The organism is Nocardioides pantholopis, assembly GCF_003710085.1.
Taxonomy (GTDB): Bacteria; Actinomycetota; Actinomycetes; order Propionibacteriales; family Nocardioidaceae; genus Nocardioides; species Nocardioides pantholopis.
In genome coordinates this window covers 3,739,891-3,795,587 of sequence record NZ_CP033324.1, presented here as the reverse complement: position 1 = coordinate 3,795,587, position 55,697 = coordinate 3,739,891, and the positions used below count along the sequence as shown (strand labels likewise).

56 protein-coding genes (2 of these 56 only partly in view) are annotated in these 55,697 nt (G+C 73.1%); 40 read left to right on the top strand and 16 right to left on the bottom strand.

The annotated features are described in order from the left end of the window. From hutI to EBO35_RS18090, 6 genes are all read left to right on the top strand, one after another. Positions 1–982 carry the 3' portion of an imidazolonepropionase gene (hutI, locus tag EBO35_RS18110; RefSeq protein WP_122818963.1) on the top strand. The gene continues 227 nt to the left of window position 1, outside the view, so 982 of the gene's 1,209 nt are visible here — the last part of the coding sequence; its start codon lies off the left edge, out of view; it ends in the stop codon at positions 980–982. A 74-nt stretch (positions 983–1,056) separates the two neighbouring features. Beyond that, the gene (locus EBO35_RS19635; RefSeq protein ID WP_164478039.1) at positions 1,057–1,203 is read left to right on the top strand and encodes a hypothetical protein; all 147 of its coding nucleotides are present in this window, start codon (positions 1,057–1,059) and stop codon (positions 1,201–1,203) included. 119 nt (positions 1,204–1,322) lie between these two features. Further along, positions 1,323–4,244: a helix-turn-helix transcriptional regulator gene (locus tag EBO35_RS18105; RefSeq protein WP_164478038.1), complete on the top strand. Its 2,922-nt coding sequence runs from the start codon at positions 1,323–1,325 to the stop codon at positions 4,242–4,244. 75 nt (positions 4,245–4,319) lie between these two features. Next, entirely contained in the window at positions 4,320–4,538 is a 219-nt protein-coding gene (locus EBO35_RS19785) for a hypothetical protein (RefSeq protein WP_206422607.1), read from the top strand. Between the two features lie 2 nt (positions 4,539–4,540). Then, complete coding sequence (locus EBO35_RS18095; protein ID WP_241153769.1) at positions 4,541–5,668, top strand: cupin domain-containing protein; 1,128 nt, start codon at positions 4,541–4,543, stop codon at positions 5,666–5,668. After that, the gene (locus EBO35_RS18090; protein ID WP_206422606.1) at positions 5,665–6,594 is read left to right on the top strand and encodes a sucrase ferredoxin; all 930 of its coding nucleotides are present in this window, start codon (positions 5,665–5,667) and stop codon (positions 6,592–6,594) included. The genes EBO35_RS18095 and EBO35_RS18090 overlap by 4 nt, the downstream gene beginning before the upstream one ends. An 84-nt stretch (positions 6,595–6,678) precedes the next feature. On the opposite strand, the gene EBO35_RS18085 is transcribed toward EBO35_RS18090, so the two are convergent. From EBO35_RS18085 to EBO35_RS18075, 3 genes are all read right to left on the bottom strand, one after another. Then, the gene (locus EBO35_RS18085; protein WP_241153768.1) at positions 6,679–6,951 is read right to left on the bottom strand and encodes a GlsB/YeaQ/YmgE family stress response membrane protein; all 273 of its coding nucleotides are present in this window, start codon (positions 6,949–6,951) and stop codon (positions 6,679–6,681) included. 34 nt (positions 6,952–6,985) lie between these two features. Then, a complete protein-coding gene (locus EBO35_RS20105) occupies positions 6,986–7,219 on the bottom strand; it encodes a hypothetical protein (RefSeq protein ID WP_241153767.1) in 234 nt (77 codons plus the stop codon). Between the two features lie 375 nt (positions 7,220–7,594). Then, positions 7,595–8,743 (bottom strand): zinc-dependent alcohol dehydrogenase, encoded by a 1,149-nt coding sequence (locus EBO35_RS18075; RefSeq protein WP_122818960.1) that lies wholly within the window; start codon positions 8,741–8,743, stop codon positions 7,595–7,597. A 121-nt stretch (positions 8,744–8,864) separates the two neighbouring features. Here EBO35_RS18075 and EBO35_RS18070 point away from each other — a divergent pair, with 121 nt between their 5' ends. Continuing rightward, positions 8,865–10,343 (top strand): cytochrome P450, encoded by a 1,479-nt coding sequence (locus EBO35_RS18070; RefSeq protein WP_241153766.1) that lies wholly within the window; start codon positions 8,865–8,867, stop codon positions 10,341–10,343. A gap of 11 nt (positions 10,344–10,354) precedes the next feature. On the opposite strand, the gene EBO35_RS18065 is transcribed toward EBO35_RS18070, so the two are convergent. Next, on the bottom strand, positions 10,355–11,212 hold the full coding sequence (locus EBO35_RS18065) for a helix-turn-helix domain-containing protein (protein ID WP_122818959.1): 858 nt from the start codon (positions 11,210–11,212) through the stop codon (positions 10,355–10,357). Between the two features lie 137 nt (positions 11,213–11,349). On the opposite strand from EBO35_RS18065, the gene EBO35_RS18060 reads away from it, so the two are divergent. After that, positions 11,350–12,039: an SDR family NAD(P)-dependent oxidoreductase gene (locus EBO35_RS18060; protein WP_122818958.1), complete on the top strand. Its 690-nt coding sequence runs from the start codon at positions 11,350–11,352 to the stop codon at positions 12,037–12,039. An 81-nt stretch (positions 12,040–12,120) separates the two neighbouring features. On the opposite strand, the gene EBO35_RS18055 is transcribed toward EBO35_RS18060, so the two are convergent. After that, positions 12,121–12,831: a Mut7-C RNAse domain-containing protein gene (locus tag EBO35_RS18055; RefSeq protein WP_122818957.1), complete on the bottom strand. Its 711-nt coding sequence runs from the start codon at positions 12,829–12,831 to the stop codon at positions 12,121–12,123. A 267-nt stretch (positions 12,832–13,098) separates the two neighbouring features. Between EBO35_RS18055 and EBO35_RS18050 the strand changes: the two genes are divergently transcribed. The 6 genes from EBO35_RS18050 to EBO35_RS18030 all read left to right on the top strand — a co-directional run bounded on the left by EBO35_RS18050 (position 13,099) and on the right by EBO35_RS18030 (position 17,641). Beyond that, positions 13,099–14,367, top strand: a complete 1,269-nt coding sequence (locus tag EBO35_RS18050; RefSeq protein WP_122818956.1) for an HNH endonuclease signature motif containing protein — start codon at positions 13,099–13,101, stop codon at positions 14,365–14,367. A gap of 408 nt (positions 14,368–14,775) precedes the next feature. Beyond that, entirely contained in the window at positions 14,776–15,288 is a 513-nt protein-coding gene (locus tag EBO35_RS18045) for a sigma-70 family RNA polymerase sigma factor (protein ID WP_164478037.1), read from the top strand. Beyond that, the gene (locus tag EBO35_RS18040) at positions 15,285–15,980 is read left to right on the top strand and encodes a hypothetical protein (protein ID WP_122818954.1); all 696 of its coding nucleotides are present in this window, start codon (positions 15,285–15,287) and stop codon (positions 15,978–15,980) included. Before EBO35_RS18045 ends, EBO35_RS18040 begins: the two co-directional genes overlap by 4 nt. Before the next feature lie 9 nt (positions 15,981–15,989). Next, a complete protein-coding gene (locus EBO35_RS18035) occupies positions 15,990–17,009 on the top strand; it encodes an ImmA/IrrE family metallo-endopeptidase (RefSeq protein ID WP_122818953.1) in 1,020 nt (339 codons plus the stop codon). Positions 17,010–17,090: 81 nt separating this feature from the next. Further along, complete coding sequence (locus tag EBO35_RS19630; protein ID WP_164478036.1) at positions 17,091–17,246, top strand: hypothetical protein; 156 nt, start codon at positions 17,091–17,093, stop codon at positions 17,244–17,246. A 188-nt stretch (positions 17,247–17,434) separates the two neighbouring features. Next, positions 17,435–17,641: a KTSC domain-containing protein gene (locus tag EBO35_RS18030; RefSeq protein ID WP_263457663.1), complete on the top strand. Its 207-nt coding sequence runs from the start codon at positions 17,435–17,437 to the stop codon at positions 17,639–17,641. A gap of 86 nt (positions 17,642–17,727) precedes the next feature. Here the strand turns inward: EBO35_RS18030 and EBO35_RS18025 are convergent, their stop codons facing one another. Continuing rightward, complete coding sequence (locus EBO35_RS18025; protein ID WP_206422605.1) at positions 17,728–18,873, bottom strand: glycerate kinase; 1,146 nt, start codon at positions 18,871–18,873, stop codon at positions 17,728–17,730. Between the two features lie 8 nt (positions 18,874–18,881). Then, positions 18,882–19,925, bottom strand: a complete 1,044-nt coding sequence (locus EBO35_RS18020) for a LacI family DNA-binding transcriptional regulator (RefSeq protein ID WP_122818950.1) — start codon at positions 19,923–19,925, stop codon at positions 18,882–18,884. A gap of 106 nt (positions 19,926–20,031) precedes the next feature. On the opposite strand from EBO35_RS18020, the gene EBO35_RS18015 reads away from it, so the two are divergent. From EBO35_RS18015 to EBO35_RS17970, 10 genes are all read left to right on the top strand, one after another. Then, on the top strand, positions 20,032–21,270 hold the full coding sequence (locus tag EBO35_RS18015) for an amino acid ABC transporter substrate-binding protein (RefSeq protein ID WP_122818949.1): 1,239 nt from the start codon (positions 20,032–20,034) through the stop codon (positions 21,268–21,270). A 5-nt stretch (positions 21,271–21,275) separates the two neighbouring features. Then, entirely contained in the window at positions 21,276–22,160 is an 885-nt protein-coding gene (locus EBO35_RS18010) for a branched-chain amino acid ABC transporter permease (protein ID WP_122818948.1), read from the top strand. 10 nt (positions 22,161–22,170) lie between these two features. Beyond that, on the top strand, positions 22,171–23,295 hold the full coding sequence (locus tag EBO35_RS18005) for a branched-chain amino acid ABC transporter permease (RefSeq protein WP_122818947.1): 1,125 nt from the start codon (positions 22,171–22,173) through the stop codon (positions 23,293–23,295). Then, on the top strand, positions 23,292–24,050 hold the full coding sequence (locus EBO35_RS18000) for an ABC transporter ATP-binding protein (protein ID WP_122818946.1): 759 nt from the start codon (positions 23,292–23,294) through the stop codon (positions 24,048–24,050). Before EBO35_RS18005 ends, EBO35_RS18000 begins: the two co-directional genes overlap by 4 nt. Further along, positions 24,040–24,849, top strand: a complete 810-nt coding sequence (locus tag EBO35_RS17995) for an ABC transporter ATP-binding protein (RefSeq protein WP_122818945.1) — start codon at positions 24,040–24,042, stop codon at positions 24,847–24,849. Before EBO35_RS18000 ends, EBO35_RS17995 begins: the two co-directional genes overlap by 11 nt. Positions 24,850–24,879: 30 nt before the next feature. Beyond that, positions 24,880–26,028 (top strand): Gfo/Idh/MocA family protein, encoded by a 1,149-nt coding sequence (locus EBO35_RS17990; protein WP_206422604.1) that lies wholly within the window; start codon positions 24,880–24,882, stop codon positions 26,026–26,028. Continuing rightward, complete coding sequence (locus tag EBO35_RS17985) at positions 26,025–27,209, top strand: dihydrodipicolinate synthase family protein (RefSeq protein ID WP_122818944.1); 1,185 nt, start codon at positions 26,025–26,027, stop codon at positions 27,207–27,209. Before EBO35_RS17990 ends, EBO35_RS17985 begins: the two co-directional genes overlap by 4 nt. After that, positions 27,206–28,135 carry a sugar phosphate isomerase/epimerase family protein gene (locus tag EBO35_RS17980; protein ID WP_241153764.1) on the top strand — a complete coding sequence of 310 codons (930 nt, stop codon included), beginning with the start codon at positions 27,206–27,208 and terminating at the stop codon, positions 28,133–28,135. The genes EBO35_RS17985 and EBO35_RS17980 overlap by 4 nt, the downstream gene beginning before the upstream one ends. Before the next feature lie 38 nt (positions 28,136–28,173). After that, complete coding sequence (locus EBO35_RS17975; RefSeq protein WP_206422603.1) at positions 28,174–28,914, top strand: hypothetical protein; 741 nt, start codon at positions 28,174–28,176, stop codon at positions 28,912–28,914. A gap of 70 nt (positions 28,915–28,984) precedes the next feature. Then, complete coding sequence (locus tag EBO35_RS17970; protein WP_122818943.1) at positions 28,985–31,312, top strand: PQQ-dependent sugar dehydrogenase; 2,328 nt, start codon at positions 28,985–28,987, stop codon at positions 31,310–31,312. A gap of 79 nt (positions 31,313–31,391) precedes the next feature. On the opposite strand, the gene EBO35_RS17965 is transcribed toward EBO35_RS17970, so the two are convergent. Together EBO35_RS17965 and EBO35_RS17960 are read right to left on the bottom strand one after the other, a co-directional pair. Continuing rightward, on the bottom strand, positions 31,392–31,643 hold the full coding sequence (locus EBO35_RS17965; RefSeq protein ID WP_122818942.1) for a hypothetical protein: 252 nt from the start codon (positions 31,641–31,643) through the stop codon (positions 31,392–31,394). Positions 31,644–31,918: 275 nt separating this feature from the next. Beyond that, positions 31,919–32,782: an SDR family oxidoreductase gene (locus EBO35_RS17960; protein ID WP_122818941.1), complete on the bottom strand. Its 864-nt coding sequence runs from the start codon at positions 32,780–32,782 to the stop codon at positions 31,919–31,921. 165 nt (positions 32,783–32,947) lie between these two features. Between EBO35_RS17960 and EBO35_RS17955 the strand changes: the two genes are divergently transcribed. Beyond that, the gene (locus EBO35_RS17955; protein WP_127479543.1) at positions 32,948–33,502 is read left to right on the top strand and encodes a hypothetical protein; all 555 of its coding nucleotides are present in this window, start codon (positions 32,948–32,950) and stop codon (positions 33,500–33,502) included. A 73-nt stretch (positions 33,503–33,575) separates the two neighbouring features. Here the strand turns inward: EBO35_RS17955 and EBO35_RS17950 are convergent, their stop codons facing one another. After that, a complete protein-coding gene (locus tag EBO35_RS17950) occupies positions 33,576–34,421 on the bottom strand; it encodes an aldo/keto reductase (RefSeq protein ID WP_122818939.1) in 846 nt (281 codons plus the stop codon). Positions 34,422–34,502: 81 nt separating this feature from the next. On the opposite strand from EBO35_RS17950, the gene EBO35_RS17945 reads away from it, so the two are divergent. Next, positions 34,503–35,915 carry a CapA family protein gene (locus EBO35_RS17945; RefSeq protein WP_164478035.1) on the top strand — a complete coding sequence of 471 codons (1,413 nt, stop codon included), beginning with the start codon at positions 34,503–34,505 and terminating at the stop codon, positions 35,913–35,915. A 3-nt stretch (positions 35,916–35,918) separates the two neighbouring features. Here EBO35_RS17945 and EBO35_RS17940 read toward each other — a convergent pair whose 3' ends face one another. After that, positions 35,919–36,917 carry a M28 family metallopeptidase gene (locus tag EBO35_RS17940; RefSeq protein ID WP_122818937.1) on the bottom strand — a complete coding sequence of 333 codons (999 nt, stop codon included), beginning with the start codon at positions 36,915–36,917 and terminating at the stop codon, positions 35,919–35,921. 335 nt (positions 36,918–37,252) lie between these two features. Between EBO35_RS17940 and dnaK the strand changes: the two genes are divergently transcribed. The 4 genes from dnaK (at position 37,253) to EBO35_RS17920 (ending at position 41,502) form a co-directional block, all read left to right on the top strand. Next, on the top strand, positions 37,253–39,109 hold the full coding sequence (dnaK, locus tag EBO35_RS17935; protein WP_122818936.1) for a molecular chaperone DnaK: 1,857 nt from the start codon (positions 37,253–37,255) through the stop codon (positions 39,107–39,109). After that, on the top strand, positions 39,106–39,795 hold the full coding sequence (grpE, locus tag EBO35_RS20100) for a nucleotide exchange factor GrpE (RefSeq protein WP_241153763.1): 690 nt from the start codon (positions 39,106–39,108) through the stop codon (positions 39,793–39,795). The genes dnaK and grpE overlap by 4 nt, the downstream gene beginning before the upstream one ends. A gap of 73 nt (positions 39,796–39,868) precedes the next feature. Next, positions 39,869–41,071 carry a molecular chaperone DnaJ gene (gene dnaJ, locus EBO35_RS17925; RefSeq protein ID WP_122818935.1) on the top strand — a complete coding sequence of 401 codons (1,203 nt, stop codon included), beginning with the start codon at positions 39,869–39,871 and terminating at the stop codon, positions 41,069–41,071. Then, entirely contained in the window at positions 41,071–41,502 is a 432-nt protein-coding gene (locus tag EBO35_RS17920; RefSeq protein ID WP_122818934.1) for a heat shock protein transcriptional repressor HspR, read from the top strand. The genes dnaJ and EBO35_RS17920 overlap by 1 nt, the downstream gene beginning before the upstream one ends. Positions 41,503–41,509: 7 nt before the next feature. On the opposite strand, the gene EBO35_RS17915 is transcribed toward EBO35_RS17920, so the two are convergent. Then, the gene (locus tag EBO35_RS17915; RefSeq protein ID WP_122818933.1) at positions 41,510–41,728 is read right to left on the bottom strand and encodes a hypothetical protein; all 219 of its coding nucleotides are present in this window, start codon (positions 41,726–41,728) and stop codon (positions 41,510–41,512) included. 196 nt (positions 41,729–41,924) lie between these two features. Here EBO35_RS17915 and clpB point away from each other — a divergent pair, with 196 nt between their 5' ends. The 4 genes from clpB to EBO35_RS17900 are packed head-to-tail and all read left to right on the top strand — an operon-like array spanning position 41,925 to position 46,951. After that, positions 41,925–44,534 carry an ATP-dependent chaperone ClpB gene (gene clpB / locus EBO35_RS17910; RefSeq protein ID WP_122818932.1) on the top strand — a complete coding sequence of 870 codons (2,610 nt, stop codon included), beginning with the start codon at positions 41,925–41,927 and terminating at the stop codon, positions 44,532–44,534. A gap of 41 nt (positions 44,535–44,575) precedes the next feature. Then, positions 44,576–45,688, top strand: coding sequence for a hypothetical protein (locus tag EBO35_RS17905; RefSeq protein ID WP_164478034.1), 1,113 nt, complete (start codon positions 44,576–44,578; stop codon positions 45,686–45,688). After that, on the top strand, positions 45,685–46,413 hold the full coding sequence (locus tag EBO35_RS19625) for a YgjV family protein (protein ID WP_164478033.1): 729 nt from the start codon (positions 45,685–45,687) through the stop codon (positions 46,411–46,413). The genes EBO35_RS17905 and EBO35_RS19625 overlap by 4 nt, the downstream gene beginning before the upstream one ends. 52 nt (positions 46,414–46,465) lie before the next feature. After that, positions 46,466–46,951, top strand: coding sequence for a hypothetical protein (locus EBO35_RS17900; protein WP_122818930.1), 486 nt, complete (start codon positions 46,466–46,468; stop codon positions 46,949–46,951). A 6-nt stretch (positions 46,952–46,957) separates the two neighbouring features. On the opposite strand, the gene EBO35_RS17895 is transcribed toward EBO35_RS17900, so the two are convergent. Next, a complete protein-coding gene (locus tag EBO35_RS17895) occupies positions 46,958–48,145 on the bottom strand; it encodes a pyridoxal phosphate-dependent aminotransferase (RefSeq protein ID WP_122818929.1) in 1,188 nt (395 codons plus the stop codon). A gap of 53 nt (positions 48,146–48,198) precedes the next feature. Between EBO35_RS17895 and pyrE the strand changes: the two genes are divergently transcribed. Together pyrE and EBO35_RS17885 are read left to right on the top strand one after the other, a co-directional pair. Further along, a complete protein-coding gene (gene pyrE, locus EBO35_RS17890) occupies positions 48,199–48,738 on the top strand; it encodes an orotate phosphoribosyltransferase (protein ID WP_122818928.1) in 540 nt (179 codons plus the stop codon). Then, on the top strand, positions 48,735–49,400 hold the full coding sequence (locus tag EBO35_RS17885) for a DedA family protein (RefSeq protein ID WP_122818927.1): 666 nt from the start codon (positions 48,735–48,737) through the stop codon (positions 49,398–49,400). Before pyrE ends, EBO35_RS17885 begins: the two co-directional genes overlap by 4 nt. Before the next feature lie 10 nt (positions 49,401–49,410). Here EBO35_RS17885 and EBO35_RS17880 read toward each other — a convergent pair whose 3' ends face one another. Next, complete coding sequence (locus tag EBO35_RS17880; protein ID WP_122818926.1) at positions 49,411–50,163, bottom strand: DedA family protein; 753 nt, start codon at positions 50,161–50,163, stop codon at positions 49,411–49,413. Positions 50,164–50,291: 128 nt separating this feature from the next. Between EBO35_RS17880 and EBO35_RS17875 the strand changes: the two genes are divergently transcribed. Beyond that, a complete protein-coding gene (locus EBO35_RS17875) occupies positions 50,292–50,999 on the top strand; it encodes an RNA methyltransferase (RefSeq protein WP_164478032.1) in 708 nt (235 codons plus the stop codon). A gap of 26 nt (positions 51,000–51,025) precedes the next feature. On the opposite strand, the gene EBO35_RS17870 is transcribed toward EBO35_RS17875, so the two are convergent. Further along, the gene (locus tag EBO35_RS17870; RefSeq protein ID WP_122818925.1) at positions 51,026–51,496 is read right to left on the bottom strand and encodes an SLOG cluster 4 domain-containing protein; all 471 of its coding nucleotides are present in this window, start codon (positions 51,494–51,496) and stop codon (positions 51,026–51,028) included. A 142-nt stretch (positions 51,497–51,638) separates the two neighbouring features. Here EBO35_RS17870 and fbaA point away from each other — a divergent pair, with 142 nt between their 5' ends. Both fbaA and EBO35_RS17860 read left to right on the top strand, forming a co-directional pair. Further along, positions 51,639–52,670 (top strand): class II fructose-bisphosphate aldolase, encoded by a 1,032-nt coding sequence (fbaA, locus tag EBO35_RS17865; protein WP_122818924.1) that lies wholly within the window; start codon positions 51,639–51,641, stop codon positions 52,668–52,670. Positions 52,671–52,702: 32 nt separating this feature from the next. Continuing rightward, positions 52,703–53,122 (top strand): DUF3151 domain-containing protein, encoded by a 420-nt coding sequence (locus EBO35_RS17860; RefSeq protein ID WP_122818923.1) that lies wholly within the window; start codon positions 52,703–52,705, stop codon positions 53,120–53,122. Between the two features lie 3 nt (positions 53,123–53,125). Here EBO35_RS17860 and lysS read toward each other — a convergent pair whose 3' ends face one another. Next, positions 53,126–54,841: a lysine--tRNA ligase gene (lysS, locus tag EBO35_RS17855; protein ID WP_122818922.1), complete on the bottom strand. Its 1,716-nt coding sequence runs from the start codon at positions 54,839–54,841 to the stop codon at positions 53,126–53,128. Positions 54,842–54,994: 153 nt separating this feature from the next. Between lysS and EBO35_RS17850 the strand changes: the two genes are divergently transcribed. Continuing rightward, positions 54,995–55,697, top strand: the 5' portion of a protein-coding gene (locus EBO35_RS17850; protein ID WP_122818921.1) for a helix-turn-helix domain-containing protein. It continues 290 nt past the right edge of the window; the window shows 703 of its 993 coding nt (coding positions 1–703); its start codon is at positions 54,995–54,997; its stop codon lies off the right edge, out of view.

The window sequence follows — 55,697 nt, the reverse complement described above, 5'->3', positions numbered from 1 at the left end:
CGGCGACCGGGCGGCTGAGTTCGCGGCCCGGATGGCCGGGGAGCCCTACACCGCCGGCGGGATCCGGGCCACGGTCGCGGCCACCCGGGCCGCCACCGACGAGCAGCTCACCGCCCAGGTCGCGCGGCTGGTCGCCGAGATGCGCGCCCAGGGCACCACCACCGTCGAGATCAAGAGCGGCTACGGGCTCACCGTCCACGACGAGGCGCGCAGCCTCGCCGTCGCCGCCCAGTTCACGACCGAGACCACCTTCCTCGGCGCGCACGTCGTACCGGAGGGCAGCACCCCCGAGGAGTACGTCGCGCTCCTGACCGGCCCGATGCTGCGGGCCGCGGCACCGCACGCCCGCTGGATCGACGCGTTCTGCGAGGAGGGCGCCTTCGACGCCGACCAGGCCCGCGCGGTGCTGGCCGCGGGCGCGGCGGCCGGGCTGCGCGGCCGGCTGCACGCCAACCAGCTCGGGCCGGGCCCCGGCGTCCGGCTGGCCGCCGAGCTCGGCCTGGTCGCCGTCGACCACTGCACGCACCTCACCGACGCCGACGTCGCCGCGCTCCGCGACGCCGGGACGATCGCGACGCTGCTGCCCGGGGTGGAGTTCTCCACCCGCCAGCCGTGGCCGGACGCCCGCCGGCTCCTCGACGCCGGGGTCCGGGTCGCGCTCGCCAGCGACTGCAACCCCGGCTCGTCGTACACGACCAGCCTGCCGCTGTGCATCGCGCTGGCCGTGCGGGAGATGGGGATGACCCCGGGCGAGGCCGTGCACGCCGCGACCGCCGTCGGCGCCGCCGCGCTGGCCCGCGACGACGTGGGGGTGCTGGCGCCCGGCAGCCGGGCCGACCTCCAGGTCCTGGAGGCGCCCAGCCACCTGCACCTGGCCTACCGGCCCGGGGTGCCGCTCACCCACGCCACCTGGACGGCCGGGCGCCCGGTGCCTCAGACGGCGCCCGCCGCCGGAGGACCGCCGGGAGGCGCCCGCGAATAGGGCTGCTGCCCGATGCCCCGGCCTACCTCAGAGACGGACTCTGGTCGTCCACCAGCAGAACTGAGGAGCCCGAGATGTTCACCGACAGCAGCATCGTCGCCAAGAGCGAGATGGAGTACCGCAGCACCCGGATCCGCAACGGCGTGCCGAGCACCCGCCGCGGCTTCCCCCGGTCCCCGCGGGCCCGCCGCGTGGCCCGGACCAACCAGGGCACCCGCTGAGCCCCCTGCCGCCTCCCGACACCGCTGGTCGAGCCGCCCGAGCCCCCGGGCGAGGGCGTGTCGAGACCCCGCTGGTAACCGGCGAGCACCGAACGCCGCCAGCCGTCATCATGGAGCCCGTGGCGTACACCAGCGGGACCCTCGTCGGCCGGGACACGGAGCTGGCCGCGCTCGCCGGCCTGATCGGGGTCGGGTCGACCACCCCGGGCGGCGCCGTCCTGCTCTCCGGCGACGCCGGCGTGGGCAAGACCCGGCTGCTGACCGAGCTGCGCGACCGCGCCGTCGCCGAGGGTTGGCAGGTGCACGCCGGGCACTGCCTGGACTTCGGCGACAGCGCGCTGCCCTACCTCCCGTTCTCCGAGGTGCTCAGCCGGCTGGCGACCGCGCTGCCGCAGGTCGTCGAGAAGGTCGCCGCCGCCCAGCCGGCGCTGGCCCGGCTGCAGCCGGGTCGCCGGGTGCTCGGCTCCCAGGACCGCGAGGGCGCCGCGATCGACCGCGGCGACCTGCTCCAGGCCGTCCACGACCTGCTGGAGCAGGCCGCCGAGCACGCGCCGCTCCTGCTCGTCATCGAGGACACCCACTGGGCCGACCCCTCCACCCGCGACCTGCTCAGCTTCCTGTTCTCCCGGTCGTTCTTCGGCCCGGTGGCAGTGGTCGCGACCTACCGCTCCGACGACCTGCACCGCCGGCACCCGCTGCGTGCCAAGGTCGCCGAGTGGTCCCGGCTGCGGGGCGTGGACCGGCTGGCCCTGGCTCCGCTGCCGGACGACGCCGTGCGGGCCCTGGTCGCCGAGCTCGCCGCGGACGGCACCTCCGCGGCCGAGATCGCCGAGCTCGCCGAGCGGATCGTGCCGCGCGCCGAGGGCAACGCGTTCTTCGTCGAGGAGCTCACCAGTGCCGCCTCGGGCCCCGAGCGCTGGGTCCCGGCCGACCTCGCGGACGTGCTCCTGGTCCGGCTGGACCGGCTCGACGACACCGCGCGCCAGGTGGTCCGCACCGCGAGCGTCAGCGGCCGCCGGGTCCGCCACGACATGCTCACGGCCACCAGCGGGCTGGACGCCGGCGCCCTCGAGGAGGGCCTGCGGGCCGCGGTGGAGAGCAACGTCCTGGTCGCGGACCGCGGCGGCTACGCCTTCCGCCACGCGCTGCTCGGCGAGGCGGTGTACGACGACCTGCTGCCCGGGGAGCGGGTCCGGCTGCACACGCTCTTCACGGCCGCGCTGCGCGACGGCGTCGCCCGGGGCACCGCCGCCGAGCTGGCCCGGCACGCCCGGCTGGCCCTGGACCTCGACACCGCGCTGTCGGCGAGCGTGCGCGCCGGCCGGGAGGCGCTCGAGGTCGGCGGCCCGGACGAGGCGGCGTACCACTTCCAGCAGGCGCTGGAGCTGGTCGCGGACCCCCGGCGCCGCATCGACTCCGAGCTCGACGTCTCCAAGCTCGTGGTGCAGGCAGCGGAGGCCCTGACCGCGAGCGGGGACCCCGAGCGGGCGGCCGCGGTGATCCGCGAGCAGCTGGAGCGGATGCCGGACGCGACCGACGCCGAGCGCTCCCGGATGCTGGCCGCCCAGGCCAACGCGCTCTACATCACCGAGACCGACGTGGACCCCTCCGCGGTATCGGCGCAGGCGGTGACCCTGGCCCCGGCGGGCGAGAGCGCGCTGCGGGCCCGCACCCTCGCGACCCACGCCCGGATCCTGGCGGCGGTCGGGCGCTACGACGAGGCGGAGTCGGTCGGCATGGACGCGCTCGCGCTGGCCGAGCGCCTCGACCTCGCCGAGCACGTCTCGGACGTGATCACCACCCTCAGCGGGCTGAAGAAGTCCGGGCCGGTCGACGGGCTGCGCTCGGCGCTGCGCGACGCGGTCGCCCACGCCGAGCAGACCGGCGCGGTCGCCGCGGAGCTGCGCGGACGGTTCCTGCTGGGGCGCTCCTACGAGGACTGGGCGGACTTCGACGAGGCGGAGCGCTGGTTCCGTGCCGCCATCGCCCGGGCCGAGAGCGCCGGCCTGCCGTGGGCGCCGTACGGCTTCGAGTCCCGCTGGCAGCTGGCCTGGGTGCAGCTGGTCCGCGGCGACTGGGACGCCGTGCTGACGCTCGCCTCGACCGCAGACCCGCACCCGCCGCCGATCCCCGCGGCGATGCTCGACTCGCTGCGGCTGATGGTCCTCCAGGCCCGGGGCGAGGACGTCGCAGCACCGGCCCGGGCGCTGCGCCGGTTCTGGGAGCGGGAGGGCGCGGTCGTCATCCACGCCGCCGCCGTGCAGATCGTCGCGGCCGCCCGCGCCGAGGACGCCGACGGCGTGCTGGCGGTCTACGACGACGCGGTCACGGTCCTGGGGCGGATCTGGCAGGAGTGGTTCAGCGCCCGGGTCCGGCTCGCTGCGCTCGCGGCCGGCGCGCTCGCCGACCTGGTGCCGCGGATGAGCGCCGCCGAGCGGGAGCGGCACCTCGCCCGGGCCGAGCGCCTGCACGAGGACGGCCGGACGGTGCTGCAGCGCTACGCCGACCCGTCCGGGCACTGGGGGCCGGAGGGCCGGGCCTGGATGCGGCGCCTGGAGGCCGAGGTGCTGCGGATGCGCTGGCTGGCCGGCACCGCGCCGGCCCAGGACGAGCTCCTCGCCGCCTGGCGCGCCGCGCTGGCCGCCGCCGAGGAGTTCGGGCACGTCTACGAGACCGCCCAGGTCCGCGCCGTCCTGGCCGCCATCCTCCGTGCCGGTGGCGACCTCACCGGCTCTCGGGAGCAGTCCGACCTGGCCCGAGCCAGCGCCCGGCGGCTCGGTGCCGCCCCGCTGCTGGAGCGGCTGCGCGCCCTCGGCAGCACACCGGTCCGCGCCGAGTCCCGGCCCGACTCGCTCACCGCCCGGGAGACCGAGATCCTCACGCTGGTCGCCCAGGGACGCTCCAACGGCGAGATCGCCCGGCAGCTGTTCATCAGCGCCAAGACCGTCTCGGTGCACGTCTCGAACATCCTCGGCAAGCTCGGCGCCGCCGGGCGCACCGAGGCGGCGGCGATCGGCCGCCGGCGCGGGCTGGTGGAGTAGCCGGCTCGTGTGGCGGCCCGACCCGGTGGGTACTGCCCGGGCGCCACGACCACCGCTCGTCCACCTGGAGGAACCATGACGACCACTCCCGAAGAGCCCCTGAGCGACGACGACATGACCACCGCGCCGGCTGGCGGCGGCCCGAGGCTCGGCGGCGGGGACGCTGATGGCACCGACGGTGGCGACGCCGACGGCACCGACGGCGGGGACGCCGACGGCACCGACGGGACCGACGGCGACGGCACCGACGGAGGCGACGCTGACGGCACCGACGGGACCGACAGCCCGTCCTGACCGTGCTCCCCGGCTCCGCGCTCGACCTGCTCAGCGGTGACGCCCGGACCTTCCTCCAGAAGGTCTGGGCGTCGCGCGTGCACCTGCACCGCGCGGACCCGGACCGGCTGGCCGGACTGCTCTCCCTCGAGGACGCCGACCACCTGCTGACCGCGAGCGCGATCCGGACCCCCTCGATCCGGATGGCCCGGGACGGGGCGGTGCTCCCGGAGTCGGCGTACACGCGCTCGGCCACCCTCGCCGGCCAGCCGCTGACCGGGCTCGTCGACGCCGGGAAGGCCCTCGCGCTCTTCGACCAGGGCGCGACAGTGGTCTTCCAGGGGCTGCACCGCTACTGGCCGCCGCTGACCGACCTGGTGGCCCGCCTCGAGCTGGAGCTCGGCCACCCCTGCCAGGCCAACGCCTACCTGACCCCGCCCGGCTCGCAGGGGTTCGCGGTGCATGCGGACAGCCACGACGTGTTCGTCTTCCAGACCGCCGGCGCCAAGCGCTGGGAGGTGCACACCCCCGAGGGCGTCGAGGACGTGACGCTGGAGCCGGGGGTCTCGATGTACCTGCCGACCGGCACCCCGCACGCCGCACGGGCCGAGGAGGTCGCCTCCCTGCACGTCACGCTCGGCATCAACCAGCTCACCTGGCGCGGCCTGGTCCGGCGCTCGGTCGACGAGGCGCTGGGCGGCGTCCCCGACGAGCACCTCCCCGGCGGCTGGCTCGACGACCCGAGCGCCCTGCGCTCCGGCCTGGCCGACCGGCTCGCCGAGCTCGCGGACCGGATCCGCAGCCTCGACACCGACGCGGCCGTCACGGCCGAGACCCGGCGGTTCCTGACCAGCCGGCCGCCGCGCGTCGCCGGCGGCCTGCGCGACGTGCTCGCCGTCCGCGACCTCGACGACCAGACAGTGCTGCGCCGGCGGCCGGGCCACCCCTGCGTGCTGGTCCCCGCCGGCGACCGCCTCGAGGTCCTGCTCGGGGACCGGACCGTGACGGTGCCCGGCTGGCTGGCCCCGGCCCTGGAGTCGGTCCGCGCGCGCTCGGAGCTGCGGCCCGCCGACCTGGCGCTGGACCCGCAGAGCCGCCTGGTGCTGTGCCGCCGCCTGGTCCGGGAGGGCCTGCTCGAGGTCGTGGGGTGAGCGAGGGGAGCTTCCGCTGCGCCGCCGCCAGCCTGGAGCGGTCCGACCCGCTCGCCGGCACGGCCTCGACGGTGCGGGCGTTCCTGCTGCTCGAGCACCCCGGCCCGTGGGGGGTCGAGGCGCTGCGCGACGCCCGCCTGCCCGACGGCGTCGGAGACCGGATCCGGGTCGCGGCCGCCGCCGCGAAGGTCCGGGTGCTCCTGGTGCGCCGGCCCGGGCGGTCGGCGTCGAGCGGGCCGCGCCGGGTCTTCGCGGCCTCCTGCCTGCCGGGCGGCACCCGCCTGGAGGCCGGGACCCTCGACGATCCGGCCGAGGTCCTCGACCTGGACCTCGCCGGCCTGCGGGCCGGCGGCTCCGCCGGCCTCGCGGCGTACGACGGCGCGCTGTTCTGCGTGTGCACCCACGGGCGCCACGACACCTGCTGCGCCGAGCGCGGTCGGCCCGCTGTCACGGCCCTCGCCGCGGCGTACCCGGAGGAGACCTGGGAGGTCTCGCACATCGGCGGGGACCGCTTCGCCGCCAACATGCTGGTGCTCCCGCAGGGCCTCTACTACGGCCGGCTGGAGCCGGAGGCCGTCCTCGGCGTCGCGGCGGCGCACGGCCGCGGCCACCTGGAGCTGGAGCACCTGCGCGGCCGCTCGGCGTACGCCATGTCGGTGCAGGCCGCCGAGGTGCACCTGCGCCGCGATCTCGGGGAGACCCGGGACGCCGCGGTGCGGCTGACCGGTGCCCGGGGCACGGGGGACGACCTGGTCGAGGCCGACTTCGCGGTGACCGACGGGTCCGCGGTGACCGGCTATCGGGTGCGGGTCCGGACGGTGCCCGGGGGCGGGGTGCACCGGCTCACCTGCCGCGCCACCCGCGAGGAGCCGGCGCCGCGTCACGAGCGGGTCGGAATCGAGCGGCTCGGGCGGATCGACCCGTAACGCGAACCAGGCGCCCGCTGATGCGGGCGCCTGGTTCGGAGAGTGGTGAGCGACAGGGGGCGGGACCGGCCCGACCCCGCCGGCTCAGTGGTGCGCGGAGCTCTTGCTCTTGCTGCTCATGCCCTCGGCCACGCCGATGAGCAGGATCGCGGCGACGATCGCGACGATCGCGCCGAGGATGTTCAGCTCCCAGATGTCACCGGTGCCGAGCAGGTTGGCGATGATGCCGCCGATCAGGGAGCCGACCACGCCCAGGAGCAGGGTCGCGAGAACGCTGAGGTTCTGGCGTCCGGGCTTGATGAGCCGCGCCACGGCGCCGACGAAGAGTCCGAACACGAGGAAACCGATGATTGCCATGCTCCTCAGGTACCCCCTTGGCCGCAGAGGATGCTCAGCGGCGGCGGTGACGTGCGACTCGTCGCAGCAGGTACGCCGTCCCGGCCGCCCCCGCGACCCACGGACCGGCCACCACGACCGGGTCCAGGGCGTGGTGCCCGACGTCGGTGCGGTTGCGGCCCAGGCGCGAGGACAGGCCGTGCCCACTGATCTCGGCCCGGATCCCGGTCTCGGCGATCGGGTTGTCGGGACGCCCCCGGGCGGCCGAGGCGACAGCGCTCTCCACCATGTCCACCCGGTCGGCCGCCAGGAGGATCAGCCAGTGCGCGGCCTTGGCCTCGCTGTGGCGGCGGTAGGCGTACTTGCGCAGCGCCCCCGAGAGGCCCTTCGGAGGGCATGAGGTTCCGAAGACCGGGGTGAGCCGGGCGTGCTCGATCGAGCGCTCCCGGGGCCAACGCTCCTCCTGCTGCTCCGGCAGCTCCCAGTGCGCGCCGGTGGCGCCCGGGTCGAACCGCTCGCGGGGTAGGACGGCCGGTCGGCGGGGTCCAGGTCGGCGCCCCAGCCCGGGATCCGGGCGCGCAGCTGGTCGGAGGTCTCCGGGAGCGGCGGCTTCTCGGCGGTGTACGGCGGCTGGCTGGTCGTGTCGGTGCTCATCGGGTGCTCCTCAGGCGGCGTCGGGGATGATGACCGGCTTGATGCAGCCGTCGAGCTTCGCGGAGAACAGGTGGTAGGCCTCGGCGATCTCCGAGAGCGGCACCCGGTGGGTGATGATGTCGCTGGGCTTGAAGTAGCCGGCGCGGATGTGCTCGAGCAGCCGCGGCCACTGCCGCTTCACCGGGCACTGGTTCATCCGCAGGGTCAGCCCCTTGTTGAGGGCGTCGCCGAACTTCACAGCGCTGAACATCGGGCCGTAGGCGCCCATCACCGAGATGGTCCCGCCCTTGCGGACCCCGTCGATCGCCCAGTTCAGCGCGACCGGCGAGCCGCCCTGCAGCTTGAGCTTCGCCGAGGTGAGGTGCTGGGTCAGGTTGCCGTCGGCCTCGGCGCCGACCGCGTCGATCACGACGTCGGAGCCGAGGTGGTCGGTGGTGCGCTTGAGGTGCACGACGACGTCGTCGTGCTCGGTGAAGTTCACGGTCTCGGCGTGGGCGAAGGTGCGCGCCTTCTCCAGCCGGTCCTCGAGGTGGTCCACGACGATCACCCGGCCCGCGCCCATCAGCCACGCCGAGCGCGCGGCGTACAGGCCGACGGGGCCGGCGCCGAGGACTGTCACGACGTCGCCCTCGCTGATGTCGCCGAGCTGGGCGCCGAAGTACCCGGTGGCCAGCGCGTCGGTCATCATCAGCGCGTCCTCGTCGTCGAGCCACTCGGGGATCACACTGGGCCCGACGTCGGCGAACGGCACCCGGACCAGCTCGGCCTGGCCGCCGTCGTACCCGCCGCAGGTGTGGGAGTAGCCGTAGATGCCGCCGACCGCTGTGGCGTTCGGGTTCACGTTGTGGCAGTTGGAGTACAGCCCTCGGGCGCAGAAGAAGCAGGATCCGCAGTAGACGTTGAACGGCACCATCACCCGGTCGCCCACTGCCAGGTTCCGCACCGAGGGACCCACCTCCTCGACCACGCCGATGAACTCGTGGCCGAAGGTCATGCCGACCCGGGTGTCCGGCATCATCCCGTGGTAGAGGTGCAGGTCGGAGCCGCAGATGGCGGCTCGGACGACTCGGACGATCGCGTCGTTGGGGTGCTCGATCACGGGGTCGGGCTTCTCCTCGACCCGGACCCGGTACGGGCCGCGGTAGACCATCGCGCGCATGGAACTCCTCAGAGGTGGGGTGGGCCCCCGAGGTATCCCCGGCGCCGCGGCACAAACGGCCGCGCTGCCGCGCTCCCGGAACCTGTTGACAGTTGTTCAACAGCGGGTCGAGCATGACGACGTGGCGACCGTCCAGGATCCCCCGAACCCCGCCGAACCGGACACCAGCGAGCTCACCGCGCAGCGGTTCCGGCGGATGAGCGGGCGGGGGCGCGGGCCGCGCGTGCCGGTGGACACCAGCGGGCTGCCGCCCGGCCCGCGGCTGCCGGTCCTGGTGCAGAGCGCGGCGGTGCTGCGCTTCCGGCACCAGTTCCAGCCCTGGCTGCACCGCCGGTACGGCGACGCCTTCACGGTCCGGCTGGTGCCCGGGGGCCGGCCGCTGGTCTTCTTCACCCGTCCCGAGCAGGCCCGGGAGATCTTCGCCGCCGACCCCGCCACGTTCCACGCCGGGAAGGGCAACGCGATCCTCGGCCCGGTCATGGGCGAGCACTCGCTGCTGCTCCAGGACGGAGCCGAGCACCAGCGCGCCCGCAAGCTGCTGATGCCGGCCTTCCACGGCCAGGCGCTGCGCGGCTACCGCGGGCTGGTCGCCGACCTGGCCCGCGACGAGGTCGCCCACTGGGCCACCGGGGTCCCGTTCCGGTCGCTGGACCGGATGAACGCGCTGACCCTGGAGGTCATCCTGCGGGTGGTCTTCGGTGTCACCGACGCCGATCGGCTGGCCGCCCTGCGGCCCCGGGTCAACGCCACCGTCGACATCAGCCCCGCGATCCTGCTGGGCTGGGGCTATCCGCGGCTGCAGCGCTTCGGCCCCTGGAAGCGGACTGTCGACAACCAGCGCGAGCTGGACCGGCTGATGTACGCCGAGATCCGCGAGCGTCGCCGGGCGCCGGACCTGGCCGCGCGCACCGACGTGCTGTCCCGGCTGATCGGGCAGGGCGAGGAGGGTGCGCCCGAGGAGCGGCTGAGCGACACCGAGCTGCGCCAGCAGCTCAGTGACACCGAGCTGCGCCAGCAGCTCAGTGACACCGAGCTGCGCGACCAGTTGGTCACGCTGCTGCTGGCCGGCCACGAGACCACCGCGACGGCGCTGGCCTGGGCGCTCTACGAGCTGGGCCGCGACCGCGCGCTGCTGCGGCGTACCCAGGAGGCCGCGGACGCGGCGGACGAGGCGGAGGGTGACGCCTGGCTCGAGGCGGTCCTGAAGGAGTCGATGCGGCTGCACCCGGTGATCCCGATGGTGGTGCGGACCCTGATGAGCCCCGCCACGATCGGCGGCTGGGAGCTCCCCGCCGGCACCTCGGTCGGGGCCTCGATCCTGCTCGCCCACCGCAGCCCGGAGAGCTATCCGGAGCCGGCGGCCTTCCGCCCCGAGCGGTTCCTGGGCTCGAGCCCGCCGCCGAACTCCTGGATCCCGTTCGGGGGCGGGGTCCGCCGCTGCCTCGGCGCGGGGTTCGCGCAGATGGAGGGCGTGGCCGTGCTGCGCGAGGTGCTCACGGCGTACGACGTCGCGGCGGTGGGCGCGGACCGCCCGAAGGTCCGCAACATCACCAGCGTGCCGCGGGAGGGCGCCCGGATCCGGGTGACGGCGCGCGGTTAGCGGCACCGCCCTCAGGCGCCGGTGCGCTCCCGGGGCGGGACGTCGCTCGAGGGCACGGCCGCCGAGATCAGCAGGGCCAGCTTCTCCGCGCTCTCGGTGCCGGGGTCGGGGTGGAAGACCACGAGGTGCAGGCCGTCGGTCCCGTCGACGCTGAGCCGCTCCCGGTTCAGCGTCATCTCGCCCACCTGTGGATGGTCGAATCGCATCGGCGCGCCGAACTGCGTCTTCACGTCATGGCGTGCCCACAGGTCGCTGAACCGCGGGCTCGCCAGCGACAGCTCGCCCGCCAGCTCGATGAAGCGCGGGTCGCCGGTGTCGGTGCCGACGGCGTGCCGCAGGTTGGCGGCCAGGCAGGCGGTGGAGCCGTGCCAGTCCGGGTGGAGCGCCTGCTCGGCCGGGTCGAGGAAGAGGTCGCGCAGCTGGTTGCCACCCACGACCAGGCGCGGGGAGAGGGCCCGCGCCCACCCGTTCGCCACCAGGATGTCGAAGTAGCGCCCCTCCACGTACGCCGGGTGGGGCAGCGAGGCCACCAGCGTGGCCACCCCGGGCGGAACGGTCTCCGGGTGCGGGCGGCGGCGTCGCGGCGCCGGCCCGTCGCACGCCAGCGTCCGCAGGTAGGCGAGGTGGGCCTGGTCGAGCTGGAGCACCCGGGCGATCGCCTCCAGGACCTGGGTCGAGGGGTTGCGGTCGCGGCCACGCTCGAGACGCAGGTAGTAGTCGGCGCTGATCCCGGCCAGCATCGCCACCTCCTCGCGGCGCAGGCCGGGGACGCGTCGCGTGCCGGCGTCGGGGATCCCGACCTGCTGCGGGGAGACCAGGCCGCGCCGGGCGCGCAGGTAGTCGCCGAGGACGTTCGGTCGAGTGGGCACGCCTCAGCCTAGGACCGCAACGGGTCCCGAAGGGGGGTCCTGTCGCTCCCCCGGCCCGACGGGGTCCTGCCTGCCGGCCGCGAGCGCGCCTAGCGTCGCGTCCTGCCCACCCGGGGCATCCCCACGGAAGGACTCCCATGACCGTCACCCTGATCACCGGCGCGAACAAGGGCATCGGCTTCGCCACCGCCCGCCAGCTCCTCGACCTCGGCCACGAGGTGTACGTCGGCGCGCGCGACGCCGAGCGGGGCGGGAAGGCCGCCGCCGCGCTGGGCGCACGGTTCGTCCAGCTCGACGTCGCCGACGAGGCGTCGGTGCGCGCCGCCCTGGCCACGATCGAGGAGGCCGAGGGCCGGCTCGACGTGCTGGTCCACAACGCGGGAGTCATGAACACCGACCCGGACCCCGACGGTCCGACGGCGCTGGGCGTCTTCGACACCAATGTGGTCGGCATCGTCCGGGTCACCACGGCGGCGCTCCCGCTGCTGCGCCGCTCCGAGCACCCGGTGGTGGTCACCGTCTCCAGCAGCATGGGGTCGTTCTGGGCGACCACGAACCCCGAGCGTGCCGAGCACGGCATCGTCGCCCCGCTCTATGCGGCGTCGAAGTCGGCGGCCACCATGCTCACGCTCCAGTACGCGAAGGCCGAGCCCGGCATCAGGTTCAACGCCGTCGAGCCGGGCTTCACCGCCACCGACATGACCGCGGGGATGGCGGGCGGGCGGCCCGTCGAGGAGAGCGCCCGGGTCGTCGTCCGGATGGCGACCCTCGGCCCGGACGGGCCGACCGGCACCCTGAGCGACGAGGACGGGGAGCTCGCGTGGTGACGACGAGCGTCGTCATCGGGCCGGCTCGATGACGAACTCGGGGTCGACACCGTCGACAACAGCCCGCAACCTCGCCCGGGCTCAGCCGGTCGCCGCGTCGACGATGCGGCGCAGCCGGGTGCCGTGAGCGCCGTCCCAGTAGACCTGCCCGCAGGCCGCACAGCGGTGGAACGTCTCGTAGCTGCGCCGGGTGCCGGGTCGCAGCAGCGACTCGACCTCGGTCTTCGGGACGGCGTGCAGCTCGCCGTTGCACGAGGGGCACCGGGTCCCCGGCGCCAGCGGCGGCGCGAAGCGCGCGAGCACCTCGCGCAGCTGGTCGTCGGGCACCTGGGTGTTGACGTGCGCGCCCCAGCGCAGGGCGCGGCGGTGCAGCAGTCCCCGGTCCCGGGTGAGCAGGATCCGCTGCTCGCGCAGCGACGTCTCGAGCAGCTCGTCGTCGTCGGCGTTCGCGGCGTACGCCGTGTCCAGGCCGAGCAGCCGCAGCCGGCGGGCCAGGGTGCCGAGGTGGACGTCGAGCACGAACCGGGGAGGTGACGTCGGCGCGGCCTGCGGCCGGCGTGCCGCGGCGACCTCGATCCGGTCACCGGGCGCCGGGCGGTAGGACAGCGGCACCGGTACGCCGCCCGCCCGCAGCTCGCCGACCTCGGTCCGGGGCACGCCGAGCGAGGCGAGCAGGTGCCCGACCGTGGAGGTGCCGTCCGCCGGCAGCACCTGCTCCGCGCCCCGGTGCTTGGCCGGCAGGAAGAACTGCAGCGGCCCCGGCACCACCAGCGTCACGGCGTCAGCGGGCATGACCGGGCAGCGCCCCTCAGACCTCGCCGGGCTCCGCGATGACGAGCTCCCCGGCAGCGTGGGGGCTCCCGGCGACGTCCTGGGCGACGTGCGTCTCGGCGCCGGGCTGGGCAGGTCGCTCGGGCGGCTCTCTCATGGCTCCCCGTACCCCGGGAGGCGGGGGGCAAGCGTCGCTGTCTCGGCCCGGTTCGGCAGTTGTCCACAGGGGGTCTGACCTGGGGGAACAGCCGATCAGAACTGTCGGTGGTCGGTGGTGTAGTAGGTCACATGACGGCAGCGTTCGCACCTCGATCTGGGCATCCGGTGGCCCGGGCGGTGGCGTACGTGCAGGAGGCGTTGGACGGGGTGGCCGAGGCTCCGGTGTGGTCGCTGGACGCGGCCGAGGCGGGGGCCGCGCTGCTGGATCTGACGTCCGAGATCGCGCGACTCCACGAGCTGCGGCTCCGGGTCGCGGCCCAGGCCCACACCGTCGAGACCGGCGCCGCTGTGGGCGCGACGAGTACGGCGAACTGGTGGGCCCACGAGGCACGGTTGACCCGCCCGGAGGCACACCGGTTGATGCGGCTGGCCCGGGCCTTGGACACGCCGCGCCACGACCCGGTCCGGGATGCCCTCGCCGCGGGCCGGGTCAACCTGGACCAGGCCCAGGTGATCGTGGACGCGGTCGAGGACCTTCCCGCGGAGTACGTCGACGAGGACGCCCGGGTGCGGGCCGAGGAGTTCCTCCTCGGCCAGGCCCGCCACCACGACGCCATCGCGCTGCGCAGACTGGGCAAGCGGCTGATCGAGGTCATCGCCCCCGAGCACGCCGACGCAGTGGAGGCCGCCCGACTGGAGCGGGAGGAGGCCGCCGCCCGCGCCGCCGCCCGGCTCACGATGTCCGACGACGGACACGGCAAGACTTATGGCCGGTTCACGATCCCGACCCACCACGCGGCAATGCTCCGCACCGCGCTGCTGGCGATCGCCGCCCCCAAGCACCAGCACGCCGTGAACGGCGCCGGAACTGGGGCCGGTGAGCGGCGGCCGGGTCCGGAGCGGATGGGTCAGGCGTTCTGCGAGTACGTGGAGCGCTACCCGGTCGATCGGCTCCCCGACGCCGGCGGCGTCGCGGCCACGATCGTGGTCACGATGGAGATGGAGTCGCTGGTCGGCGGACTCCGGGCCGCGCAGCTGGCCACCGGCGAGACCATCTCCGCCTCCGAGGCGAGGCGGCTGGCGTGCGAGGCCGGGATCATCCCCGCCGTCCTCGACGGCGCCGGCCAGCCCCTCGACGTGGGCCGCACCCGCCGGCTGTTCACCAAGGCCCAGCGGACCGCGATGGGCCTACGTGACGGCGGCTGCACCGCCGAAGGATGCGACTGGCCACCCGGCCTGTGCCACGGCCACCACGTCATCCCCTGGCACCTCGGCGGCGAGACCAGCCTGACCAACGGCCGCCTGCTCTGCCCCCGCCACCACGCCCGCGCCCACGACCCTGCGTACGAGACCAGGGTGCTGTCGGGCGGGAAGATCGCCTTCCACCGACGGTGTTAGACCGCCCCTGGCACCCCGGCCCGACCGGGACGCCCCATCGCGGCGGAAGGACGCAGGGGTTTGATACAGGTCAGGCGACTCGCCTGTAGATGCCACCCGCCGTCTAGCAGACCCCTCCGAACGAGAGGAGGTTGAACGGGTGCCGGTGAGTTGTATAGGCCTACACCCGAATTTGCGCGCGTCTTACGGCTAGCGACCCGGGGTTGCCGGAGAATTCGAGGGTGTCGGCTAAACGTCGAGTGGGCTGCGTCGACTGCTCGGTATGCGCCCTTTGCGACGTGGGTGTGTGCGGCGGTTGCGGACCTAATCCGAGGTGACGGTGCGATGAGCTCAGGCGGGACCAGTAGCGGTGACGGGGACGAAGAGCCAGGCGAGCGACCCGAGTCGGGTGGCGTTCCCGACTTTGAGGTGGCCTACGCCGAGAACCGGGACATGCTGCATCGAGTTGCCGCGGCGGCGTTGCGTCCCTTTGGCCTGGAGTCGCATGCGCCGGACGTAGTGCAGGAGGCGGTTCTGTCGGTGTGGCGGCACCCGCCGGCACAGGTGTCGAGTTGGGTCGCGTTGTTGGTGTCGACGGTGAAACGTCGCGCTATCGACGTGGGGAAGCTTGGGGAGACCAGGTATGCCGGTCCGGATGTCATTGAGCTCTCGGAGCGGCCCGCTGTCGCGGCTGACGTTGACGTGGAGGGCGAGTTCGTCGCCGTCGAGGAGCGTGAGCTCAAGGTCGCTGCGGCTCGTGCGGCTATCAGCGAACTTCCCGATGACCAGCGTGCGGTCGTTCGCCGGATGTACTACGGCGAACAGAGCCAAGCGCAGATTGCGCGGGAGCTTGGGTTGACGCCTGGTCGTATCAGTCAGTTGAAGACGACCGCGTACAAGAAGTTGGCGACAATATTGGAAGCGAAGGGGGTGAGTTTGTGAGTCATGAAGAGCAGCACGGTGACGACAGCGGTCGCATGGCGCGGCTCTTGGAGCTGCCTCCAGGTGCGGAGCGTGAAAGTCTGTTGAGCACGCTGCCTGAAGCTGAGCAGGCTGCCGCGCGTCGTCTGCTGAATGTCGCCGACCTGGTGTGGGAGGACGCCCATGGGGCGCCGGCTTTGGAGGACGACCCGGTAGCTGCGCTGCTGGGTCTCGTGCCTGATGCTGGGTATCAGCTGGACCCGGCTGCGCTGAAGCGTGTCCGGTCGGGTGCCGGGGTGAAGGCGTCGGTTTTGGCTGACCGCCTGACCCGTCGCGGTTGGTCGGTGAGTGCTGTCGACGTGCTCGGATGGGAGACGCGTGGGGCCGCGGTTGTGCCGCCGGCTTTGGTGCGCGCTGTCGCGGACGTCCTGCACACGGACGCTGACCGCCTCACGGCTCCTGCACGTGGGGCTGTGAAGTCTGGGGCTGGCGCGGAAGTCGTGGCAGCTGACGTTGCGAACGAGGTCGCCGGAACAGTTCGGTTCCGAGGTCTGGCCGAGCGGTTCGCAGCTCTTCAGAACATGACCCAGAAGATGGCCGAGTCGGCACTGCACGCACGGATGCTGGCCACAGTTCATCGCGGCGACCAGCCCAACGCCGAGCAGATGTTGTCGGCCGTTGAGGGTCTTGTCGATGCGCTTGAGTCCGACTAGGGATCATTCGTGTTAGAGACCATGGAGGACTGTGTCGACCGGGCTTTGGGCGAAGTCGACGAGCCGATTCAGGCGAGCTTTGCCGCTGACCCGCTCCGGACCCTGAACGTGGAGTTCGGGTTGAAGGTGCGTGCCGCCGACCATCTCACCGAGCAGCGCGACGACGGCGGCACTTGCGATGGGGTGTCGTTCCTGAAGGACGGCGTCATCCTTTACGCGGCCACCGGGAACCGGCGAGAGAACTTCACGCTGGCGCACGAACTCGGCCACTCTCTGGTGGCCGACATCGATGACATTATCGACTGGTTGGCTGACCAGCCCGATGCCGCGGTTGCGCTCGAGACGCTGTGTGACCGGCTCGCGTCCCGACTCCTGTTCCCCGATGAAATAGTGACGCGCATCATCGGCGCCGGCCCGGTGCGAGCACGTCACGTGGCTGAGCTGTACCAAGCCACGAATGCGAGCGTCCCGGCGTGCGCCATTGCGCTAGCGGGCCGGCTTCCGACGCTCGGCGCCGTCATCGTTCTTGACCAGGCGACGAACGTGGTCACGTACGCGAGCGTTCACCCTGACCCTGAGCACGGGTGGCCGACGGTGCACCCGTGGCCGAGGCAGACACTGCCGGCTGCGCACCCGCTGGGTGGGCTGACCTCCGGCGCGACGTTCACCCGCCGTTCGTTCTGGGCGACATCGTGGGGAAGCCGCGCCGACTTTTACATCGATGCGTATGCGGGGGACCGCCGCACCGTTGCGGTTCTGGTCGACGATGACCTGTGGGGCGTTGACGTGTTCCACCCTCAGGTAAGCCGCGATTTCGACCAACGACCTGAGGGGACCTTTCGGTGTTGCGGGGTCGAGCGAACTGTTCGTGCGTGGCCGTGCGTGGACTGCGGGGAACCGTACTGCCCCACGTGCGGAAAGTGCCGATGCGGACGTCGCGCGTCGCGGGAGGCCCTGTGCGCGGGCGGGTGCGGCATGAAGTACCTCCCGCATCTCCTCGAGGACGGTCGCTGCGAGGAGTGCCGCTAAACATCCGGCTACCTGCCTCGACTACTAGGTGAGAGGACATCGAGACCTCGGTCGGTGGCTCTCGGGGAGGAGGTGGAACGGATGGCGAAGAACACGGGGCGCGGGCACCGCGTCGGCGCGGTGAAGAGTCGCAGCGAGTTCAAGGTCGGCAAGACCTGGTTCAAGCGAGACGCCGCAACGGGTCGCATCATGAACGGCAGCTCGAACCAGCACAAGGGCGTCCGCAACGAGAAGTGACACTCGGGGGCGGCTGGCACCTGACCGTGTCCAAGTCGCCCCCGACCTCGCTCGGTGCCTGCAGCGTCGCCGCACCCGGAAACCGCAGCTCGCTCATGGGCCTCGGACGGTCTGGCCCGCGACCCGGCGCCGCAAGTCAGTTACACCATTGATCAACAGGCCCAAGGGAGGAGGAAAGAAAAGTGAGGATGCAACCAATTGTCTCAAACAACCTGAGCGCTGTCGGGTATGACGCCGACACTCGCACCATGCGGGTCCCGTTCCACAGCGGCGGCGTTTACGACTACCTCGACGTCGCGTACCCGCTGTTCAAGCAGATCCTGCTGCCGCACCCGTGGCGTCGTACTGGCTTCCATGTCAAGGCACACCACTACCATCGCGTGGCAGCGGCGTAGTCCGACGACGTCCGTTATGGGGCCGTTCGATGGTGCGTCTGACTGGGCGGTGGGCAGCGCCGCCTCGTGCGGCTCGACTACCGAGATCAGGGAGCGGTGGCGCCCTTGAGCCTGCCGGAAGGCATCACCTGATCCCCGATCGCCTCGCCGGTCCGCTCCAGCAACGTCCGTGCGTCCACCATGCACCGCGCCGGGTCCGGCTCCAGGTCGGTCAGCGCCCAGGTCCCGGCGAAGCCCGCGGACTTGAGAGCGGAAGGCGCGAGCGTCGTACGGCCGCAGACGGCGACGACCGGTACGCCGAGGCGGCGGCAGGCGGCGGCGACGCCGACGGGGGCCTTGCCGTGCAGCGTCTGCTCGTCGAGAGAGCCCTCGCCGGTGATCACCAGGTCCGCGTCCGCGACCGCGGCGTCGAAGTCGACCAGTGACAGCACGGTCTCCACGCCCGGGCGCATCGCGGCGTCCAGCAGGGCGAGCGCGCCGAAGCCGGCGCCTCCGGCCGCGCCCGCACCGGGGCCGGCGCGCAGGTCCCGGCCGGTCGTCTCCGCCACCAGCTCCGCCCACACGGTCAGCGCCTTCTCGAGCACCGCGACGTCGTCGGGCGCCGCGCCCTTCTGGGGGCCGTAGACGGCGGCCGCGCCCGACGGGCCGAGCAACGGGTTGTCGACGTCGGACGCGAGCGTGACCCGTACGCCGCTGAGGCGCGCGCGCAGGGGAGCGAGGTCCAGGGCCGCCGCCGAGGCCAGCGCCGCACCGCCGGGCGGCAGCGGCCTACCCGACGCGTCCAGGATCCGGGCGCCCAGGCCCACCGCGAGGCCGGCGCCGCCTTCGGTGGAGCAGCTGCCGCCCACGCCGAGCACGATGTCGCGGCAGCCCGCGTCGATCGCGGCCGCCAGGAGCTGGCCGGTGCCGATCGTGCTCGCCGTCAGCGGTGCGAACGCGCCGGGCAGCCGGAGCAGGCCGGAGGCGTCCGCGAGCTCCACGACCGCCAGGTCGCCCTGCCGGGCGAAGGCGGTCTCGACCGGCTCCCCGGTCGGGCCGTCGACGGTCACCGGGCAGCGCTCGTAACCCGCCTCGAGTGCGGCGGCCAGCGTGCCGTCGCCGCCGTCGGCGACCGGGACCCGCTCGACGACGACGTCCCGGACCGCCCGGCGCAGCCCCGCCGTCAGCGCCTCGGCGACCTCGGCGGCGGTGAGCGAGCCCTTGAACTTGTCGCTGGCGATCACGATCCTCACGGGTGGCCTCATCCCTTCCCGGTCGGCGCCGGGCCGGTGGAGTCGCGGACCACCAGCTCGGCCGGCATCCGCTGCCGCCGCGGTCGCCGGCCGGGCTCCTTCAGCGCCAGGCCCAGGGCCCGCGCGCCCATCTCGGCCATCGGCAGCCGCACCGTGGTGAGGCCGGGGGAGAGGTCGCCGGCCACCGCGACGTCGTCGAAGCCGGTGACCGAGATCCGGCCGGGCACCGGGACCCCGGCCTGGCGCAGCTCGGAGAGGCAGCCGATCGCCATGTCGTCGTTGAGCGCCAGGATCGCTGTCGTCTCCGGATGCTCGGCCAGGACTGTGCGGGCGCAGACCCGGCCGCCCTCGCGGGTGAACTCGCCCTCGATAACCGGCGCCGACGCGGGATCCAGGCCGGCCGCCGCCATCGCCTCGTGCACGCCGGCCAGCCGGTCGGTCACGGTCGTGAGCTCCCGCGACCCGGCGATGACCGCCAGTCGGCGGTGGCCGAGGTCCAGCACGTGGCTGGCGATGTCCCGGCCGCCCTCGGTGTTGTCGGGAAGTACGGCGTCCACGCCGAGGTGGTGGCGTCCGATCACCGCGACCCGGCCGCCGGTCTCGGCGAACCGCTCCAGCTCTCGCCGCGACGGCAGCTCGACCTCGGGGTCGACGAAGCCGGACCCGGCGACCAGGATCGCGCCCACCCGGCTCGCGACCAGCGAGCGGATCTGGTGGAGTTCCGCCTCCGGGTCCCGCCCGGTGTGGCAGATCTGCACGGTCCGCCCCTCCGCGACGGCCACCCGCAGCACGCCGCTGGCGATCTCGGAGAAGTACGGGTCCCCGATCTCGTGCACGACCAGGCCCACGGTCTCGGTCGAGCCGCTCGCCAGCGAGCGGGCGTGCAGGTTCGCGACGTAGCCGAGGTCGGCGGCCACCTGCCGCACCTTCTCGGCCAGCGAGGAGCTGACCCCGGGGGTGCCCGAAAGAGCCCGCGAGGCCGTGGCGATCGAGACGCCGGCCGCGGCGGCCACGTCGATCAGCCTGGTCTGCCCGTTGCTAGGTCGTTTCATCGGTCCCCGGAATTTTCCCGCGCTGTGACGGTTGCCACACCGCCAATGATGTGTGTAGCGTCACTGTAACCGCTTACGTAAGCGCTTTCATAACCGAGGAGTCCCGATGTTCTCTCACCGGAAGTCACGGCGCGGCGCCCTCGCCGTGACCGCCTGCCTCAGCCTCGCCGCGTCCCTCGGTGCGTGCGGCCTCGACTCCGGCGGAGGGGAGGGCGAGGGTGGCGACGACGAGATCGTCATCGGCGTCTCGCTGCCGCTGACCGGCGACTTCAGCGAGCCCGGCAAGGGGGTCCAGCGCGGCTACGAGGCCTGGGCCGACTACGTCAACGAGAACGGCGGACTGCTCGGCAAGGACGTCCGCCTGGAGATCCTCGACGACCAGTCCAGTGCCGACCGGGTCGCCTCGGACTACGAGAAGCTGATCAACCAGGACAAGGTCGACCTGGTCTTCGGCCCGTTCTCCACGCGGCTCGTCGTGCCCGCCGCGCAGGTCGCCCAGGACTACGGCTTCCTCTTCGTGGAGCCGGCCGGTGCCGCCGAGGAGGTCTTCACCCAGGGCTTCGACAACCTCTTCTACGCCGCGCCGGCGATCGCCGACGACCACTACAACCTGCTGGCCGAGCAGATCATCGCGATGCCGGAGGGCGAGCGGCCCAAGACGGCCGCCTACGCCACGATGGACGACCCGTTCGCGCAGGGCACGGCGTACGGCCTCAAGGACAAGCTGGAGGCGGCCGGGGTCACCACTGTCGCCGACGAGGTCTACCCGCCGAACACCACCGACTTCAGCAGCATCGCGGCGAAGGTCGCGGACAGCAAGGCTGACATCGTCGTCGGCGGCACCCAGTACCAGGACGCGGTGAACCTGATCGTCGCCCTCCAGCAGCTCAACTTCCAGCCGAAGATGGCGGCCTTCTCCACGGCCCCGACCAACCCCGAGTTCCCCGAGGCGATCGGCTCCAAGACCGAGGGCATCCTCTCGCCGACCGGCTACACGCCGGACGCGAAGTACCCCGAGAACCAGGAGTTCGTCGAGTTCTACACGGAGAAGAACGGCACCCCGCCGTCGGAGGACGAGGCGAACGCCTGGACGACCGGCGAGGTCGTGGCCGCGGCGGTCGAGGACGCCGAGTGCGCCGACCCGTCCCAGGAGTGCCAGCAGAAGCTGATCGACTTCCTGCGCGAGGCGACCGTCGACACGGTCGTCGGGCCGCTGAGCTGGGACGCCGAGGGCCGGCCGGAGAGCGCGCACCTGATCCAGCAGTACGTCGACGGCGAGATCCGGATCGTGCTGCCCGAGGACCAGGCCGAGGCCGAGTTCATCGCCGTGAAGCCGCAGTGGTGATCTGAGTGTCCGGCTCCCTGCTGCTGCAGAGCATCATCCTCGGGCTGCTGCTCGGGGGTCTGTACGCCCTGCTCGCCGCCGGCCTCACGCTGTACTTCGGCGTGATGCGGGTCGTGATGATCGCCCACTCGGCGTTCCTCGTGCTGGCCGCCTACCTCGCCTGGTACTTCCAGCGCGAGACCGGCCTGGACCCGCTGCTCTCGCTGCTGGTCACGGTGCCGCTGTTCTTCGTCGTCGGGTTCACCATGCAGCGGCTGCTGCTCGCCCGGCTCCGGCCGGCGACCCTGACGATGATGTCGGTGCTGCTGACCTTCGCGATCGCGCTGACGATCGAGGGCCTGCTCGGATACTTCTTCTCGGGCACCCAGCGCCGGATCCAGCTGGACTACTCCGGCAGCAGCATCGAGTTCTTCGGCGCGAACATCGCCGTGGTCAAGATGATCGCCTTCGCCCTCGCGGCCGTGGCGCTGCTGGGCCTGTGGGCGCTGATGAAGCTGACGAGGTTCGGCCAGGCGCTGCGCGCCACCATCCAGCACCCGGAGGCCGCGCGCCTGCTCGGCATCAACACCGACCGGATCGCGGGCTTCGGGTTCGGCCTGGGCCTGGCCACCGCCGCCATCGGCGGCACGGCGCTCTCGCTGGACTCCACGATCTACCCGTCGCTGCACTGGCACTGGATCGGGCCGCTGATGGCGATCATCGTGATCGGCGGCCTGGGCAGCATCCCCGGCGCGGCGATCGCCGCGATGGTGCTCGGCGTCTCGCAGAGCCTGCTGCAGGTCCCGCTCGGCACGACGTGGGCGCAGACCGTCTTCTACATCGCCCTGTTCGCCACCTTGATGGTCCGCCCCCAGGGATTCTTCGGAGGTCGTCTTGCCCAGCGCTTCTAGCAGCCCGCCCGTGGCCGCCGCCCCTTCCACCGGCGGGGCCGGCCGCTCCGGCTTCGACAAGGCGGTCCTCGGGGCCCGAGCCGTCGCCCTCCTGGCCGCGGCGGTCCTGGTCCTGGCGTTCCCGCAGCTGGCACCCGACGCCTTCATCCTCTCCGTCGGCGTCGTCATCGCCAGCTACGCCGCCCTGGCCGTCTCCTGGAACTTCGTCGGCGGCTTCACCGGCTACATCTCGCTCGGCCACGCGGCGTACTCCGGGATGGGCGGCTACGGCACCGCGCTGCTGATCCTCGAGGCCGGCTGGAACCCGTGGCTCTCGCTCGTCGGCGCGGCGCTCGCGGTCGCGGTGCTCGCCGTGCCCATCGGGATCGCGTCGCTGCGCGTCCGCGGCGCGTCGTTCGTCATCGTCTCGATCGCCCTGGTCCTGATCCTGCTGCTCGTCTCGCAGAGCTGGGCCAGCTTGACCGGGGGCTCCAACGGGCTGCGGGTGCCGCGTCCGTTCGGGCAGGACGTGCTCCGGCCCGAGCAGCACGAGCGGTTCTTCTACCTCCACGTCGGGCTGGTGGTCATCGCCCTGGCGGTCTGGTGGGCCATCGACCGCTCCCGCTTCGGCACCGGCCTCAAGGCGATCCGCGAGGACGAGGACAAGGCGCAGGCGCTCGGCGTGCCGACGTTCAACTACAAGCTGGCCGTGTTCATCATCTCGGCGTTCTTCACGGCGCTGGCCGGCGGCATGTACGCCCTCTGGTTCGGGTCGCTGGACCCGATCTTCCAGTTCTCGATCCTGGTCGGCTCCTACATGGTCCTGATGTCGCTGCTCGGCGGCATCCGGAGCCTGCTCGGCCCGGTGGTCGGGGCGGTGATCGTGGGCTACGCGCTGGAGTTCTTCAAGGCGCAGTACGGCGACACCCAGTTCCACCTGGTCGCGCTCGGGCTGCTGCTCGCGCTCGTCGTGCTCTTCATGCCCGACGGCGTGCTGCCGGCCCTCGGGTCGCTGGTCAACCGGTTCCGGCCGCAGGCCACCTCGATCCGGGAGATGACGGCCGGCGAGCTGCTCGAGCACAACCGGGCCCTCGAGAACGACCGGGACGGGACCACCGACCCGGCAGACCGCGAGATCGAGGAGGTCGGCCGATGAGCGCCACCGCGGCCCCACCGGCCACCCGCACGCTCGAGACCGTCGAGCTGCGCAAGTCCTTCGGCGGCGTCCACGCCGTCGACGGCGCCACCGTCACCTTCCAGGCCGGCCGGATCAACGCGCTGATCGGCCCGAACGGCTCCGGGAAGACCACGTTCTTCAACTGCGTGACCGGGATGATCAAGCCGGACGGCGGGTCGGTCAGCTACCAGGGCGCGGACATCACCGGCAAGGCGCCGCACCGGATCGCCGCGGCCGGCGTCGGGCGCAGCTTCCAGCTGTGCCGGATCTTCCCGCGGATGACAGTGCTCGAGAACATGCTCGTGGGGGTCCGGCCGGAGGGCCTGGTCCACCGGCTGCGCGGGTCCCGCAACGCCGACGACATGGCCAAGGCGCGCGAGCTGCTGCGCCGGGTCGGCATCGACCACCTGGAGCGCTCCGAGGCGCGCGACATCTCCTACGGCCAGCAGAAGCTGCTGGAGCTGGCCGGGGTGCTGATGACCGACCCGGAGACGATCATGCTCGACGAGCCCGCCGGCGGCGTGAACCCGGCGCTGATCGGCCGGATCGGCACGCTCGTCCGCGAGCTCAACGCCGAGGGCCGCACGTTCATCATCGTCGAGCACAACATGGAGATGGTGATGAGCCTCTCCGACCACGTCGTGGTCTTCGACCGCGGCCGTCCGATCGCCGAGGGGACGCCCGCCGAGGTGCAGGCCGACCCGCGAGTCCTGGAGGCCTACCTTGGCATCTGACGTCCCCTCGCCCCCCGGCCCCGCGGGCCCCGCCAGCCCCGCCGGCCCTGCTGCTGCGGGCGAGTACCTCCTCGACCTGACCGACATCGAGGCCGGCTACGGCCGGGCGGCGCTGGTGCTGCGCGGGCTCACCGTGCGGGTGCCGCCGTCCAGCATCGTCTGCCTGGTCGGCCCCAACGGCGCCGGCAAGTCGACGGTGCTCAAGGTCGCCAGCGGGATGCTGACCCCGCGCTCGGGCCGGATCACTGTCGACGGCGTCGACGTCACCCGCAACGGCCCGCAGGACATGATCCGCTCCGGGCTCTCCCACGTGCTCCAGGGTCACTCGGTCTTCAAGGAGATGACAGTCGCGGAGAACGTCGGTCTCGGTGCCTACACCGTGCGCGACAAGGCCGCCATCGCCGAGCGCACCGACTTCGTCAAGACGCTCTTCCCGGTCGTCGCCGAGCGCTGGCACGACCTCGCCGGCGCCCTGTCGGGTGGCCAGCAGAAGCAGGTCGAGTTCGCCCGCTCGCTGATGGTCAGCCCCAAGGTGGTGCTGCTCGACGAGCCCAGCATGGGCCTGGACCCGAAGACCACCAGCAAGGTCTTCGAGCAGGTGGTGCGGATGCGCGACGCCGGCATCGCCGTGCTCCTGGTCGAGCAGAACGCCCGCCGGGCGCTGGAGACCGCCGACATCGGCTGCGTGCTCGACCTGGGCCGCGTCCACATCACCGGCCCGGCCAGCGAGCTGCTCGCCGACCCCCAGCTCGCCGAGCTGTACCTCGGCGGGCGCCCGGCCGCCGCCCCCACGTCCTGACCCCCCGACCGAAAGAGAGAGCAGACGAGCATGAGCGTCCGCACCCAGCGCATCGTGATGAACGGCGTCACCGGCCGGATGGGCTACCGCCAGCACCTGGTCCGCTCCATCCTGGCCATCCGCGACGACGGCGGCGTCCGGCTGCCCGACGGCAGCCGGCTGCAGGTGGAGCCGATCCTGGTCGGGCGGAACGCCGAGAAGCTCGCCGAGCTCGCCGAGCGCCACGGCGTCGCGGACTTCACCACCGACCTGGACGAGGCGCTGGCCGACGACAGCGCGAGCGTCTACTTCGACGCCCAGGTCACCTCCGAGCGGAAGAAGGCGATCCTCAAGGCGCTCGCCGCCGGCAAGCACGTCTACACCGAGAAGCCGCTGGCCGAGACCGTCGAGGAGGGCCTGGAGATCGCGGAGGCCGGCCGGGCGGCCGGCACGATCAACGGCGTCGTGCACGACAAGATCTACCTGCCGGGGCTGGTGAAGCTCAAGCGGCTGGTCGAAACCGGCTTCTTCGGCCGGATCCTCTCGGTGCGCGGCGAGTTCGGCTACTGGGTCTTCGAGGGCGACCTGCAGCCGGCGCAGCGGCCCAGCTGGAACTACCGCGCCGCCGACGGCGGCGGGATGGTCCTGGACATGTTCTGCCACTGGAACTACGTCTTCGAGCACCTCTTCGGCCGGGTCGACTCGGTCATCGCGAAGGCAGTCACCCACATCCCCGAGCGGTGGGACGAGCAGGGCCGGCGCTACGACGCGACCGCCGACGACGCGGCGTACGCGATCTTCGAGGTCGGCGACGCGATCGTGCAGATGAACTCCTCCTGGGCGGTCCGCGTGGACCGCAAGGAGCTGGTGGAGTTCCAGGTCGACGGCACCCACGGCTCGGCGGTCGCCGGGCTGTTCGGCTGCCGCATCCAGCCGCGGGTCCGCACCCCGAAGCCGGTGTGGAACCCCGACATCCCGACCGACCAGGACTTCCGCGCCCAGTGGGACGAGGTCCCCGACAACCAGGAGTTCGGCAACGGCTTCCGCGCCCAGTGGGAGCACTACCTGCGCGACGTCGTCGCCGGAACGCCGCACCCCTACGACTTCATGTCGGCCGTCCGCGGCCTGGAGCTGGTCGAGGCCGGGCTGCGCTCCTCGGCCGAGGGCCGGCGGGTCACGCTCGAGACCCGGACCTCATGAGCGTCCTCGCCGCCCGGGCCGGCGCCGTCGAGATCCCGTCCGCCGACGGCAGCTGGCGGCGGGTGCAGCTGGCCGAGCCCGGGCCCTGGGCCGACCACCCGGGGCCGTACGCCTCCCGGGTCGCCTTCGCCGCGGCCCACGTGGCCGCCGACCCGCTGGGCGACAACGTCCCCGGGGCGCCGGCGGTCATCGACTGGGACGCGACGCTCGCCTTCCGCCGGGAGCTGTTCCGCTACGGCTTCGGCGTCGCCGAGGCGATGGACACCGCCCAGCGCAACATGGGCCTGGACTGGCCGGCCGTGCAGGAGCTGGTACGCCGCAGCGCGGAGCAGGCCGCGGCGCACGGGGCCCGGATCGCCTCCGGCGCGGGCACCGACCAGGCCGCGCCCGGGTCGCTGAGGACCGTCGACGACGTGCTCGCGGCCTACACCGAGCAGGTCGCCTTCATCGAGTCCACCGGGTCCCAGGTCGTGCTGATGGCCTCCCGGCAGCTGGCCGCCGTCGCGACGTCCGCCGAGGACTACCTGCACGTCTACGGGCGGCTGCTCGAGCAGGTCACCGAGCCGGTGGTCCTGCACTGGCTCGGGGAGGCCTTCGACCCGCAGCTGCGCGGCTACTGGGGCAGCACCGACGTCGCCACCGCGACCGCCACCTTCCTCGACCTGGTGCGCGCCCACGCCGGCCGGGTCGACGGCGTCAAGGTCTCGCTGCTCTCCGCCGAGCACGAGACCGGCCTGCGGGCCGCGCTGCCGGCGGGGGTCCGCCTCTACACCGGCGACGACTTCAACTACCCCGAGCTGATCCGCGGCGACGGCACCCACCACTCCGACGCCCTGCTGGGCGCCTTCGCGGCCGTGGCGCCGGCCGCCTCGGCCGCCCTCGCCGCGCTCGACGACGGCGACCTGACGACGTACGACGCCACGATGGCCAGCACCCTGCCGCTCTCGCGGCACATCTTCGAGACCCCGACCTTCCACTACAAGACCGGCATCGCGTTCCTGGCCTGGCTCAACGGGCACCAGCCCGGGTTCACGATGGTGGGCGGCCTCCAGTCGGCGCGCGGGGTGCTGCACCTGGGACGGCTGCTGGAGCTCGCGAACGACGCGCGCCTGCTGCGCGATCCCGACCTCGCCGCGTCGCGGATGGCCGACTGGCTGCGGGTGCAGGGGCTGACCCGGTGAGCGGCACGCTCGCGGCGCCGGTCGACGTCCCCTCGGGGGCGCCCGCCCGGGTCCCGGACCCGGAGCCCGGCGACCCGCGGCTGGCCCGGCTCTCCCTCAACCAGCGCACGGTCGCGGGCTGGTCGCTGCGCGAGGCGATCGACGGCTGCGTGGCGGCCGGGCTCCCGGCGATCGGGGTGTGGCGCGAGCCGCTGGCCGAGGTCGGCGTCGACACGGGCGTCGGTTGGCTCCGCGACGCCGGCCTGCGGGTCTCCTCGCTGTGCCGCGGCGGCTTCTTCACCTCCGCGGACGGCGGCGCTCGCCGCCGGGCGCACGAGGAGAACCTCCGCGCCCTCGACGAGACGGCCGCCCTGGGCGCGCCCACGCTCGTGCTGGTGCCCGGCGGGCTGCCCGACGGCGACCGCGACCTCGCCGGCGCCCGCGCCCGCGCGGCCGAGGCGGTCGCCGCGCTCGCCCCCGAGGCGGCCGCCCGCGGCGTCCGGCTCGGCATCGAGCCGATGCACCCGATCTTCGCCGCCGACCGCGGCGTGGTCTCCAGCCTCCGCCAGGCCCTGGACATCGCCGAGCAGCTGCCGGCCGACCAGGTCGGCGTCGTCGTCGACACCTTCCACGTCTGGTGGGAGCCCGACGTGCTGGAGCAGATCGCGCGCGCCGGCGACCGGATCGTCTCCTACCAGGTCGGCGACTGGATCACGCCGCTGCCGCCGGACGCGCTGCTCAGCCGCGGCATGGTCGGCGACGGCCACATCGACTTCACCGCGCTCACCGCCGCCGTCGCCGCCACCGGCTACGCCGGCGACGTCGAGGTGGAGATCTTCAACGCCGACCTCTGGGCGGCGCCGGGCGACGAGGTCGTCGCGACTCTCGCCCGCCGGTACGTCGAGCTGGTGCAGCCGCCCCTGGAGGCATCAGCGACGCAGCGCTAGGGCCCCACCCCGCGGGTCCGACTCGGAAGGGAAAACGCATGGGCACCTCAGTCAGGAACCGCACGACAGCCGCCGCGGCCTCCGTCGCCCTGCTCGCCGCGGCGCTGGTCGCCGGGACCTCCCCGCCGGGCGTCGCCGGGACCGACCGGCCGGCCGCGGCCGGTGCCCGGCACGCGGAGGGCCCCGGGTTCGCGGTGGTCAGGCCGCGGGCGACCCCGGCGCACTGGGCGCTGCTGACGCCCGAGAAGTGGGACTTCGAGCGGGGTCAGGTCGTGCTGACCGAGCCGGGCACCGCCCCGACGGGCCCCCGGCGCCCGTTCGAGTACGCCGTCATCACCCAGGGCCCGGAGCTCGGCTCGCTGGTCTACCGCGCCGAGGTCCGCATCGACGAGGCCGTCGAGGTCACGAACCGCGACGTGATCCTGGTGTGGAACTACCAGTCACCGACGCGCTTCTACTACGCGCACCTCTCGACCGACAACACGATCTATCCCCACAACGGGATCTTCGTGGTCGACGACGCCGACCGGCGCCGCATCGACGACCAGTGGAACGGATCGGTCGGGGCCGCCCCGGCGATCACCGACGCCGACTGGCACGACGTACGCCTCGTCTACGACGCCCGGCGCGGCGGCATCGCGGTGTTCGTGGACGGCGCGCGCAAGCCGCTGATGACCGCGACCGACACCACGTTCAGCGGTGGCCGGGCCGGCTTCGGCTCGTTCGACAACTTCGGCCGGGTCCGGGACGTCCTCGTCGCGGGCGTCCGGTCCCGCTGAGCCACGACCACCACCCCAGAGAGAAAGCCCCCAGATAGTCACGAGAAGTCAGACAGAGAGGTAGTCATCCATGCGCACGTCACCCTGGTGGGCGGCTGCGGCGACCGGAGCCCTGGTCGCTGCACTGTTCGCACCACTGACAGCGGGAGTCGGCTCCGCCGCGGCACCGCCCGGCAGCACACCCGTCGCCGACCCCATCCCCGAGAGCCCCGTCCGCAGCTCGCTCGGCCTGGTGCTCGAGGAGTACCACCAGTTCCCCGAGACCGAGCCGATCCCCGAGCCGACCGACGCCCGGCTGATGCGGCACGCCCGGATCAACCACATCGGCGAGGTGCCGGACCGCTCGGGCCGCAAGTACGTCCCCGACCTCAACGGCCCGCTCTACCTGCTCGAACGGCGTGCGCGCCACGTCTACCTCGACTTCCGCGAGGAGTTCCCCGACTTCTACTCGGGCCGCGGCATGGGCAGCGGCTTCGGCTTCGTGACCTTCCACCCCGACTTCCGCAGGAACGGCAAGCTCTACACGGTCCACACCGAGAAGTTCGGCGCGATCGGGACCAAGCCCACGACGTACCCGGCCCAGCCGAACACCTTCCTGCACAGCGTCGTGACCGAGTGGACCGCCGACGACCCGTCGGCCGACACCTTCAGCGGCACCAGCCGCGAGGTCCTGCGGCTCGGGTTCGCCAGCCAGATCCACGCCGTCCAGCAGATCGACTTCAACCCGACGGCGCAGCGCTGGGACGAGGACTACGGCCTGCTCTACGTCGCGGTCGGCGACGGCGGCATCGGTCTCAACACCGAGATCCCGCAGCAGCTCGACAACCCCTACGGCAAGATCCTGCGCATCGACCCGCGGGGCAGCAACGGCCCCACCGGCGAGTACGGCGTACCGCGGTCGAACCCGTTCGTGCGCACCCCCGGCGCGGTCGGCGAGATCTTCGCCTACGGCATGCGCGACCCGCACCGCTTCTCGTGGGACGCCGGCGGCCGCAACCGGATGTACCTCGGCCACATCGGGCAGCACGCGATCGAGGCCGTCTACGAGGTCCGCAAGGGCGACAACCTCGGCTGGAGCGAGTTCGAGGGCCGCTACCTCTACGACCCGGCCGACGAGTGCAACCTCTACACGCTGCCCGAGGGGTACGACGACTCCGGCATCGTCTACCCGGTCGCATCCTTCGACCACGACCCGCCGGCCGGCTGGCCGTGCACCTCCGACAGCGGCCACGCCATCAGCGGCGGTCAGGTCTACCGCGGCCACAAGCTGCGCGGCCTGCACGGCAAGTACGTCTTCGGTGACCTCGTGGACGGACGGGTCTTCTGGACCGACGCCGCCTCGATGCAGCAGGGCCGGCGCGAGGAGGCCACCCTGCACGAGATGCAGCTCTTCGACACCGACGGCAACCGGATGCGGATGACGGACTTCGTGGACGACCCGCGGGTCGACCTGCGCTTCGGCACCGACGCCGACCGGAACCTCTACCTGGTGACCAAGGCCGACGGGAAGATCTGGAAGGTCGTCGGGACGCGGCACACGCCGTGGCCGCGCGAGGTCGAGCGGTCGATCCAGGACGACCTGGTCGCCCACTACGACTTCGAGCACCCGTTCCCGGCCGGGGGCCGGGAGCTCGACCAGGGCCCGTCGCGCACCTTGCTGAGCCTGGTCAACGGCGGCAACGAGATGTGGAACGACGACGGCGCCTTCCCCGGCAGCAACAACTCCATCCAGACCAAGCAGGTCGATCCGACGGTCGCCGGCAACGACGACTGGAAGGCCGGGGTCTGGGGCGAGAACGGCGTGCCGTCGCTGGAGCGGTTCGCCGGCGCCGAGGAGATCTCGGTGATGGGCTGGGTCAAGATGACCGGCGAGGGGCCCGCCCTGAACTCCAACACCCCGGACCCGAACGACCGCTACAACGCGATCGGGCTGGCCGGCATCCTGTCCGGCGACTCCGACGGGCACGGGGTCCGCGCGCTGCTGGAGCTGATCAACGTCAACGGGGAGCTCCGGCTGGTCGCGCTCGGCCGCCGGCTCGACACCGGCTCGTCGCAGACGTTCGCGGCGTCCCAGGACTGGCGCGAGCTGCTGCCGGTCGGGAAGTGGGTCCACCTGGCGGCGACGTTCGACTACACCACCGGTGAGATGGCCCTCTACCGCAACGGGCGGCCCCTCGACGGGTTCTACACCACCGCCGGCGACCCGTGGCAGGTCGACGGGACCGGCACCAGCGAGACCCTGCCGCGCGGCATCAAGATCGGCGGGTCCTACCCCCAGGACACCCGGGAGCAGAACCCGTGTGACTGCCGGTTCGACTCGCTGATGTTCCTCGACCGCGCCGTCACCGCGAAGGAGGTCGCCCGGCAGTACCGCCGCTTCCTGACCGCTGCCAACTAGCGGTCGGCTAGCGGCCGGCTAGCGGCCTGTGCTCCACCGTCGACCCGCCCGGTACTGCTCCGGGCGGGTCGACGGCTGCTCAGCAGGGCGGCTCGAGGGTCTCGGCGATCGCCTCGAACACCTCGCACCACTCGGCGTAGTCGGCCCGGGCGACGGTCGCGGTCAGGCAGGTGCCGAGCCCCCCGCCGAGCCAGCCCCACTGCTCGCTGACCAGGTCGCCCAGCGGGCCCCGGTGCGCGAACCGGTGGTAGGCCACCGGGCGCCCGTCCAGGTCGTACTCGTCGGCGTCCTCCAGCTCGAAGTCCGGCAGCCGGGCGGCCAGCGCGGCCACCGCCTCGGACCGCCAGGCGCCGACCCCGACGTCCGCACCGGCGGGCTCGCAGCGGACGACGACCTCCGGGCGGACCCCGCTCGCCGGCGGTCGCCGCGGTCGCGTGCACCAGCACGCCGTGGTCGGGCTCCGCGCGCCGCCGCCAGTGCGGCGGCAGCGAGACGGTCAGGTGCGGGGTCTGCGGGATCTGCGGGGTGGGGGCCATGTCCGTGGCCTCACCGCCGCGGCGTACGCCGAAACCGGCGGGCCGCCCGCCTGTGGACGAGCGGGGGGCGTCAGATGTTGTGGAACTCCCCGCAGTCGATGTTCAGCATCGTGCCGGTGACGGCCGAGGCCAGGTCGCTGGCGAGGAACAGCGTCGCCCGGGCGACCTCCTGCGCGGAGGCGAGCCGCTTGAGGTCGGTGGCGGCGGCCTTCTCCAGGTAGACGTCCTCGTGGGACTGTCCGGCCTCGGCGGCGAGCCAGTCGAAGTAGCCGGTGTTGACGTCCTCGTAGATGAACGACGGCGCCACGCTGTTGACCCGGATCCCGCGCGGCCCCAGCTCGGTGGCCAGCGAGGAGGCGAGATGGGCGAGGGTGCCCTGGGAGAGCCGGTGGCCGGCGTACTGGGGCTCGGAGGAGTACTGGACGCAGGAGTTCAGCATGATGATCGACCCCTGCGCGGCGGCGAGGCCGTCGGCGAACAGCGCGGCGAGCCGCAGCGGCGCGAAGACGTTTGCCTCGTTGGCCGCGCGCAGCGACTCCACCGGTAGCGTCGTGAGCGGGTCCATCCACGGGATCGCGAACGCGTTGTTGACCAGGCAGTCGATCCGTCCCAGCTCGGTCAGCACGGTTTCGACCAGCCGGACCCGCTCGTCCTCGTCGGTGACGTCGGCCGGCACGACGAGCGCCCGCCGGCCGTGCGAGCGGACCGCGGCGGCCGTCCGGTCCAGCCGGCGCTCGGTGGCGCCGACCAGCACCAGGTCGGCGCCCATCCGTGCCGCCTCCTCGCCCAGGGACCGGCCCAGGCCCGGACCGACGCCGCACAGGACGACCACCTTGTCGCGCAGCAGCGGGAGCGGGCGGTAGCGCTCCTCGACCGCGCGGGCGGTGCGCTCGTGGCGGGCCGACCCCCCGGCCGGGTCTGGCGGGACCGTCATGGCACCGGCCTCGCCGGCCGGAGCGCGTCGGAACCCATCTCTCGAGGTTAGGTCGGGTTCCCCAGCACGGCCAGCGCGTCGAGGGCCGGAGGTCCCGGTTCGCGCCACGGCCCGTCGTGCTCGACAATGGCAGCCCGACCTCGAAGCGAACCCGGAGTGACCGCCGTGGCCCCGTCCGAAGACCGTCCCGTCCTCACCGGCCTGCTCGCCCTCGTCGGTGTCGGCCTCGTCGTCGGCCTGGTGCTGGGTGGCGTCGCACTGGTCGCCACCCAGGTGCTGGGGATCGATGGCGAGGAGAGCGCCGAGGGGGCGTCCTCGGGCGCCTCGATGTACCTCCCGACCCCGTCGGAGACCCAGACCCCGTCCGGGCCGATGATGACGCTCGCGACCGAGGACGGCGAGGCCAGCGAGCCCGCCGACCCGGCGGAGGAGACCGAGAAGAAGGCGAAGAAGAAGCCCACGCTCACGGTCGCCCAGGACACCGTGTCGCCGATGCAGCGCATCGACCTCAGCGGGACCTACCCCCAGGGTGAGGGGGCGATCCTCCAGGTCGAGCGCTTCGTCGACGGGGGCTGGACCGACTTCCCGGTGACGGCGTCGGTCAGCAACGAGACGTTCTCGACGTACGTCCAGACGGGCCAGACCGGGGAGAACCGCTTCCGGGTCCGCGACACCGACTCCGGCAAGGTGTCCAACGAGGTCACGGTGACGATCGGCTGATCAGGCCGGGGGAGGGCTCCTCGCGCTTCTCGGCCTCTGCAAGGCCCGAGAAGCACGAGGAGTGCCCGAGGAGTCAGGCCGGGATGTAGTCGAACGTGTCCGGGTTCGGGCCGGTCCGGCCAGCCTCGCCGCGGTCCAGGGCCGCGATGTCGGCGACCTCCTCGGCGCTGAGCGTGAAGTCGAAGATGTCGAAGTTCTCCATCATCCGCTCGGCGCTCATCGACTTCGGGAACACGATGTCGCCGCGCTCGATGTGCCAGCGCAGGGTCACCTGTGCAGGGGTCTTGTCGTGCGCGGCGGCGATCCGGGTGATCACCTCGTCACCCAGCACCCCGCCCTGGGCCAGCGGCGACCAGGCCTCGACCTCGACACCGTGCCGGATCGAGGCGGCGCGGGCGTCCTCGTTGGTGAAGTACGGGTGCACCTCGATCTGGTTGACCACCGGCACGATGCCGGTCTCGGTGACGATCCGGTCCAGGTGGGCGGGCTGGAAGTTCGAGACGCCGACCGAGGTCGCGCGACCGTCGGCGACGAACTCGGCGAGCGTGCGCCAGGTGGAGACGAAGTCGCCGTCGTACCGGGTCGGCAGCGGCCAGTGGATGAGGAACAGGTCGATCCGGTCGAGGCCGAGGGCCGACAGGGTGGCGTCGAAGGAGCGCCGGGCGTCGTCGGGCCGGTGCACGTCGTTGTTGAGCTTGCTGGTGACGTAGAGCTCCTCGCGCGCGATGCCCGAGGCCGCGATCGCCTCGCCGACACCCTTCTCGTTGCCGTACATCTGTGCGGTGTCGATGTGCCGGTAGCCCACCTCGAGGGCCGCGGCCACGGTCTCCGCCGTCTGGTCCGGGGGAACCTGGTACACACCGAATCCGAGCTGGGGGATGGTCGTCTGGTCGTGCAGGGTGATGTTCGGAACGGTCATGCCTGCGACAAGACCATGCCGACCCAAACCATTCCCCGGCGCGAGCGACGTCACGCTCCGCGGACGGCTAGCGTGAGCCGCATGTCAGCCCGGGCGCCCGCAGGCGCCGCCACCGTGTTGGCGCTCCTGGCCGTGCTGGGCGGGGCGCTCGTCGGCGGCTGCACCGCGGACGACGAGGGGGGCGACGGGCGCGACCGAGCGGGCGGTGGCACCACCGCCCCGCCGTCCCGGGCAGGGACGCCCCCCGCCGAGCCCGGGCCCGGGCCGCCCGAGCTGCCCGAGCCGCCCGAGCTGCCCGAGCTGCCCGAGCTGGTCGTGGTCGGGCACGCGACCCGGCCACCGCCGCCGCTGGGCGCCGCGGCCGCGAACCGCCTGACCGAGGGGACGGCCACCCGCTGGCGGGGCCGGCGGGTGCTGCGCGCGACGGCGCCGGCCGCCGCGCGCCGGGCGGTACGCCGGGTCGAGCGCGACCCGGAGCTGCTGGCCGTCGTGCCGGTGGACGTGGTCGGCCCGACGATCGCGGTCGCCCGGGTGGCCGGCCGGGACCCGGTCCGCGACGCCCCGCAGGCGGTGCACGTCACGGTCGTCGGCGACGTGATGCCGGTCCGCGGCGTGCCCGACGCGGCGGCGGCCCTCGCGCCGATGGCGCGCCGGCTGCGCTCGGCGGACCTCACCGTCGGCAACCTGGAGACCACCCTGTCCCGCGCCGGTGCGCCCACCCAGGGCGGCGACTCCTTCGGCGCCGGGCCCGGACTGCTCGGGCCGCTGCGCCGCAGCGGGTTCGACGTCCTGTCGCTGGCCAACAACCACGCCGGCGACTTCGGCACCCGCGCCCTGCTGGAGACCGTGCAAGCTCTGCGGCGCAGCCCGGTGCGGCCCGTCGGCGCCGGGCGCGACCTGAGCGCCGCCGGCCGGCCGGCGTACGTCGAGGCGGGCGGGACCCGGTTCGCGCTGATCGGCTTCAACGCCATCGGCGAGACGCCGCGGGCGACGCCGGGCGCTCCCGGCGCGCTGTCGGTGCGGATGCCGCCGCGCACCGGCCCGCTGGTCGGTGCCGACGTCGACCACGTCACCGGCCTGATCCGCCGGGCCGAGCGGCGAGCGGACGTCGTGGTGGTGCTGCCGCACTGGGGAACGCAGTACACCCACGAGCCGGAGCCCGTGCAGCGCCGCGTCTCCCGGGCGCTGGTGGCCGCCGGCGCGGACCTGGTGGTCGGCGGCCACCCGCACTGGGTGCAGGGCGTGGACGTCGTCGACGGGGTGCCGGTGCTGCACTCGCTGGGCAACTTCGTCTTCGACATGGACTTCATGGAGCAGACGCTCCAGGGCGTCGTGCTCGAGGCGACGTTCTGGGGCGCGGAGCTCAAGGCGCTGCGGCTGGTGCCCTACGCGATGGACCCGGTGACGTTCGCGCCGCGGGAGGCGCGCGGGACGGTGGGGGAGGAGATCCTGGCCGACGTCTGGGCGGCCTCGACCGGCCCGTTCGCGCGCTGAGGCTCAGCGCAGCCAGGCGACGACGGTCCGGGCGGTCCGCTCCAGCTGCTCACGCTCGACCACCCCGGGGGTGTCGCCCGCGGAGTGGTAGCCGGCGTACGGCGTGCTGCCGAGCCGGACGCCGGGCAGGCCGGCCCGGACGAACGACCAGTGGTCGCTCGAGCGCTGGCCGTCCTCGGCCTGGGTCGGGACGCCGGCCCGCCGCGCGGCGGCGAGCACCTCGGCACGCAGCGGGTCGCCGGCCTCGACGCTCCCGACGGGGAGGGTGCCGCCGACGCCGACCCGGTCCAGCGAGACCATCCCGCGCAGGGCCCGGCGCTCGCGGGCCGGCAGCGACGCGACGTACGCGCGAGACCCGTAGTGGTGGTCGGCGTCGGTGGGCCCGCGGGGCTCCTCGGCGCCGAACGCCACCAGGACGACGGGCAGCCGGGTCCGCCGCGCCGCCACGGCCTCCGCGACCGCGAGCAGGACCCCGACGCCGGAGGCGTTGTCCTCGGCCCCGGGCGCCTGCGGAACGGTGTCCAGGTGGGCTCCGACCAGCAGCCAGGGCCGACCCGGTCGGACGTCGCCGCGGGTGGCGATCACGTTCGTCGAGCGCCCGCCGGGCACCGGCACGCCCCACGAGACGCCCGCCGGGGCACGGAACCGCTGACGGCGGACCTGCCAGCCCAGACCGGCGAGCTCGTCGTGCACCCACGCCGCCGCCCGGAAGTACGCCGGGGAGGTGCCGGGCCGCGGTCCGATCCGCCCGGCCAGGTGGCGCACCGCGGCCTGCGCCGTCGCGACCCGGACGTCGTCGGGCGCGACCCTGGGCGCGCTCTGGGGTGCGGGCGCCGGCTCGGTCGCCTGGGTGGGTGGCTGGGTGGGTGGTGCCGCCTGGGTCGGCGCGGCGGAGCGCGGCTCGCGGGGCTGGTCCGGCGCGGGGCTCGGGGAGTCCGAGCAGCCGGCGGCCAGGGCGACGCACGCGACAGCTCCCGCGAGCACCAGCGTCCGGGGCCTCATGGGCCGATCCAACCACCTGGGGCCCGCCGACCCGTGTGCTCCGGGCCGGATCGGGTCACCGGAGGAGGTCCACGGCGGCACGCGGTTCGAGAAAACCTCCCGCGGCGGGAACAACCAACGGTCCACCTGGCGTTGAGCCATGTGAGCAAACTTGAGTTGAACGAACTCAAGTGTTTTGTCAGACTCACGGCAGCGATGCAGCTGGCGACGCCGGCCCGCACGGCCGGGCACGAGCGTGCCCGGGCCGCCTGCGGGGCCTGGCGGACAGCTCGCAGCCACAGCTTGAAGACACAGACCTGCAAGATCCCCGAGCAAGAACCGGAAGGTGAATTCCCATGGCACGTGCGGTCGGCATCGACCTCGGCACGACGAACAGCGTCGTGTCCGTCCTCGAAGGTGGCGAGCCCACCGTCATCGCGAACGCGGAGGGCGCCCGCACCACCCCCTCCGTCGTCGCGTTCGCCAAGTCCGGCGAGGTCCTCGTCGGCGAGGTCGCGAAGCGCCAGGCGGTGACCAACGTCGACCGCACCATCCGGTCGGTCAAGCGCCACATGGGCACCGACTGGAAGGTGCGCATCGACGACAAGGACTTCACGCCGCAGCAGATCAGCGCGTTCGTCCTGCAGAAGCTCAAGCGCGACGCGGAGGCCTACCTCGGCGAGCCGGTCACCGACGCGGTGATCACGGTTCCGGCGTACTTCTCCGACGCGCAGCGCCAGGCCACCAAGGAGGCCGGCGAGATCGCGGGCCTCAACGTCGCCCGGATCGTCAACGAGCCGACCGCCGCCGCGCTGGCGTACGGCCTCGACAAGGGCGACGACCAGATGATCCTGGTCTTCGACCTCGGTGGCGGCACCTTCGACGTCTCGCTGCTGGAGATCGGCGAGGGCGTCGTCGAGGTCAAGGCGACCTCGGGTGACAACCACCTCGGTGGCGACGACTGGGACTCCCGCGTCGTGGACTGGATGGTCAAGAAGTTCAAGGACAACAACGGCGTCGACCTCGCCGCCGACAAGATCGCCAAGCAGCGCCTCCAGGAGGCCGCGGAGAAGGCGAAGATCGAGCTGTCGTCCTCGGCCGAGACCACGATCCACCTGCCCTACATCACCCACGGCGAGTCCGGCCCGCTGCACTTCGAGGAGCGGCTCTCGCGCAGCGAGTTCCAGAAGCTCACCGCGGACCTGCTCGAGCGCACCAAGACCCCGGTCCAGAACGTGCTGCGGGACGGCGGCGTCGCGATCAAGGACATCGACCACGTCGTGATGGTCGGCGGCTCCACCCGGATGCCCGCCGTGACCGACCTGGTCACCGAGCTCCTCGGCGGCAAGCAGCCCAACAAGGGCGTCAACCCCGACGAGGTCGTGGCCGTCGGCGCCGCGCTGCAGGCCGGTGTCCTCAAGGGCGAGGTCAAGGACGTGCTGCTCCTCGACGTCACCCCGCTGAGCCTCGGCATCGAGACCAAGGGCGGCGTGATGACCACGCTCATCGAGCGCAACACCACGATCCCGACCAAGCGCAGCGAGATCTTCACGACCGCCGACGACAATCAGCCGTCGGTGGAGATCAAGGTGGCCCAGGGCGAGCGCCAGATGTGGGCGCAGAACCAGCCGCTCGGCAACTTCGAGCTCACCGGCCTGCCGCCGGCGCCGCGCGGGGTGCCGAAGATCGAGGTCACCTTCGACATCGACGCGAACGGCATCGTGCACGTCTCGGCGAAGGACCAGGGCTCCGGCAAGGAGCAGTCGATGACGATCTCCGGCGGCTCCGCGCTGGGCAAGGACGAGATCGACCGGATGGTCCGCGAGGCCGAGCAGTACGCCGAGGAGGACGCCAAGCGTCGCGCCGCGGTCGAGTCCCGCAACCAGGCCGACCAGCTGGTCTACACGACCGAGAAGTTCCTCGCCGACAACGCCGAGAAGATCCCCGAGGACGTCAAGACCGAGGTCCAGGGCGACCTGGACTCGCTGAAGTCCCTGCTGGAGAAGGACGACGCCAGCGCCGAGGAGCTCGACGCGGGCATCGCCAAGCTCGGTGAGTCCAGCCAGAAGATGGGCGCGGCCATGTACGCCGCGGCCGAGGCGGAGAACGCCGCCGCGGGTGGGGCCACCGGCGCCACCGGCGAGGGCGACGAGGACGTCGTCGACGCCGAGATCGTCGACGAGGGTCCGGCCGACGAGGGCCAGTCCAAGTGAGCGAGGAGCGGCCCGACCAGCAGCGGCCGCCCACCGGCGGGCCGACCGATGACCCGGTGGACCCGGTGACCGGCGACGCCGCCGGTCACCCGGACGACCCGGGGGTCGCCGAGACCCCCACGGCGCCCGGGCCCGACCTCGATGCCTCCGACATCGAGGGTGACGTCGAGGGCGGGGCCGGGTCCGACGGTGGTGCGGAGACCGGTGGCGACCCGCTGCAGGCGGCGCGCGACCAGGTCGAGGTGCTGCGGATGGAGCTGGCGGAGCGGACCACCGACCTCCAGCGCATCCAGGCCGAGTTCCTCAACTACAAGCGCCGGGTCGACCGGGACCGCGAGCTGATCCAGCAGAACGCGACGTACGCCGCGCTCGCGCCGGTCACCGAGGTCCTGGACACGATCGACCGGGCCCGCGAGCACGGGCCGCTCGAGGACGGGTTCAAGACCGTCGCCGAGCAGCTCGAGCGCGCGGTCGCCAACCAGGGGCTGACCAAGTTCGGCGTCCCCGGTGACCCGTTCGACCCGGCCCTGCACGAGGCGCTGAGCCACCTCGGGCAGGACCCGGACGTCGAGGTGACCACCTGCAAGGTGGTCGCGAAGGCCGGCTACCGGATGGGTGAGCGCGTGCTGCGCGCCGCCCAGGTCCTGGTGGTCGACCCGGCGAGCCCGGCAACCCCGACAGAGTGACCCCGGCCCGGCGGGCCCGGCCGAACCTCGGCCGGGCCCGCCGGACCCGCATCCGAACGAGAGGAGGGCATGCGTGAGCAACAACGAGGGCTTCCGGCCCGAGTGGGCGCAGAAGGACTTCTACGCCGAGCTCGGGGTCAGCAAGGACGCCACGGCCGAGGAGATCAAGAAGGCCTACCGCAAGCTCGCGCGCGCCAACCACCCCGACTCCAACCCCGGGGACACCGCCAAGCACGAGAAGTTCAAGTCGGTCGCCGAGGCCTACGACGTCATCGGTGACCCCGACAAGCGCGCGAAGTACGACGAGATGCGCTCGCTGTACGGCTCCGGCGGCTTCCGCGGTGGCTTCCCCGGCGGCACCTCCGGCCAGGGTGGCGGCTTCAACCTCGACGACCTGCTGCGCGACCGGGCCTCGGGCGGCGCGGGCGCCGGCGGCTTCGGTGACATGTTCGGTGACCTGTTCGGGGGCGCCGGAGGCGGCTTCGGCCGCCGCCAGCAGCAGGCCCGGCGTGCCCAGAAGGGCGCCGACGTCGAGAGCACCGCGACGATCAGCTTCACCGACGCGCTCGAGGGCGTGACGATCTCGCTGCGGCTGACCTCCGACGCGCCCTGCCCGACGTGCAACGGCACCGGTGGCAAGCCCGGCACCAAGCCGCACGTGTGCCCCCAGTGCGAAGGGGCCGGCTACACGGTGGCCTCGGTCGGCGGCGGATTCTCGATGAACGAGACCTGCCCCGGCTGCGGCGGGCGCCAGCTGGTCTACGACCAGCCCTGCCCGACCTGCCACGGCTCCGGGCGCGGCACCTCGGCGCGCACCATCCAGGCCCGGATCCCCGCGGGGGTCAAGGACGGCCAGCGGATCCGGCTGCGCGGCAAGGGCGCGGCCGGCGAGAACGGCGGCCCGGCCGGCGACCTGTACGTCACCGTCAAGGTCAGCCCGCACCGGCTGTTCAAGCGCTCGGGCGACAACCTCGCCCTCGACGTGCCGGTGCGCTTCGACGAGCTCGCGCTCGGTGCCGAGATCAAGATCCCCACCCTCGGCGGCTCCCCGGTCACCCTGCGGATCCCGTCCGGCACCCCGGACGGCCGCACCTTCCGGGTGCGCGGCAAGGGCGCCCGGAAGGCCGACGGCACGGTCGGCGACCTGCTCGCCACGGTGCGGGTCCAGGTCCCGGCGGTGCTCGACGAGACCGCCCGCCGGGCGGTCGAGGCCTACCGCGACGCCACGGCGGACTCCCCGCTGCGAGCGAACCTCTTCAGCGAGGCCGGGTCCTGATGTCCCGCCGGGAGCCCTTCGGCGGCCCCCCGGGGCCGGACGCGGCGGTGTTCGTGATCAGCGTCGCCGCCGAGCTGACCGGTCTGCACCCGCAGACGCTGCGCACCTACGAGCGGCTCGGCCTGATCACGCCGCGCCGTACCGGCGGCGGTGGTCGGCGCTACTCAGCGCGCGACATCGAGCGGCTGCGCGAGATCGCCGACCTCACCGCCGCCGGGATCGGCATCGAGGGCGTGCGCCGGATCCTCGACCTCGAGACCCGCCTCACCGCGCTGTCGGCCCGCAACGAGGAGCTGCTGGCCGAGCTCGAGGCCACCAAGCAGGCGCTGCGGGCGCCGTCCCGCTCGAGCGACGGGGAGCCGGTCAACAAGCTCCCGGTGCTGCACCAGGCGGTCGCGGGGTCGATGGTCGTCTGGCGCCGCGGCCGCTGAGCCCGCGCTACATCGAGCGGCCGCGGACCACGGTCCGGGTGCTGCCGAAGGTGCGCACCTCGAAGCGGGTGTCCTCGGCCTCGTCCAGCCACCGGCGGACGGTCTCGAGGTCCACCCCGGACTCGTGGGCGATCGCCACGTCCTCGACCGGGTCCGGCTGCTCGCACAGCCGATCCGCGGTGGCGTAGACGAGCTCGGCCTCGGCGGTCTCGCGGTCGCTGGTCATGCGGGCAGGCTACGCGACGGCCCCGCACGCCGGACCCGACCGGACCACCGGGCCGCGCCCGCGCCGACGTGACGGGCGTCGCAGGGCACCCGCTAAAGTTGAGTGGAACAGACTCAACTCCGGGCATGTTGAGTCTGGTGACGCCGACGCCGCGAGACGTCCGGATCCACGCTGAACCTCTTCCTCAGGAGACCAGATGAGCCAGTTCGGTGCCGACAAGTTCACCACGCGCAGCCGGGAGGCGATCGAGTCCGCCCAGGTTGCGGCGACGACCGCCGGCAACTCCACGACCGAACCGATCCACCTCCTCGTCGCGCTGCTGCTCCAGGAGGACAGCACGCCCGCCGCGCTGGTCGCGAAGTCCGGGGCGGACGCCCCGGCGCTGGTCCGTGCCGCCGCCGCGCAGCGCGACGCCCTGCCGAAGGTGTCGGGCCAGACCGTCCAGCAGCCGCGCGCCTCGGCCGCGCTGACCCGGGTCCTCGCGACGGCGATGGACCTCGCCAACAGCATGAAGGACGAGTACGTCGCGACCGAGCACCTGCTGATCGCGCTGGCGACCGTCGAGAGCCCGGCGCAGAAGGTTCTCGCCGACGCGGGCCTGGACGAGCAGGGCCTGCGCGAGGGCCTCAGCGCCGTGCGCGGCAACCGTCGGGTCACCAGCCAGGACGCGGAGTCGACCTACGAGGCGCTCGAGAAGTACTCGGTCGACCTGACCGCCGCCGCCGAGGAGGGCCGCCTGGACCCCGTCATCGGCCGCGACGCCGAGATCCGGCGGGTCGTGCAGGTGCTCTCCCGGCGTACCAAGAACAACCCGGTCCTGATCGGCGACCCCGGTGTCGGCAAGACCGCCGTCGTCGAGGGCCTGGCCCAGCGGGTGGTCGCGGGCGACGTCCCCGACTCGCTCAAGGGCCGCCGGGTGCTCAGCCTCGACCTCGCGGCGATGGTGGCGGGCGCGAAGTACCGCGGCGAGTTCGAGGAGCGGCTCAAGGCGGTCCTCGAGGAGATCCGGGCCGCCGAGGGCCAGGTGATCACGTTCATCGATGAGCTGCACACGGTCGTCGGCGCGGGCGCCGGCGGCGACTCCTCGATGGACGCCGGCAACATGCTCAAGCCGATGCTGGCGCGCGGCGAGCTGCACATGATCGGCGCCACCACCCTCGACGAGTACCGCGAGCGGATCGAGAAGGACCCCGCCCTGGAGCGCCGCTTCCAGCAGGTCTTCGTGGGCGAGCCCAGCGTCGAGGACACGATCCAGATCCTCCGCGGCATCCAGGAGAAGTACGAGGCGCACCACGGCGTGCGGATCACCGACGCCGCGCTGGTCGCCGCCGCGACCCTCTCCGACCGCTACATCACCGGCCGCCAGCTCCCGGACAAGGCGATCGACCTCGTCGACGAGGCCGCCTCCCGGCTGCGGATGGAGATCGAGTCCTCCCCGGTGGAGATCGACCAGCTGCGCCGCCAGGTGGACCGGCTGAAGATGGAGCAGTTCGCGCTCGAGAAGGAGACCGACGACGCCTCCCGGGACCGGCTGGCCCGGCTCAAGGCCGACCTGGCCGACCAGGAGGAGCAGCTGCGCAGCCTGGAGGCCCGCTGGGAGCAGGAGAAGCGCTCCCTGGAGGGTGAGGGCGAGCTGCGCCGCCGGCTGGACCAGCTGCGCATCGAGGCCGACCGGCTGCTGCGCGAGGGCGAGCTGGAGCAGGCCAGCGAGATCCGCTACGGCCAGATCCCGGCCCTGGAGCAGCAGATCGAGGAGGTCTCCGAGGGCGCCCGCGTGGCCACCGCCGGGGCCGCCGAGAGCGAGCCCCTGGTCGGGGACGCCGTCGGCGCCGAGCAGATCGCGGAGGTCGTCGAGGCCTGGACCGGCATTCCCACCGGGCGGCTGCTCGAGGGCGAGACCGCCAAGCTGCTGCACATGGAGGAGGTCGTCGGTCAGCGCCTGATCGGCCAGCGTGAGGCGGTGGCCGCGGTCAGCGACGCGGTGCGCCGCTCCCGGGCCGGCATCTCCGACCCGAACCGGCCCACCGGCTCGTTCCTGTTCCTGGGCCCGACCGGCACCGGCAAGACCGAGCTGGCCAAGGCCCTGGCGGACTTCCTGTTCGACGACGAGCGCGCGATCGTGCGCATCGACATGAGCGAGTACTCCGAGAAGCACTCGGTGGCCCGGCTGGTCGGCGCCCCGCCCGGCTACGTCGGGTACGACGAGGGCGGCCAGCTGACCGAGGCGGTGCGCCGCCGCCCGTACTCCGTCGTGCTCCTCGACGAGGTCGAGAAGGCCCACCCCGAGGTCTTCGACATCCTGCTGCAGGTGCTCGACGACGGCCGGCTCACCGACGGCCAGGGCCGCACCGTGGACTTCCGCAACACGCTGCTGATCCTGACGTCCAACCTCGGCTCCAACTTCCTGGTGGACCCGCTGCTGGACGCGGAGACGAAGCGCGACTCGGTGATGGCGGTCGTGCGGTCCTCGTTCAAGCCGGAGTTCCTCAACCGGCTCGACGAGATCGTGCTGTTCGAGGCGCTCACGCTCGCCGAGCTCACCCAGATCGTGGACCTGCAGCTGGGGCTGCTGGAGAAGCGGCTCGCGGTGCGCCGGATCGCGATCGAGGTCACCGACGCCGCCAAGGCCTGGCTGGCCGAGACCGGCTACGACCCGGCGTACGGCGCCCGGCCGCTGCGCCGGCTGGTGCAGACCGCGATCGGGGACCAGCTGGCGCGGATGCTGATCGCCGGCGAGGTCACCGACGGCGGCTCGGTGCTCGTGGACACGGCCGACGAGGGTGGCCTGAAGCTCACGGTCCGGTGAGCGGCGTCGGGCCGTGCCCGGCGACCTGATGGAATGGGCCCATGAGTGAGCCCGTCTCCACCAGACCGCGCCAGGTGACGATGTCGGCCTGGCTGATCATGGGCGGGTCGATGTTCGTCGTGGTCTCGGTCTTCGAGCAGGTCGCCGGGATCTCCTCCCTGCGCACCCGCGAGGCGGTCGAGGACTTCCTCGCCGAGCCGCCCGGCGACGGGCTCGGGCTGGGCGTGGAGGGGGTCCTCGACCTGCTCCGGACCATGGCGATGGTCGCCGGCGCCTGCGCCGCGGCCGCTCTGGTCCTGGGCTACCAGGTCCTGCAGCGCTCCCGCAGCGCCCGGGTCGTGCTCTCGGTGCTGGCCGTGCCGCTGTTCATCAGCGGGCTGGTGGCCGGCGGGTTCATGTCCTCGGTCGTCGCGGCCGCCGTGGCGATGCTGTGGCTGCAGCCCGCCCGGGACTGGTTCGCCGGGATCGACCGGCCCGCGCCCCGGTCCGTCCAGGCAGAGCGCTCGGCGGCCCCGGTGTGGCCGCCGCCCGTCCAGCAGCCCCAGACCGAGCGGCCCCAGGTGGACCGGCCCCACGCCGACCGGCCCGGCGAGCAGGCGTCCGCCCCGCGTCCGTGGGCCGGCTACGGCACCGCGCCGAGCCAGGCGCAGGCGCCGTACGCCGGACCGGCGGGTGCCCAGCGGGCCGACCTGCAGGCGGCCAGCCGCCCCGCCGTCGTGCTCTGGGCCTGTGTCCTCACCTGGTCGGCCGCAGGCGTCGTCGGCGGCCTGATGCTGCTCACCGCGCTGGTGATGGCCGCGGCCCCGGACCCGATCTTCGACGAGATGCTCCGCCAGCGCCCGGACCTGCTGGAGTCCGCCGAGATGACCCAGGACCAGCTGGTGTCCGCCGTGCTCGTGGTCGCGGCCCTGGTCGTCGTGTGGTGCGCGGCCGTGAGCGTCGTCGCGGTGCTGGCGTTCCGGCGGGTCCGCTGGGCGCGGGTCGCCCTGGTGGTCTCCGCCGCGCTGGCCGGCCTGGTCTGTCTGGCCGGAACCCTGACCGGCAGCATCGTGCTGGCGGTGCCGTTCCTGGCCTGCGTGGCGACCGTCGCGCTGCTGTCGCGTCCCGAGTCCCGCTCCTGGTTCACCGCCGCACGTGGTTCGATGAACTCATGAGTGACTCCCCCCAGGGCCCCGGGCCGCACGACGACCAGCCGTCCGACCAGCCCTACGGTCAGCCGTCCCAGCAGCAGCCCTACGGCCAGGCGCCCGCGAACCCCTACGGTCACCAGCCCGGCCAGGAGCCCTACGGGCAGGCCGCCCCGCAGCCGTACGGCGCGCCGGGCCAGCAGCCCCAGCAGCCGTACGGCCAGCCCGGCGGGGCCTACCCGGCGTACGGACAGACCGAGCCCGACCGCGGCCGGCGGCCCGGCACGGTCACCGCCGCCGGCATCGTGACGATGGTCGTGGCGGGGCTGTCCCTGCTTGCGTTCGGGCTCACCGCGCTGGCGCTGCTGGCCTTCCCCGACGACCTCAAGAGCGACCTCGAGCGCGAGGTCCGCAACACCGAGGGGCTGGACGGCTTCAGCGCCTCGGACCTGATCGACTTCCTGGTCGTCGTGGTCGTGGTGCTCGCGGTCTGGTCGCTGATCGCGGTGGTCCTCGCGGTGCTTGCGATGCGCCGCTCGCAGGTGGCCCGGATCCTGCTGGTGATCTCGGCGGCGGTCACGGCCGTGCTCAGCCTGCTGACCATCACGTCCGCGGTCTCGCTGGTGCCCCTGATCGCCGCGATCGCGGTGATCGTGCTGCTGTTCACCGGCGGCGCCAACGACTGGTACGCCGGCCGCAATGACTCCCGGGAGTCCCGGGACCCCCAGCAGCCGGTCCAGCCCTGGTCCTGACCGGTCACCGGCCGAGGCCGGGGTCGCCGGGCGGACGTGGTTCCATCGGCGCATGAGCGACCCCGCGCAGGAACCCGACCGGGACCGGCGGCCCGGCACGGTCACCGCCGCCGGCGTCGTCACGCTGGTGATGGCCGGGCTCGCCACGCTCGGCTTCGGCGTCGCCGCCGTGATGGTGGTGACCTCCTCCGGCGACGGCGACGGGGGCGGCGACGGGGGCGGCGACGGGCAGGCGATGGCCGACTTCGTGGGCGCGGTCGCGGGGCTGCTCGCGGTCTGGTCGTTGGTCGCGGTGGTCCTGGCGGTGTTCGCGATGCGGCGCTCGCAGGTGGCCCGGGTCCTGCTGGTGGTCTCGGCCGCGGTGGTGGCCCTGCTCAGCCTGGTGGCGCTGGCCTCGGTGGTCTCGCTGGTGACGCTGCTCGGCGCGGTCGCGGTGATCGTGCTGCTGTTCACCGGTGGCGCGCAGGACTGGTACGCCGCGCGCGGTGCGCCGCAGCAGCGCCAAGAGTCGCCGCCGCCGGTCCAGCCCCGGTCCTGACCGGCCTCAGCGGCCGCCGGCGCGCAGGTCGGCGGCCGCCAGCCGGCGTACTCCCTCGGCGATGACCTCGGGCTGCTTGCAGAACGCCCACCGCACCAGGTGCCGGCCCGCGTCGGCGTCGTCGTGGAACCCCTGGGTGGGGATCGCGACGACGCCGGCCCGCTCCGGCAGGGCCAGGCAGAAGGCCAGCCCGTCGGGCCACCCCAGGGCGCTGGTGTCGGTCGTCGCGAAGTAGGTGCCCTCCGGCTCCCGGACGTCGAGCCCGGCGGCGGCCAGGCCCGCGCACAGCAGGTCGCGCCGCTCCCGCAGCTCGAGGGCCAGCCGCCGCGGGAAGTCCGGCTCCTCGTCGAGCGCGTGCGCCACCGCCGGCTGCAGCGGCGAGCCGGAGGTGAACGTCAGCCACTGCTTGGCGCCCAGCACGGCGCCGACCAGGTCGGCCGGACCGGTCGCCCAGCCGACCTTCCAACCGGTGAACGAGTAGGACTTGCCGGCGCTGGAGAGGGTCAGGGTCCGCTCGGCCATGCCGGGCAGGGTGGCGATCGGGACGTGCTCGTGGTCGTCGTAGGTGAGGTGCTCGTAGACCTCGTCGGTGACCACGACCAGGTCGTGCTCCACTGCCACGTCGGCGACGGCCTGGAGCTCGGCGCGGGTGAGCACGGTGCCGGTCGGGTTGTGCGGGCTGTTGAGCAGGATCAGCCGGGTCCGGGGGCTCACCGCGGCCCGCAGCGCGTCCACGTCGAGCCGGAAGTCCGGCGCCCGCAGGGTCACCGGGCGGCGCACGCCCCCGGCCATCTGGATCATCGCCAGGTAGGAGTCGTAGTAGGGCTCCAGCACGACCACCTCGTCGCCGGGGTCGACCAGGCCGAGCAGGGCCGCGGCGATCCCCTCGGTGCAGCCGGTGGTGACCACGACCTCGGTGTCGGGGTCGAGGTCGATCCCGTAGTGGCGGCGCTGGTGGCGCGCGATCGCCGCGCGCAGCGCGGGGACCCCGGGGCCGGGGGCGTACTGGTTGGCGCCGCCGCGCAACGCGGCCACGGCCTGCGCGATCACCGCCGGCGGGCCGTCGACGTCCGGGAACCCCTGACCGAGGTTGACGGCGCCCGTGCGGGCCGCCAGCGCGGACATCTGCGAGAAGATCGTCGGCGGGATGCCGTGCAGGCGGGTGGCGTGCCGCTGGCGTTGGGTGACCGGCATGGACCCACCGTACGGCCCGCGGGCGCTTGGGCGGCGTACGCGATGATGGGGGCGTGACGACCGCCGACACCGACCTCGCAGCCGACATCGACGCGACCTGCCGCCTGACCGGGACCTTCACCCTCCGGTCCGGCCAGGTCTCCTCGGAGTACTTCGACAAGTACCTCTTCGAGGCCGACCCGGCCCTGCTGTCGCGGGTGGCCCGGGAGATGGTGCAGCTGCTGCCGCAGGACACCGAGCTGCTCGGCGGCCTGGAGCTCGGCGGGGTCCCGATCGCGACGATGGTGGCCTCGATGACCGGGCACCGCACGCTCTTCGTGCGCAAGCAGGCCAAGACCTACGGCACCTGCAAGCTCGCCGAGGGGCCGGACGTCGCGGGTCGGCGGGTCACGCTGATCGAGGACGTGATCACCACCGGGGGCGCCGTCCGGGACGCGACCCGGGCGCTGCGCGAGGCCGGGGCGGTGGTGACCCACGTGGTGTGCGCGATCGACCGCAGCCCGGCGGGGGAGAACCCGCTCGCGGACGTCGGGCTGGAGGTCCGCGCCGTGCTGACCAAGGCCGACCTCGACGCCGCCCGCGCGCGCGCATGAGGGCCGGCACGCTGCTGGCGGCCGCGTCGGACCCCGAGGAGCTCGGCGGGGTCGCCGGCTGGGCCGTCGACCTGATGGAGCGTCTCGGCGCCCCGGGCGCCGGGCTCGCGATCGCGCTGGAGAATCTGTTCCCGCCGCTGCCGAGCGAGGTGATCCTGCCGCTGGCCGGCTTCACCGCCAGCCGGGGCAGCTTCGGCCTGGTCGAGGTGATCGCGTGGACGATCGCCGGCTCGGTGCTCGGCGCGCTGGTGCTCTACCTGATCGGCGCGGTCTTCGGCCGGGCTCGGATGTACTGGGTCTGGGAGCGGCTGCCGCTGGTCAAGGTCGAGGACCTGGAGAAGACCGAGGCGTGGTTCGGCAGGCACGGGCGCAAGGCGGTGTTCTTCGGCCGGATGATTCCGATCTTCCGCAGCCTGATCTCGGTCCCGGCCGGGGTCGAGCGGATGCCGCTGGGCCAGTTCCTGCTGCTCACCACCGCCGGCTCCACGATCTGGAACGTCGCGTTCGTGCTGGCCGGCTACTGGCTCGGCGAGCAGTGGCACAAGGTGGAGGGCGTCGCCGGCACCTTCCAGTGGGTAGTGATCTGCACAGTCGTGCTGGGCGTGTGCTGGTGGGTGGTGCTGCGCGTCCGCGCGACGCGGGCCACGCACCGCGACGCCTGAGCGGGACCGGTCAGGCCTCGTCGCGGGAGTGCTGCGACGGGGCGCGACCCGACGACTGCGGCGGCACCGTGGCGCCGGTGATGTCGCGGTCCGGGCGGCCGTCGTGGTCGCGGTCGTCGGCCTCCGGGCTGTCGGTGCGGCGGTGGCGCCACCACTCGTAGGCGATCGGCACCGCGGTGAACGCCAGGATGACCAGGAAGATCAGGTCGATGTTGTGCTCGAGCCACGGCACCGTGTGGCCGAGGAAGTAGCCCAGGCTGGTGACCACCAGCACCCAGGAGACCCCGCCGATCAGGCTCCAGACGTAGAAGCGTCGCCGGGGCATCAAGGTGATGCCGGCGACGACGGTGATGTAGGTGCGCACGAAGGCCACGAAGCGGCCGATCACCAGCGCCTTGTTGCCGTGCCGGTCGAAGAAGACCTCGGTCTGGTCGAAGTACTTCTGCTTCAGCACCCGCCCGTCGCGCTCCCGCAGGGAGGGGCCGATCTTGCGGCCTATCTCGTAGCCGACGACGTTGCCGAGCCAGGCCGCGGCCGTCATCAGCGTCATCGCGATCAGCAGCTCGACCAGCCGGGACCCGGGGAACAGGTCGATCTGGCCGGTGGCGATGAAGATGCCGAGCGCGAACAGCAGGCTGTCGCCGGGCAGGAACGGGAAGAACAGCCCGCACTCGATGAAGACGATGAGCAGGCTCAGCCAGAACAGCTCCGGGCCGAACTGCTGGAGCAGCCACTGCGGGTCGAGGAAATCGATCCCGAACATGAGTGGAGAGGGCAGCGAGGACAGATCTGCCGGAAGCACACTCACCACCTCAGCGTAACCGTCGCCGGCGAGGGGTTTATTCCGGTGCCGGTCGGTCAGGGGAGGGCGGGTGTCCTACGATTCCGCCGATGGACGGGGAGGGCAGCGACGCGGCGCAGCGGCGCGCGCCGTACGACCCGATGCCGCACGGGCCCGCCGAGGTCGGTGTCGGACCCTGGCCCGGCCCGTGGCCGACGGGCCCCGGCAGCGAGGTGTACGACGAGCAGCTGCTCGCCGAGGGCGACCGGCGCAACGTCGTCGACCGCTACCGCTACTGGAGCCTGGAGGCGATCGTCGCCGACCTGGACACCCGCCGGCACGGGTTCCACGTGGCCATCGAGAACTGGCAGCACGACTTCAACATCGGCACGATCGTGCGGACGGCCAACGCGTTCCTCGCCGCGCAGGTGCACATCGTCGGCAACCGGCGCTGGAACAGGCGCGGAGCGATGGTGACCGACCGCTACCAGCACGTGCACCACCACGAGACCGTCGCCGACCTCGCGGCGTACCTCGGCGAGCTGCCCGGGGGACCGGTGCCGCTGCTCGGTGTCGACAACCTGCCCGGGTCGCTGCACCTGGAGACGATGACGATGCCGGAGCGGGTCTGCTTCCTCTTCGGTCAGGAGGGCCCCGGCCTGTCCGCGGGCGCCCGGGAGGCGTGCGCGGGCACCTTCTCGATCGCCCAGTTCGGGTCCACCCGCTCCATCAACGCCAGCGCCGCCGCCGCGATCGCGATGCACTCCTGGATCCGGGCGCATGCCGACCTCTCCGGCGACGACGCCTGGCGCGGCTGAGGTCCGCCCCGACGCCGGGCGCGTCGCTACGCCAGGGCCCGGGCGAGCACCGCGACGGCGTCGGCCGGGTCCGCGGCGACCGGGCCGACGTCCTCGGGGAGGTCCCACGGCTCGAGCAGCACCAGGGGTACGCCGGTGCGGCGGGCCAGCGCGATCTCGCTGAGCGTGCCCCAGCTGCAGCCCACCGCCAGGACCGCGTCCGCGGCCCGCACCAGCAGGCCGTTGCGCAGCTCGCCGAGGCCGGTCGGCAGCAGGTGGGTGTGGTGCGGGGAGCCCGCGGCCCGGTCGCTGCCCGGCAGCAGCCCGATCGCCTCGCCGCCGGCCTGCGTGGCGCCGCGGGCGGCCGCGTCCATCACGCCGTGGTGGCCGCCGGTCAGGACCACGGCGCCCTGCTCGGCGAGCAGCCGGCCGACCTCGGCGGCGCGGGCCAGGTCTACGGGGCGGGCACCGTCGGCGGGGCCGACCACTGCCACGTAGCGCCCGGCCAGCGAGGTCACCGCCGGCCTTCCTCGGGGTCCGGAACCGGGGCAGGAGCGCGCATGGTCCGAGGCTACGCACCAGCCCTCCGGGGTGCGGCCGGGAGCCACTAGGCTGGCGAGCGACGTCGTACCGCCCCGCCTTGCCCGAGGAGTAGCCCCGATGCCCATCGTCACCCCCGAGAAGTACGCCGAGATGCTCGACGCCGCGAAGGCCGGGGCCTACGCCTTCCCGGCGATCAACGTGTCCTCGTCCCAGACGCTCAACGCCGCGCTCAAGGGGTTCGCCGACGCCGGCTCCGACGGCATCATCCAGGTCTCGACCGGCGGTGCCGAGTACCTCTCCGGGCCGTCGGTCAAGGACATGGTCACCGGCTCGGTCGCCTTCGCGGCGTACGCCGCCGAGGTCGCGAAGAACTACCCGGTCAACATCGCGCTGCACACCGACCACTGCCCCCAGGACAAGCTCGACGGGTTCGTCCGGCCGCTGCTGGCGATCTCCGAGGAGCGGGTCGCCCGCGGCGAGGCGCCGCTGTTCCAGTCGCACATGTGGGACGGGTCCGCGGTGCCGCTGGAGGAGAACCTGGTGATCGCCGAGGAGCTCCTGGACCGGTGCATCAAGGCGAAGATCATCCTCGAGATCGAGGTCGGCGTCGTCGGCGGCGAGGAGGACGGGGTCGCGCACGAGATCAACGACAAGCTCTACTCCACCCCCGAGGACGCGATCGCGACCGCGAAGAAGCTCGGCTACGGCGAGCGCGGCTACTACATGACCGCACTGACCTTCGGCAACGTGCACGGCGTCTACAAGCCCGGCAACGTCAAGCTCAAGCCCTCGGTGCTCAAGGCCGCCCAGGAGGCGGTCGTCGCCGAGTTCGGTCTCGAGTCCGGCGCCAAGCCGTTCCACCTGGTCTTCCACGGCGGCTCGGGCTCCTCGCCCGAGGAGATCGCCGAGGCCGTCGACTACGGCGTCGTGAAGATGAACGTCGACACCGACACCCAGTACGCCTTCACCCGCCCCGCCGCGGCGCACATGTTCGACAACTACGACGGCGTGCTGAAGATCGATGGCGAGGTCGGCAACAAGAAGGCCTACGACCCCCGTGCCTGGGGCAAGGCCGCCGAGGCCGGCATGGCCGCCCGCGTCGTCGCCGCCTGTGAGGACCTGCGCTCCGCCGGCAAGACCCTGGGCTGAGCCGCGGTGGGGGGCCGGGGCACAATCGACCCATGAGTCACGTGGACCTGATGGCCGGCCCCCCGCCCACCCACCTCCCGCAGGACCCGGCGGCCGAGCGGCTGGCGGCCGGCGAGGCCCCGGCGGCGGTGGTGCGCGACCTGCCGGCGTCCCCGTTCGCGTGGGCGGCGCTGGCCGAGCAGGCCCGCGACCAGGGCGCCGACGACGTCACGCTCTACGCCTACGCCCGGGTGGGCTACCACCGCAGCCTGGACCTGCTGCGTCGCAGCGGCTGGAAGGGCCACGGCCCGGTGCCGTGGGAGCACGAGCCGAACCGCGGCTTCCTGCGCTGCCTGGCGCTGCTCGCCCTGGCCGCCCGCGCCATCGGCGAGACCCCCGAGTGGGAGCGCTGCCGCGACTTCCTGCGCGAGTCCAGCCCCGCGGCGTACGACGCGCTGCTCGGCGCCGCCTGACGCTCAGGCGGGGGTGAGCAGCGCGCGGACCTTCGCGGTGCCCAGGGCCAGCAGCAGCGTGGGCAGCCGCGGCCCGCGGTCGGCGTCGACCAGCAGGTTGTAGAGCAGCTTGAAGAACGCCTTCTGGTCAGCCTTCACCTCGTCGGTGGGCGCGTCGTCGAGCTGCAGCCCCCGCGCCAGCTTCGGGACGCCGTAGACCAGCGCGGTCAGCTCGTCGGGGTCGGGGGAGTCCGGCAGCCGGTCGAGCAGCGTGGCGAGCCAGCGCCGCTCGTCCTCGCCCAGCGCGGCCAGCCGGGCGGTGTCCGGCTCCGAGCGCACCAGGGTGCGGTCCTCCGCCGGGACGAACTCGGCGGTCCAGGTCATCGCCTTGGTCAGCCGCGGCTCCAGCTCCGCGACCGTGCCGTGGGCGTGCCCGACCTCGCCGACGATCCGGCTGATCTGCTCGGCGCTGCCGGCGGTGACGTCGGCGACCGAGGACAGCAGCCGGAACGGCACGACGACGGCCGGGGTCGGCAGCGTCCCGGCGGTGCTCGTCGTCCGGGCCCGCTCGAACGCCAGCGTCTGGGCGTCCCGCTTCGCCGGGTCGGCGGCCTTGCGCGCCAGCGCGTCCCACTCGTCGTAGAGCCGGACCACCTCGGCGCCGAAGTCGACGTTGAAGGCCTGCCGGGGCTGGCGACGCACGTAGAGCCAGCGCAGGATCGGCGCCTCGAGGATCTTCAGGGCGTCCGCGGCGGTCGGCACGCCGCCGCGCGAGGAGGACATCTTCTGCATGCCGGCGACGCCGACGAACGCGTACCCCGTGAAGGACGGCGCGGGGGTGGCGTACACGCGCTTCACCAGCTCCTTGCCGACCGTGTACGACGAGCCGGGGGTGGCGTGGTCGAGCCCGGCGGGCTCGAAGTCGACGCCCTCGACCGACCAGCGCATCGGCCAGTCGACCTTCCACACGAGCTTGCCCTCGTGCTGGGTGGTCACGTTCGTGGTGCCGGAGAAGCCGCACGAGGAGCAGGTGTAGTCCAGGTCGGTGGTCTCGTCGTCGTAGCCGGTGACCTCGACGGTGTCCCGGCCGCAGTCGCGGCAGTAGGGCCGGTAGGGGAACCGGGCCAGGTCGCCGGGGCCGGCGACGTCCTCGTCCTGGTCGGCCACGGAGTCCGCGAGCGCGGCCGCCTCCTGGTCGCTCTCCGCGACCGGCTCGGCCTTCTTGGTGCGGAACTTGGCCAGCACCTCCTCGACCGTGTCCCGGTAGCGGATCGCGTGCAGGACCTGCTCGGTGTACGCGCCGGCGCGGTAGCGCTCGGTCTGGGAGATCTCCTCCATCTCCACGCCCAGCTCGACGAGCGCGTCGCGCAGCGGGGCCTTGAAGTGCTCCGCCCACGACTCGTGGCAGGCCCACGGGTCGGGAACGGCGGAGAGGGGACGGCCGATGTGCTCGGCCCAGGAGGGGTCCACGCCGGCCGGGACCTTGCGGAACCGGTCGAAGTCGTCCCAGCTGTGCAGGTGCCGCACGGGCAGGCCGCGGCGGCGGATCTCCTCGGCCACGAAGTGCACGGTGAGGAACTCACGCAGGTTGCCCAGGTGGATGGGACCGGACGGGCTGGCCCCCGAGGCGCAGGTGATCAGGCGGTCCTCGGGACCGGTGCGCCGGGCGTGCCGGATGGCGTCGTCGGCGGCCCGGGTGACCCAGTCGGTGGGTTCGCCGCTGTTGCTGCCTCGTGCCATCGGGTGCTTGCTCCTGGACTGGTGCTGGATGCGGGTGGGTGCTCCGGGAAGGCTAACGCGCGCGGGCGCTCCGGTCCGGACCGGTGGGCGCCGACGGGGCCGTCCTCGGTGGCGACCCGGCGGCGGGGCCGTCGGGGGCCTAGCATCCCACCAATGGCACGCGCGACCCCGACGACCCTGATGGGCGCCCTCGGCCTGCCCGTCCAGGTCGAGCGGCTCTACGACCGCATCCTGCGTCAGTCCGGGCGCGAGCTGATCTCGGTCGCCGAGGTGCTCACGCTCTCCTCCGAGGACCTGCTGCGCCAGCTCGAGCCGCTGCTCGAGCGCGGCGTGGTGCGGGTCGAGGACGCCCGGGTCTTCGTCGAGACCCCGGTCGAGGCCGTCACCCGGCTGCTCGGCGAGACCGCGGCCGGCGCCGCCCGGGCCCAGGCCCGGCTGCACGAGGTCGCCGCCGCGATCCCGTTCCTCTCCGGCAATGTCCCGCGGGCCTCGCTGGGCACCGGTCCGGAGGTCAAGCAGCTCGACGGCGAGGTGAGTGCCGGTGGCCAGCCGCGGCACCTGATCGCGGAGCTGGTCCGCACCAGCCCGGGGAACCTGTGCTGGCTGCGGCCCGACCAGTTCCGCCCGCCGCAGGGGGACGCGCTGGCGGGCGTGATCCGGGGCGTGGTCGAGGACGGCCGGCGCTCCCGGGCGATCTATCCGGTCCGGGCCCTCACCGAGGCCCGGGAGATCCTGACCGAGCGCGCGGCCCTCGGCGAGGAGATCCGGGTGCTGCCCCAGCTGCCCACCCGGATGCTGATCATCGGGACGAGCGTCGCGGTGCTGCCCGAGCCGCTCGGCTACTTCGACGAGCCGC

Coding starts and splice junctions, on each gene's coding strand:
- EBO35_RS19635 (WP_164478039.1), top strand. CDS start 1,057: ATGTTCACCGACAGCAGCATCGTCGCCAAGAGCGAGATGGAGTACCGC.
- EBO35_RS19785 (WP_206422607.1), top strand. CDS start 4,320: ATGACGACCACTCCCGAAGAGCCCCTGAGCGACGACGACATGACCACC.
- EBO35_RS18085 (WP_241153768.1), bottom strand. CDS start 6,951: ATGGCAATCATCGGTTTCCTCGTGTTCGGACTCTTCGTCGGCGCCGTG.
- EBO35_RS20105 (WP_241153767.1), bottom strand. CDS start 7,219: ATGGTGGAGAGCGCTGTCGCCTCGGCCGCCCGGGGGCGTCCCGACAAC.
- EBO35_RS18075 (WP_122818960.1), bottom strand. CDS start 8,743: ATGCGCGCGATGGTCTACCGCGGCCCGTACCGGGTCCGGGTCGAGGAG.
- EBO35_RS18060 (WP_122818958.1), top strand. CDS start 11,350: ATGACCGTCACCCTGATCACCGGCGCGAACAAGGGCATCGGCTTCGCC.
- EBO35_RS18055 (WP_122818957.1), bottom strand. CDS start 12,831: ATGCCCGCTGACGCCGTGACGCTGGTGGTGCCGGGGCCGCTGCAGTTC.
- EBO35_RS18050 (WP_122818956.1), top strand. CDS start 13,099: ATGACGGCAGCGTTCGCACCTCGATCTGGGCATCCGGTGGCCCGGGCG.
- EBO35_RS19630 (WP_164478036.1), top strand. CDS start 17,091: ATGGCGAAGAACACGGGGCGCGGGCACCGCGTCGGCGCGGTGAAGAGT.
- EBO35_RS18030 (WP_263457663.1), top strand. CDS start 17,435: ATGCAACCAATTGTCTCAAACAACCTGAGCGCTGTCGGGTATGACGCC.
- EBO35_RS18020 (WP_122818950.1), bottom strand. CDS start 19,925: ATGAAACGACCTAGCAACGGGCAGACCAGGCTGATCGACGTGGCCGCC.
- EBO35_RS18015 (WP_122818949.1), top strand. CDS start 20,032: ATGTTCTCTCACCGGAAGTCACGGCGCGGCGCCCTCGCCGTGACCGCC.
- EBO35_RS18000 (WP_122818946.1), top strand. CDS start 23,292: ATGAGCGCCACCGCGGCCCCACCGGCCACCCGCACGCTCGAGACCGTC.
- EBO35_RS17990 (WP_206422604.1), top strand. CDS start 24,880: ATGAGCGTCCGCACCCAGCGCATCGTGATGAACGGCGTCACCGGCCGG.
- EBO35_RS17985 (WP_122818944.1), top strand. CDS start 26,025: ATGAGCGTCCTCGCCGCCCGGGCCGGCGCCGTCGAGATCCCGTCCGCC.
- EBO35_RS17975 (WP_206422603.1), top strand. CDS start 28,174: ATGGGCACCTCAGTCAGGAACCGCACGACAGCCGCCGCGGCCTCCGTC.
- EBO35_RS17970 (WP_122818943.1), top strand. CDS start 28,985: ATGCGCACGTCACCCTGGTGGGCGGCTGCGGCGACCGGAGCCCTGGTC.
- EBO35_RS17960 (WP_122818941.1), bottom strand. CDS start 32,782: ATGACGGTCCCGCCAGACCCGGCCGGGGGGTCGGCCCGCCACGAGCGC.
- EBO35_RS17950 (WP_122818939.1), bottom strand. CDS start 34,421: ATGACCGTTCCGAACATCACCCTGCACGACCAGACGACCATCCCCCAG.
- EBO35_RS17945 (WP_164478035.1), top strand. CDS start 34,503: ATGTCAGCCCGGGCGCCCGCAGGCGCCGCCACCGTGTTGGCGCTCCTG.
- EBO35_RS17940 (WP_122818937.1), bottom strand. CDS start 36,917: ATGAGGCCCCGGACGCTGGTGCTCGCGGGAGCTGTCGCGTGCGTCGCC.
- dnaK (WP_122818936.1), top strand. CDS start 37,253: ATGGCACGTGCGGTCGGCATCGACCTCGGCACGACGAACAGCGTCGTG.
- EBO35_RS17920 (WP_122818934.1), top strand. CDS start 41,071: ATGTCCCGCCGGGAGCCCTTCGGCGGCCCCCCGGGGCCGGACGCGGCG.
- EBO35_RS17915 (WP_122818933.1), bottom strand. CDS start 41,728: ATGACCAGCGACCGCGAGACCGCCGAGGCCGAGCTCGTCTACGCCACC.
- clpB (WP_122818932.1), top strand. CDS start 41,925: ATGAGCCAGTTCGGTGCCGACAAGTTCACCACGCGCAGCCGGGAGGCG.
- EBO35_RS17905 (WP_164478034.1), top strand. CDS start 44,576: ATGAGTGAGCCCGTCTCCACCAGACCGCGCCAGGTGACGATGTCGGCC.
- EBO35_RS19625 (WP_164478033.1), top strand. CDS start 45,685: ATGAGTGACTCCCCCCAGGGCCCCGGGCCGCACGACGACCAGCCGTCC.
- EBO35_RS17900 (WP_122818930.1), top strand. CDS start 46,466: ATGAGCGACCCCGCGCAGGAACCCGACCGGGACCGGCGGCCCGGCACG.
- EBO35_RS17895 (WP_122818929.1), bottom strand. CDS start 48,145: ATGCCGGTCACCCAACGCCAGCGGCACGCCACCCGCCTGCACGGCATC.
- EBO35_RS17885 (WP_122818927.1), top strand. CDS start 48,735: ATGAGGGCCGGCACGCTGCTGGCGGCCGCGTCGGACCCCGAGGAGCTC.
- EBO35_RS17880 (WP_122818926.1), bottom strand. CDS start 50,163: ATGTTCGGGATCGATTTCCTCGACCCGCAGTGGCTGCTCCAGCAGTTC.
- EBO35_RS17875 (WP_164478032.1), top strand. CDS start 50,292: ATGGACGGGGAGGGCAGCGACGCGGCGCAGCGGCGCGCGCCGTACGAC.
- fbaA (WP_122818924.1), top strand. CDS start 51,639: ATGCCCATCGTCACCCCCGAGAAGTACGCCGAGATGCTCGACGCCGCG.
- EBO35_RS17860 (WP_122818923.1), top strand. CDS start 52,703: ATGAGTCACGTGGACCTGATGGCCGGCCCCCCGCCCACCCACCTCCCG.
- lysS (WP_122818922.1), bottom strand. CDS start 54,841: ATGGCACGAGGCAGCAACAGCGGCGAACCCACCGACTGGGTCACCCGG.